Below are 57,671 nucleotides of genomic sequence, written 5' to 3'. Positions count from 1 at the left end.
TTTCCATGATGTGATCTAGCTGAAGCCATCACCAATCGCCGATGAGGATTTGGCACATACCGCTGCGCTCTATGATAATGAGGATCGTATCCGGGGATTGCTGCCCGACGAGCGACGTGCTCTGCGCCAGCAACACGCTAGACCCATTCTGGCCGATCTGAAGGTATGGATTGAGGAAATCCAGCAGACTTTGCCGCAAAAGCAGAAATTGGTGGAAGCAACGCGCTATGCCCCGTCGCGTCGGACAGCGCTGAACGTTTACATTGATAATGGAGGTGTGGAGATCTATCACAATATAACTGAGCAAGCCATGACGCCGTTAGGAAATGGTGGAAAACTTATGGCCATTCTTAATTTCTGAAACGCTATATGAAGCACCATCCACCTCGCATGCAGCGTATGGCACTGGGGCACGGTTTGAATGGGTCAGAACGCCAGGAATACTCACGGGTGCTTAAACTCTTGTCCTAGGGGCGGCTAACCAAAGGTGAAGATGCGTCGGAAGTCTGTCTCGGACTGGCTTCGAATATTGGAATAGCCCGTCCAAATTACTGCCTGCGGGTTCCTTTTTCCGATCCCGACAGCATGACCATTCTCGACCGCCGATTATGGACGCGCAAACTATTTCAGTGTTATCGTTTGCTTCAATTCGTGCGAGAAAAAGGTTGCAAGCGCTGCGGATGCTAGTTTCCTCCCGAAAGAACGAGTGCTTTCCAGGCCAAGTGGATCGAAATGAGCACGTGCTATTTGATACAGTTCCTTGGACATCATTCGCGAGGTTTGCACGAAAAAGCCGTGCGCCACCTCATCAACTGGGTAAATCTCCGCTAATTCTGAGAATTTTCCGTTCTCTATAACGAAGTCGTAATCCTGCAACGCCTTGCGCAAAATCATTTGCAGCGCCTTTTGGGGCGAGTAATGTTGCGAAACCAGATCGTATGTGTCTGAAACGCCCGGGGCTGGAAGTTCTGCGGATACGTAGACTTGTATTTTGTCGATATACACGTCTTGGAAGGCGCTAGACCGATCATTTTTCTTGCTAATGTTAGTCGAATTTGCGGTGTTCCGCCAGACAGATCGTTTCGGCTTTGAAGCACTTGGCTCTTGTTGTTGGGTATCAAGTGATGCGGAAGGCGTTTGGACTTTCGATTGTTCCGTACGGGCGGGAGACCTTTCGATCTCCGATGGCTGTCCATTGGTTAGGGGCGGTGGGGGGCTTTTGACACCTAACTGGGATGCGCTAGAGAGGTCCCGACCCTTGGCAACGAGGGGGTAAGAAGCCTTCGAGTCATTTTGACGTTCGTTCGTTTGGGCACTTTCATTGTCGTTCCTCGATCGAAGATCTGCGAGGTTTCGAATTTCATTGACGGATTTTGAAGGTGTGCGAATGCCCATACTTATCGGTCCGCTACGGCCCCTTCAACATATTGTCCCAAAACGAGGAGTTCTTCCATTGCACTCTCAAGGTTGCGCAGTACGAGCCGCATGGCTGAATTGTTCTGCGTGTTACTTATTGTCATGTGGAGCATTCCTCGTTCCTTCATGGCAGCAAATGCGTCGCGTTCGTACATCGGGTAGTCAACGAGTGGAAGATTATCGATAGCCTCCCAAACTGTTCGTTGGGATGCCGTTAATTTTCCCACTGGGACACGCTGTCTCAAGAGTGCAGTTGGCACAACCAAGCTCTCGCTCATCAAGAGCTCAATTATATAGCGATAAGTGGCAAGCGCTTCGTCTACGTCCAAAGGTGTCAACATAGTAGGCACAAGCAGAAAGTTCGAGCTTGCTATGATCGTGTTGTTCAGTTCGCTAGAGCCGCCTTGCGTGTCGACTAGCGCGTAATCAAAACCGTTTTGCTGGGCTTTTTCATAAGCTCGTTCAAGTAACTGCAACTCATCGGCAATGAAGACCTCGCAGCTTGGCTGCCAGGTCTTGTAACGCTCGGCATTTGTTTTCCAGCGTGTGAGCGGCCTGTTTTCATCCGCCTCGAACAAGGCTACCTTTTTGCCTTGCAAATGAAGAGCCGAACAAATTCCCATCAAGGCAGTAGTTTTCCCTGCGCCGCCCTTGAAGGAGCAAAAAGTAATAAGCTTCATAATAATCTCTCATAATAAGGTAATAAAAGTAGAATAATAATGGCTTGGTGTATGACAGCAAGTCGATAGGAATTACATAAATAGAAAAAGAATTACAATTGTAACTGTATAAATGATCATGTCATTGAAAGAAGATTGACTGAGGAGCGTTTCAAACCGATCCTGAATTAAATTTGTAAACAGTACATCTGTTGCTCAATTAATTTTGGCCGAGATTATTAAAATAAGGGTTTGAGATGCCGCATCGTGAAAAATATCTGTTTTCAAACATTCCGGAGGTGCTTGTTCCTACACCAGAGACGAAAATCGATCCAGACGGATATAAGATCGTCAGCGTAAGACTTCGTGAAGCCGAATTCGAGGCATTTTCGGAAGAAGTCAGGGGCCTGGGACTCACGAACAACTTCGCTCTGCGCGTTGCCGCGCGGCGGATCGCTGGCTTTCTGGAGGTAGATCGCGGCATTCGTCACACTCTGGAAAATGCGGTATCCGAAATCGGAAAGCTTTCGGACAATATCTCAAAGCTCGCGACGAACTACCGTGAGAGCGGCGACGTTGATATGGAGGCGTTCGCAAAGGCGCGCGCAGAATTTGGAAGACAGTTTGCGAAGCTAGATACTCAACTCGCTGAAATATTGAATGTATCGAGACGTCGTGTCGATGGGCGGGAGCGATTACGCGATGCTGTCAATGCGCCATGAGACGTTTTCATCTAGGGATTTTGCAGGTTACGTGTGATGGCAGGAGCAAATCAAGCGATTGTTCATATCGTGCATAATGGCGGTGCTCGTTCGGAAGAACGACTGAATGGTCAGTTTAAATATCTCACCCGCGATGGCACGATACCCGGCGAACGATCTACGCGTTATGGGACTACAATTACGCTCGACGAACTTGAGAACTGTGCGAATAGCTGGATTCGCCAGAATGGTGCTTATCCTAAAACAACAAGCAGACGTGAATCGAAAACGGATCTCACCACGCACATCGTCGTAAGCCTTCCAGTTAACACCGACCGCGACATCGCGAAGCAGATCGGAAGAGAATGGGCTTCTGAGCTTTTCGCTAGTGGCGAGTGCGGAGGTGTCTACGACTACGTTGCTTTTTTTCACGATGATCGGCCGCACCCTCACACGCATGTTGTCGTCCATAGAAAGCCGCTCAGCGGAGAGAAACTACGGATCTCCCACCGTAACCCTGATATAAATTATGACAGCATGCGTGAAAAATTAGCTGAGATTGCCATGCGACATGGTGTTTTGCTGGATGCTAGCTCCCGTGAATCGCGTGACCTGCCACCGAGCACGCTTTCGGCTGCTCGATACCGCGTTCTACTCCGCCAGGGAGTTATTGTTCGAGAGCATGGAGAAGACGAAGGCAGTAATGCGAATTATTATGTCGATGACCCAGATCTCGCTTCCTCGCTTGCCGTTTCTTCGTCCGACGGCGCTAGCCTTTATGGAGGAAGCACTGCTGGTGATAGTCCCAGATCTCCGGCGACAGATATATATGGTTCGGATCTTGACGAATACTCTCAGGCGCCTCTCACATACGAAGGTTCTGATGCTGAAGCCATGGACATTGCTTCCGATGAAGAAACAGATCAGATCGAGACCGATCACGTCATGGACGTCGAACCTTCGTCGGAAAGTCCGGGCTCTACTGAGTTGGTGCAACACATGGACACCCACGAGCGTGGCAGCGGACAGCTGGACGACGAACACTCACGAGAGCTAGCTAACTTTTCGGAGGCGCGGCGCCGGGATCGGCGCGACGAGCAAATTGATCAGGAATTGCTGGCGGGGCCGAGCAGGCGTCGTGTACCAGGCCGGAGCGTGCATGAGATTTCGGAGCGTTCTGAACCGCAACAAGATCCGCCATTAGCGGACAAGGAAGTTTCGCCAATTCAACAACCGCGCCAAACAAAAGGCGAGAGGATTCGACGTAAGTCTGCCCTCATGGCTCGCTTGCGCGATACGCCGGCACGCCGCGAACGCAGACGCAGGCTTAAATTAGAGCTGATTGAGCGACGAAGGGCGGAGCACGCCAAGAACGAGGCGGAACGGATTGCCCGCATTGAGGAACGGTATGGAAAATTGCGACAAACAAAGGAACGGCAGCAGCGTGCCGCGCTTGACAGGGAACGAGATCCGACAGCGAAACAGCGCTCGACAGAGAACCGCGAAAATCCGCGAGGCCGGACGTCTTGAGTATGCGGCGCAAGCAGTCAATTCGTAAAGGAAAAGGTCATGTCAACTACGCCATTTAGCAAATTGGGAGAAAGAGACGAACGTAACCAGGGAACTGAAATCTCCGGGGGCGCCACCAGTTCAGCGACTATGAATATCTCTTCAAAGAAGAGAACGCTTTATGATTTTTTTTCGCCGGAACGAAACGCGAAAGCGGAAACCGGTAAGAGCCGGCAAGATCCGCCAGCGAAAAAGCTCAAAACCTCGAAAGCGCGTGGTGTTACTGCCGTCAATACATTGGCAATGGCATCTGACGTTCTTATCCCGGTAAACTATAATGATATTGAAGAAACAGGAACTGTTAAGCTGGTGACGCGCCATAAATACCAGCAGGACGAAGGCATAAGTTTTACGAAGGATGAGTTGCCATTTATCGGTTGTCTTAAAAAGAATGTTGCCACGAAAAGATATGAAATTTGCACAAGTGATAAAGCACTGGTGAAAGAGCTGAAGAACCGAAAAATTATCTTCAGGGAAGATGCCGACACTTACAAAGCTGTCAAAGCGGAAGCCTACTTTAAAGATAAAGATTTGCGTACGCTCGCTCAGGCGCAAAAAAAATTCGGTAAAACAGGAATCTTCCTCCTGCAAGGAGAGCATTACATCAATGCAGCCGATTTTCCGCCACAGCAGGCGGATAGGGAATTTGCTAAATGTTGTGGCAATATTTATGAGGTGCGTCAGTCGGGCTTCCCTGAAGCGTTGTACAAGTTGCCTGACGGAAATTACGGAAGTGCAGCTCGTTTAGCGCAAGTTGCTGCGGCCAACGGGAGCGAACCCTCTACGATGGAAGCGGAGCGGCAACGTTCTGTCCTTATTCTGTCCAACTACGACAAATCGTATTACTGCCCCTCAACCTTGGAACTAACCTCACGGCACGATAGCGGATACTACACGAACAAAATTTCATCTCTTGCTCTACCTGAGGATATTGCGGACTGCCCACGATACAAAGCGCCTCTCGTTTTGGCAAAAGATCCATTTGAAGACGACTTATTTCATTCGTCGGAGAACATAATGAAAATGTCCGAAGATGAGTGCCGCCACCGTTTTGGTAAAGATTCTATTATTGTTCAAAACAGAAACGGATCTGGAAAATTTACCGGGAATTTCGCGATTTTTGCCAAATATGAACGCGGTGAGAGGACGGCAAATGACGCGCAGGCTCAAGTTTTCCGGCGCATGGGGTTCAACAACTTCAATGCCGATGAGGTCGCGCGAGAGCAAGTGCAAATAAAGTCGTCACCACAAACTTCAAATGACGGCATATCATCTAAAAATCCGGACCCCAGAAGCGAATTAAAGAGCGGGCGACCGTTTAATTACGGGCGCTGATGAATAATTTGTAGAGAGGCTTAAGATAATGAGCTCAGAAGACGAAGATGTAACGAAAAGTTATTTCGCTAAAAAATTCAATTTTTTGCAATTGCGACCCGACGATAGTGGAGAGGCGCATAAGAGAGGCGCTTTTCACAACTATTCTGTCATGGTTGATTACGAAGCGAAGCGTGAATCCAATACTACTTATGATAGGATCGAAAAACGTCTTACTGAAAAATTGTATGACCTTGATAGCGGCAATCGAAAAACTTTACGGCACGCTTCTGAAGTTGGGCCCGATGGCTCAAGAAGTTTTACTGTCTTGGACGACGGAACCAAAGTCGTCAGGATAAATAAACAGGATTACAACAAAGAGTACATTCGCAGTGCGACCAATGAGCTTTTCGTCACACATTACTCCGACGATAAATACTCGAATAATGTTAAATTTCACGATCCAAAAAACCCGAGCTTGGACCATTACACGCGCGACCAGAGGTTTGGAACACGGAGTAGTCTGACAGTCAACGTGTCTGGTAATGAATGTTCTGGACGTCTTACGATAAAAGGGAAGAGTTACGATTTCGCGTGTGACCGCAGGGAGCTTCGAACAGATGCGAACGGCAATCTAATTGTTACCAAAAATTTTGCCAAACGTAATGCCCCACAGACTAACAAGGAAGATCGGCGCGGTTCACTATCAACCGACAAATCGTCGCTTGAGAGTTCATCTGAGAAGCTTGCAAAGAAGTTTGGTAAGGCTGGCTTGCTGGGCGATTCCAACGCTATCCCGTCCTTTACCAAAAACAGAAGTAGTCACGGCCTCGAAGACTATGCAGCTGCGTTGAGCAGTCCGAAAGTACCCGTACGAGATTCTGATAGCGTAGTTGGGAAAAAAGAGGTCTCAAAAGACGCAACACCAAAAGTGTCCGAGGAGCCGAAACTGTCATTTCCTCGTCCGACTCCGGGTTTTGGAAGCGCACTTGAGAGGCGCAAAGGCGCACCTTTGCCTCTCAAAATTATCACGAGCGGAGTGTCGCCTTCGGTTCCCAAAGTTTCCTCCACGGACGAAGCTGTCACGGCAAAGGACTCGCCGAAGTCTGAGGTGGAAAAATCTCCAATTAGGGACGTGGTATCGCCATTGAAGCCGGACGATAAGAGCTTGAGGTCTAATTCATCGGATTCTGCTTCTGACAGCAAATCGAGTCCTCTTTCTTCGGGAGAAGTCAGTCCGCTTACTATCAGATCTGAACCTTCATCACCTGTCAACGTGGTTTCAAAGTCATCGGGATCAGGCGGAGCACTTGAGAATGCCTTGGCCAAATTCAACCAGTTGGGACGAAGCGGCTCGCAAAGCGACAGCTCTCGTCGAAGCAGTTTAATGAACAAAGAGCGAGAGGTTTCCGGTCGAGAATGAGAGGCTTTTAGATGCAGAATTATGGGGAGCTTCGCAGAACATTTTTGCTCGGGTTCGTTTTCTCGCTAATTTTGGGAAGTTTTTTCGCGACGATCTATGCAAATTTTCAGCATGGCTTCAATCGTGAAGTTTTAGATTCGTTCGATCTCCTTGCGTTCTGGTACGAAACACCATTCTATACTGAAAGCCCAAATCCCGCGTTTTCTCGTGGATTGATAATTATTGCGGCAACGGCGGTTGTCACTCCTATCGCTTTGCTAATATTTTTGTTTGGCCAGGTCGACCATATGGGCACTGCTCGTTGGGCGCGTACGCATGAGTTAGCAATTGCGGGATATTTGAGGCGTTATCACAAAGTAACGGGGCCTATTTTCGGAAAGACAACGTCGCCAAAATTTCCGGGTTACTATCTGACGAATGGCGAGCAACCACATAGCTTGGTCGTCGCGCCTACGCGGGCTGGTAAGGGGGTGGGTATAGTTATCCCGACACTGCTGACATTCAACGGCTCTGTGCTTGCGCTCGATGTTAAAGGTGAGCTTTTCGAACTGACCTCGCGAGCGAGAAAAGCAAGAGGGGATAAGGTCTTCAAATTTGCGCCTTTCGATCCTCTGGGACGTTCGAACAGCTACAATCCTGTTTTGGATATCGTTGGAATGCCTTCTGAGCGGCAGTTCAGCGAAACGCGACGTTTGGCGGTGAATTTGATTGAGGCGAAAGGGAAAGGTGCCGAAGGATTTATTGACGGCGCCCGCGATCTCTTCGTGGCGGGCATTCTCGCGTGTATCGAACGAGGCACGCCTACTATTGGGGCTGTCTACGATTTGTTCAATCAACCCGGCGAAAAATACAAATTGTTCGCAAAGCTTGCAGAAGAGAGCAAAAACAAGGAAGCGCAACGAATTTTTGATAATATGGCAGGTAACGATTCCAAAATTCTCACATCCTATACGTCTGTATTGGGTGATGGTGGCTTGAACTTGTGGGCCGATCCTCTCATCAAGGCTGCGACAACGACATCTGATTTCTCTGTTTACGATCTTCGCCGGGATCCGACTGCCATATTTCTGTGCGTAAGTCCGAATGACCTTGAAGTGATAGCGCCTCTTGTCCGGCTGTTCTTCCAGCAGATAGTTTCGATATTGCAGCGCTCCATGCCGACTAAGGACGAAGAGTTCGAAGTCCTCTTTTTGTTGGACGAATTCAAACACCTTGGCAAATTGGAAGCCATCGAGACAGCGATAACGACGATTGCTGGTTATAAGGGGCGCTTTATGTTCATTATCCAGAGTCTCTCGGCGCTAACGGGTGCGTATGAGGTATCTGGTAAAGAAAACTTTCTCAGTAATACCGGTGTTCAAGTATTCATGGCGACAGCCGACGATGAAACGCCAACGTATATATCGAAGTCAATTGGCGATTACAGCTACAAGGCCAAGTCCGTTTCCTACACTCAAGGCCAAATATTCGACGGAAATGTTCAAATATCAGAGCAGGGAACGCAGCTTTTACGGCCTGAACAAGTGCGCTTGATCGACGAGAGTATGCAGATCGTCCTTATTAAGGGGCAGCCGCCTCTACATCTTAAAAAAGTAAAATACTACGAAGACAAAATTCTGAAAAGAATATTTGACGGCCAAACGGGCGAACTGCCTGAACCAGAAGTATTGGTTATTCCAGACAGTGAACCAGTTGTAAGTCTTGACTATGTCGAGGAACGAGACGCTGAAGAGGAGACAACAAAGAGCGGTGTCACAATCGAGGGAGAAGACGACGAACCGCTGTTCATTCGTGATTCGGAGGATGATGAGGTTATCTCTGAAACGTACGCGAGTGAATTCTATGATCAAGATCATGTTGAAGATGACTATCCAGAAACCGATGAGGAAAATGATAGTCCGGATGAAGATGAGTTTCTGCTAGATGAACAAGTTCGGGCGCTATCGTCACAAAAAGAGTTGCTGGAGAAGATTATCTCTATTCAGAAAAGCGGCACCTATCGATAATTTCATTATTGTGGAGGAGTAATTATGTTAAGAGAATCTTTGATGGCTGGAGGTAGAAAACTTCCGTTTAAGGCCGCCATGAAGCCGATGGCCGATGTAAGTAAAAACTTTGTCGGCCGCATAGATCTGAGCGAGTTGCGCCAGAAGTTGCAGAAACAGCCGTCCTTGAACAAGCCTTTACCAAATTTGCCTCCGACAATAGGGGAGAAAGTTACACTGCGCGAACGTGCGGACAAGCTCGGCTTGATGAGCAAAGAAGATTTCAAGTCGATGCGCACTTTGGACGCAATTGGTAAAGCCCGTGAGAGACTTTCCGCATGGTCCGCCCTAAACGGACTAAATGGAAAGGACGATATCTCGAACATCAAGGCGAAGTTTAAAAACACAGAACGACCCCGTGGCCATGATGATTCAACTCAAGGCGAGATCTCGAACAAGCAGCGGCGAAGCGGCGGGTATTTCAGTGACGGTAGGGGAACGACCCGCATACAGGCTCCTGCCAGAGCGACAAAGACTGTGGAGAATGGAGAGCAGGGGCGTGTGAGGCAAAGCAATTTCGAATCCACTGCTTTTGCGGTGCAACCAGTTTTTGTAGGCAAGGCGAAGAAAATTGATCTGGGAACGGCGAAGGCCGCCGGTACCCCGGGTGCGAGTATGGAAAAGCTGATGTCAAATACGCCACCAGTAGCGGAAAAGACAAGATCGCATCCAAACGCAGTGCCAAAAGAATTCAAACAGATTTCTTCAAATCGAAAAGCCGTCTCTAACTCGCAGGAGAAGCATAATACCGATACACGTGGCTTGGAGAACAGAAAACCTAATGGCCGAGGGCGGTGAGACTGGTGAAGCTAAAGGGCTGCGGTTGATTGATCGCGGAAATAAATATCGAAGCGGTGGCCTCTGTCTTCGTCAAATTGCAAATCGGTTCTACCACCAAGGAGCTCAATAGTTCTCAAGGTTGTCGTGAGAGATTTATCCGGTTCTCGCCTGACATTTCCGCGCCTATGCTTAATGCGATGGTCGGTGTGTTTGAAAAAACTGAATCGCACGTAACAACCGATATCTAGATAGGATCTGGCGAGCACCTGTTCTGCTAGCAAATCAACTTGACTGGCCCCCACAACGACCTGTTCCCCTTCCTGAAGGGTGCAACCGACCCGTCTGCAAAGTTCGACAAACAAAGGGGGCAGTTCTTTTGCGCAACTTTTGAAACTGAGGTTATGTTCGGGAAGCGCCAAGATCAGTGTGGTTAGAGGATTAATTGCTGCTTCAAATGAGGTGCGCAGATTGTTGAGGAATTCCGAGACCACGATTGGCTGTGCTACAATCGAAGCAATATTTCGATATGTTAGCAGTTGTTCGACCAATTCAGTCGCAGCGGTTCCCGCTTCCAATATCGCCTCGGAGTACGAGTGGACCCGGATCTGCGATGGTGCATCGAGGAGGAGCATCTCTGAGTAGCCAAGGACAATCGACAGATTGTTGTTGAGACTGTGCGCGAAACTTGAGGAGAAAGCTGCGGTTGCCTCAAGCTTATGGACGCGATCGATCAGAGCTTGGCGAAGTACTCGCTCCGTTTCTGTTCGAAAAAGCGTGTAGTCGTTACATATAGACATTGCCGCGATCTTGACCTCTGCTTCACTCGGCAGAGAAATTCCTGGAGGAAAACTTAGGAGCAAAACCCAGTACTGAAAGAACCGATCTCGATATACGAACCCTACCGATGACGATCCGGAGAAGCCGTCCGCAAAAACCTCGCGGTGGAGTTGGGTTGTGGGAAATATCGAGTTAAATGTGCCCTGATCAGCGTTAAGTTTGTCCAAGATTCCAATTAGGCGCACTATATCGGTCTCTTGTTGTAAAACGATTCCGCTACACACGATGGGATCGTAGTAATTACGATTCGTATCGACGCGTGCAAAGAGGATAGAGTTTGTAGAGAAATTACAGCTCAGCTCTTCTATCCATAGCGAAGACGCAAATTCGTTGTAAACTGAGGAGGGTCTAGCGTTCAAGTCCGTCACGGATCTGCATCCTCTTAAACCGTTTGGTCGGATACACTATCGCGGAACTCTTTTTGTGTTAATCGATCTATCGGCTCGAATGATCTGGAACAAGTCCCGCGGCGCGCGTGTTTTTCTCAATGGCGGCTACGTTCCTTGATGTCCTCGACCATCACGGGGGCATCGAAGTAGTAACCCGCGCCCCGTTCTGTCTTGATGTATTTGGGTGAGGACGCGTCTGACTCGAGCTTGCGACGCAGTCTCAGGATCAAAACGTCGATGCTTCTGTCGTATATCTCTTGATCATATATTCGCGAAGCAACAAGCAATTGTTCACGAGATAGGATTTGCTGCGGGGATTTGAGAAAGGCCAACAGCAAATTGAACTCTGCGGACGTGAGTTTTAATTCGTTAGCATCGCCGCCGCGAACTTTCCTATGCTTTGTGTTGACGCGCCACTCATCGAAAGAGAAAATTTTCCCGACTGCATTCGTTTTGCGTTCAGGGCGTTCTCTCAGAGCGACGCGGACGCGCGCGAGAAATTCTCTCATGCCGAATGGCTTCGTGATGTAATCCATAGCACCGAGTTCAAGCCCGACAACCTTGTCTATCTCGTTCATGCGGTCGCCGCTGATAATGATCGTCGGGACCTCTCGTTTGGCGTGCAGCTTTCTAACTAGTTCAAGTCCATCCTCTCGACCAAGATTAAGGTCGACAATTACCAAGTCTGGATCGTTCCTCATCATATGACGCATGAGCTCCACGCCATTTTCAAATGCTTTGATGTCGAACGCGTGTTGAGAAAGATACTCCACCAGCATATTTCTAATCGATGGGTCGTCGTCGACGAGAAGTATGTTCTGCATGCTCACAGTGAACCTCCAAGGGCTGATCTTCAACGAATTACCAATTGGATACGTGCTCAATGGCTTCCCGACAACATACATATCAAGCATGGTATGATGGCAGAAAGTTATACAGCATAATTATAATAAAGATTACAATAAGTTGACCCTGTCCAGGGAGACACGCCACGTCGACATCCTATGTAGCTTAATCGCTAGGGGTCTCTTTTTCGGAGAACCGCGCTAGAGCGCAAACTGGCCACAACTCCGGTCCATCTGCGAACCTATCCTAGGAATGTTGTGGCTTTAAGAAATTTTTTGGCTGCAAAACCTGGTTGGAAAATATTCGCCATCAAACGAGAGAAAAGCCGGGAATTTAAGGTTTTTGTACGTTATTTCTAACCTCATATTTGACGCGTCAGTACTGGTATAATGCACGTTAGATTTCCAAAAGGTTATAATTATTACATTTGCAATCACTGTAAATGTTGACTTATTTGGCTTATAGATCATCTTATAGAGGCAAGCATTTGACTTAGAAATTAGAAACTAAAAATATTTATTACTTTAAGGAAAGCGATTATGTTTGGAAAGGATGGTGCCAATTCTTATCAAAGCTTAAACCGAAACGTATTTTTCATGAATTTTCTATTTTCAACTGTGTTCTCGGCATGCACTTTTGTTGCGAACGCAGCAGTATTTGAACAGAAAATAGATGGAGAGATAGTTGCTATGACTGACGGCGCATCTGCGGATGCGCCGTCAGGAAAAGACAGCTTGGCAGTGGAATCGTCTAGACGCCAGATATCGTTAACGAGTGTCGTGATGGCCACCGAAGGCAGAGAATACAACTCCAGAACAACACTTAAGGACGATATTACATCAAGTGCACAAGCAAAACCGCGACCAATGACGCGCTCATTGTCGATGGAACAGATTAAATACCACCAACTAGCCGTTGAAGTCGCGGCTGCGAAGTATTCGGGTCAATCCGATGTTGTCCGCCGCCAGATGGACAGACAAACATTCGTCGCGCTTTTTACGGCTATGATACAACGCGAAAGCAATTTCGATCCGCGGGCAATTTCCCGCGCTGGGGCCAAGGGGTTAGGGCAGTTAATGCCTGGAACAGCTAAGGATCTGGGGGTATGCGACGTATTCGTCGCCCGAGACAATCTAGAGGGCGCGGTAAGCTACTTCACTGAGATGTTCGATAGGTTTGGTTCCCCCGAGTTGGCGTTGGCCGCCTACAACGCGGGGCCAGGTGCCGTGATGCAGCATAACGGCGTTCCACCTTATCGCGAAACACAGCAGTATATCGCTGATATTATTCACCACGCGCAACGGTCAACCGAGATTCCGGAACTCCTTGCTGCCATGAATTTCCAACCCGCACCATACCAGACCAGTTTGCAGGATGTTTCGGCAAAAAATACATCGATCCGCCACCGTAAGAATAAATGCAAAACAGAAGTGTAAAATCTTATGCAAGGATGAATTAAAATGAGAGCTTTCAACAAAGAATATAGTATAAAAATGTTCTGCTTTATTTTCATAGTTGTTGTTTTTTCACTGGTGACAGTTTCTCTTAGTTTGGCTGGAGAATACGATTGGATTGCCACTTTTATCGATGTAACCGCTAAAGTTATTACAGACCCTTTGGGTATTGCATGTTCAGGATTGGTAGTCTTGGCGTTGGTCGCCTACAACGCAGGGCCAGGTGCTGCAATGTATAACATGGGCGTTCCACCCTATCCCGAAAAACGGCGTTACTTCGGCGATACTATGCACCAGGCGCAAAGGTCGACCGCGATTCCGGAATTCGTTGCTGCCATGAATTTCCATCCCTCAACATACAAGGCCACCGGAAAAGATGTTTCGGCCGAAAATCTATCGAGCGACATAAATGATAATAAAAGCGAAACTGAAGCATAAAAATTGAAGCAAGGATGAATAAAAAATGAGTTTTTTTAGTAAAGAGAATAATAGAAAATTATTCAGCTTTATTTTCATGGTTGTTGGTTTGTCACTGGTGACTGTTTCTCCAAGCCTAGCTCAGGAATTCGGCGGGATTACCACCTTTATTGACGGTATCGTTAGAGCACTTACAGGTCCTTTAGGTATTGCTTGTGCGGCGTTGGCAGTCATCGCAATCGGGTTCGTGTTCATGACGGGCAGAATGGATTGGACTTTCGCAATCTCTGTCATCATCGGAATCGCCATCGTTTTCGGCGGTGCGAGCTTCGTGTCGGGCCTAACCGCGAACTGAAGATTGGTTCCGGTCGCCAGAGTTTCCGGCCGGGCTTTCTTCTCCCGCATTTAGTTTTCCCGTTTGCGAGAGGATAAAACACTATGAATCATACACCACTTTTCATAGGTCTGACTCGAGAAGTAACCTTTGCAGGTCTGCCGGTCATGTACCTTGTTGTTCTCGTTGGTATGACGATGCTCGGCTTCATCATCACACAATCTTTTGTCTACTTTCTTTCGATGGGAGGCTTTGGCTACGTGGCTTTGCGGGGGCTTGCGGCATACGATCCAAAAATCATCGGGGTATTTATCGCTACTGTGCAACAAACGCGGATGCATCCTGGCGTCTTTAATGGCGAAGGAGTCGTGTATCGTGCTTGAAGCGCCTGCAACTTTCTCGACCAAACGCGTCATGGACCGCCGGGTCAAACGATCCGAGGCCTTAGTTAGCAGCTTACCATATCTCAGCTTGATCAATGATAACACGATCATGCTGCGTAACGGCGAGCTGATGGCGTCATTTATCGTGGACGGCATCAATGCTGATACAGTGGACCATCGGCACACAAATGATCTTAGTCAAGCATTTTCCCGATTTATCGCCCAACAGGGCGGTGACGTCGGATACTACGTGCATCGCATATCAATGGAAACGCAACCTGAGATGAGCGAAGTTCAAGGCCATCCCTTCAATGTGGAAGTCGACAGGCGATGGCGTGAATTTCTACAAAGCGATGGTCTGCGTGACCGCGTGACAATGATTTCGATGGTCATCCGTCCGCCACGAAAGATCACAAAAGTCATGTCGCTGTTCAACGGGAAAGACACCTATAGTCGCGAAGAGGTCGCAATCCGCGCCGCAAGACTGGATCAGATGATCAACACCTTCATGGTTGGAATTAGCGAGGCAAAGCCAACCAGAATGTCGGTAAGTAGCGGGCGATGGTTGGGCCTCCTACGCACTATAGTCGACGGGTCCGTGGGCCGTTTGGTGCCTGGTCCGAAATTTCTGCCTGTCGCAGATCGGCTCGCATCTTGCGAAGTTACATTCAAGGGTAAAGTGTTCCAGATAGAGTCCTTCAATGCGGCATCGAAGCGATACTGCACGATAATATCGGTAAAAGATTACCCCAACGAAACCTATCCGGGCATCTTTGATCGTCTGAATCTGCCTTTCGACACTGTTGTTAGTCAAAGCTTTACTCCAATTGATCCCATCAGCGCCCAAGCAAAAATATCGCGAGTCCGCAAACAAATGCTCGCTGCGGAAGATGCTGCAGTATCCCTAATGGCGCAGTTGGAAGATGCCGAAGATGATGTAGCGTCTGGGCGAGTGGTATTTGGCGAACACCATTGCAGCATTTCGCTGTTTTGTGAGAGTCTGGAAGAGCTTGATCAGTCCATGACTTATATCACCCGCGCCATGCAGGATGCCGGCGCAACTATCGTCCGCGAAGGCTTTTCCGCACGCGCCGTTTACTTCGCGCAACATCCAGGAAATTTCGCGTATAGAACGCGGCCAGCGATGATTTCCTCGGAAAACTTTGCGCAGCTTTGCGCATTGCATGGCCATCCCAAGGGCAATCTTTCAGAGCGCTGTCCATGGGGCGATGCAATTACGATTGTGCCGACAGCGCGTGGCGAGACGTTTCGTTTCAGCTTTCATCTGGCTGGTAAGCACGATCAGCGCACAGTAGGTCATTCGCTGATACTGGGGCAAACGGGTTCGGGCAAAACTCTTTCGACAGCCTTTTTGATCAGTCAGTCACATCGACTGAATGCTCGCGTCATTATCTTCGATAAAGACAATGGTTTTGAAATGGCTGTCCGGGCGATGGGAGGAAATTACTCCTCTGTGCGCATGGGTGTTGATACAGGCTTCAATCCAATGCGGGCGGAGGCAGATTCGCGCGGTGCAGCATGGCTCGCCGACTGGCTGACAGCACTAGCAGAACATGATGGGGGACGGCTCAATGCAATCCAGATACAGGCGTTAACTGATGCCGTGAATGCAAACACTGGCGCAGATCATCGATTGCAAAACTTTGAGCAGTTCCGTAGCCAGCTCAGAGCGACTGACGATGAGGGTGATCTCTATAACCGCCTCGGTCGCTGGGACGATATGGGTCAGTTTGGGTGGTTGTTTGGTGGAAAGGATGTCGACCCTCTTAGCTTTGGCAGCGACATAACGGCATTCGATCTCACCGAAATCTTCGACAACGACATTTTGCGTACAGCTTGGCTAAGTTACGTGTTTCGGCGGATCGAACGGCTCGTTGAGGATGAAGCGCCTACGCTTCTAATCATGGATGAAGCATGGAAGCTGCTCGACGATCCCTATTTTGAGGCACGTCTCAAAGACTGGATGTTGACGATGCGAAAGAAAAACGTGGCCGTCGTGCTCCTCACGCAACGCGTTTCACATATCAAGAACAGCCGGGCTGGGGATGCAATCCTCGAAAGCGCCGTGACACGAATGGTCTACCCGAGTTCCTACAATACAGATAAAGAACTGGAACCACTCAATCTGACGCCCACTGAAGTGGCTTTTCTCCAGACAAGTAACATCGACAATCACCTGGTGCTGTTTAAGTCAGGGCGAGACAGCGTGGTCTTAGACTTCGATTTGTCGGGTATCGGTAAATGCTTGGAAATACTTGGAGGCGGACGCGGAGATAGAGCTCCCGCGGGGTGGCGAGACCGACCGAATTTTCAAATGGAGTTATTGGAATGAAGCCTGGTGTTTTGATTTTTCTCATTGCGATGACCGTGATCAGTGCGTGTCAGTCAGTCCCCAAAGAGCGCAAGAACAACTGCGCGTGCCTCTGGGAAGTGCCCACTGGCTTGGATAACCCAACAATTGGAGTAATCACATGAATAAAACCTTGAAGATATTGTTTATGGCAACCACGCTGTCGCTGCCAATGTCTTTCGCATTCAGTCAGGGCCTGTCGCAGCAAATCCCTGAGCCCACAATAGGCACCGTTCCGAGTGGTCCTTCTGATGCGCAGAGCACGCATGACGAAGTCAGTATCGAGCAATTGCTGAAGCTGGTCGACCTGACCCGAACCGTTGGTGGGAGTCTCTCCGATTTGTATCAAAAAGTTGTCAATCAAACGACAGCATTGGAAAAGATCCAAAATGCTCAGTTGGGAAAGAAGGATGTGCCACTACATGATAGCGAGGACGAACTACGAGCACGCGGTGGCGGTCCAGGGCTACGAGAGATGGCGCAAGGCGCACTCGACGGAAACCTCGTCGCGCCCGACGGCGTTAAGCAAGCACTTGATAATTTTCGCCCAGATTTCGATCTAGACAAAGCATTTGCATTGAAAGACGACAAGTCACGGAGTCTCGCGTTTGCCGCTCAGACCACAGCTCAAGGCGCCATAGCATCCGCAACAGCCGAGGAAAGTTACAAGCGAGCCAACTCTAGCATGGCGCGTCTTGAGAATTACATTCTGGCCTTGCAAGACAGCAATGATCTGAAAACGAGCGTTGATCTTAACACTCGCGTTATGATCGAGGTGGCACAGCAGATCAATGAGAGCTTGAGAACTGACGCAGCAATTGCATCCGTAGCGGGCGCATATTTGATGACGTTGGGGGGCGAGGCGGGCCAAGAGGGGATCCTCGAAGGCCTCAAGAACTTTAATAGGTAGTTGTCATGGGTCTCATTTCGGAACTGGCCACTACTATCAACGATTCTATGATAGTTTATATTCAAACCGTCTTTACAGCTGCCACATCACCTCTCTTGGATTTGCTTCGATCCGTGGGAATAGTTGGTCTTTTATACATCGGCTTGAACCATATACTGCAGTTTCAAACTATAAGTTTATCGACTTATTTATTTTGGGTTCTACGTTACCTGATGATTGTCGCGTTCTTGACGATATGGGCTAACTTCAAAGGGGTGTATGATGTCTTTGTAGGTATTCCTGACGGTTATTCGGCGATACTAATATCGGCAATACGCGAAACGATGCCAATCACAGTGGACGGTGGATATCTAATCGATCCATCCGTCATAAAAGATACCTATACCGGCATGGACGAATTCGGCAATGCAATCGTCAACATCGCCTACGAGTTCCTACGCGATCTTTCTCTATTCAATATTGGGAAATCCATTCGGAACATTTTTCTCGGTATATTGATCCTGATAATCGGCGGTGGATTCATAGCGGCCTGCGCGATCACAGTTATCGTCGCGAAGGTCGGATTTGCTGTCGCGGTCAGTTTGGCTCCGCTCGCTATCGTCATGCTCATGTTAGAGCAGACACGTTCGTATTTCCAAAGCTGGATGCAGTTAGCTGTCAGCTTCCTTGTTTTGCCACTTCTTACATCTGCTTTGATGTCGATCATCCTCTACCTTGCCAGCCAGGTCCTTATCAATGTTGATGCGGAGAACACGCATCAGATAAAGTATTTTGGGTTCATTCTGATCATGCTGTCTGCGCTGTACTTGTTGTTCAAGTTGCCCATGATGGCAGGAACATTAGCTTCGACCAGTGTTGCGGCCGCCGGTGCCAGCACCTTAAAAGCGGGAGCCATGATGGCGGGAGGCCTGGGCATGAGTATGGCTGCCGGCAGCTATGGGTTGGCAAAGTCCGGAACGAAGAAACTGTACGGTGCGGCTCAACGCGTCCGTGACGCCGTTGATGTGGGGCGCACTGCTCGCAAGGGCGGCGCATCAAAGTCGCGTACGGCATGGGCCATGTTGAATGGCATGCGCCAGAGTGCCGTCGCACGTCAAGATCGACGCGACCGTCGGCTTGCGGGCCGGCTTGGAGACGGTAACCAGTCGCCGCGGAGGACGCGTGCAGAGCGCGGCGGAGGTGAAGCTGGCTCAAACGGTACGTCTAGCGGGGGCGAAAAGCGGTCAACCGGGTCGCAGAGCACCGATGCGTGGGAGAATAGCCCTGATAGAAAGCGGGGAACATCGTCGTCATCCACGTCCGACTCCTCCTCGAGTTCATCGCAGTCGTCAGCCTCTTCATCGGATTCGGATAAGGGTCAGTCATCTAGCAATCAGGCTCGTTCAGAACGACGTTCAAGTAAGAGTTCAAATACCAGCGCAAGCAAGGGAAATCACTCCACATCTGCTGCAGACGGCCCTGACGGACAAGGTCAGTCTTCCCGATCCAGTGCAGGAGAGCGTAAGCGAGAATCAGGATCGCCCCGTGACCGAGCAACGTCAACGGGTGCAAGCCCCGTTTCAAGTAACCGAAATCAAAGTTCAGCTCAAAGACCGGACAGCTACCAACCGCCGTCTTCGACAAAGCAGCGTTCCGAAGAAAGTCGTCGTCATGAAAAAAGCGAGACCAAAAACGGAGACGATGAAAAATGAACTTCGTATCGAAAATTAGGCTACCGGACATGTTTAATTTAAAATTCAAAAGAATCATGGAGACATCGAACCTTTCCTCCGGCGATCACGATGTTCAACATGCTTTCGAAGACGAATTGTTTTTTTCGCTTCGCGCACAACGTAACAATTGGGCCAAAATTTCAATCGGATCAATGCTTCTCGCCTTGCTTTCTATATGTTGCGTTCTGGTCATGCTGCCGTTCAGTGAGACGAAGCCTTACGTAATCATGGTCGATAAAACGACCGGCGAAGCGGAAAAGATTGTGCAAGTTCGCCCTGCATCGCTGGAACAGCAGGACGCGGTGCAGCAAGCTGAACTAGTGTCATACGTTGTTGATCGGGAAGTCTTTGATCCTGCTGACAACCGGGTTCGAATTCTTGACGTCATGGCACGTTCAAAAGGGAACGCTGCGGAAACTTTGGCACAGCTTTGGACTTCCGCATCGCCCCAGTATCCCCCGACAGTCTATGGGGATGATGTTCGAGTTCGCGTCGTGGTGAAATCCATCTCCATAAGCCCTTCCGCAAATCGACATGCCCCGGATCTCGCTAGAGTACGCATCACGAAAATCAGAGAAGAGAAAGGACGTGACACCGTGGAACGCCATTTTGTGGCAACGGTCGGTTTCACCTTCGCCCCTAAAGAAAATGAAAAGCTGGAGGCAGTTTGGAAGAACCCACTCGGTTTCTCAGTGGTGTCTTACAGAATGGACGCTGAAACGGGGAACCTCTGAATATTCTATTGGATTGGATTGGATAAAATGAATTTTAAATTTCTTTCTGTCTTTTTTTTACTTTTTCTGACTGCCAGCCCGGCGCTTGCCAAGCCGGCAATCCATATGAAACCGGACGGGCGCATCAAATATTATGCTTATAACGAAGATGCTGTTTACCGGTTGGATGTGCCCTTGAAATCGGTCACCGCTTTGCAGTTTTCTTCAATGGAGGAAGTTCAGTCAATCATTATTGGTGATAGCGCGTCGTGGGAGATCGTGAAATTGAAATCAGGGAGTGTGGTGAGCGTGAAACCTATCGGGCAGAACGCCGACACAAACATGACGATTTACACTGATCGTCATGTTTATTCCTTCGAGCTCCATTCAAGGCCAGAAGAGAAAAATAGTGTTTCCGGCGTTTTTCGCTCCGTCTTCACTTATCCAGGCGATGCAAAGCCTAAGTCTGTAGAGCACGAGCTAAAGATAACCAATAGGCGCTATCTGGTGTCCGGAGACGCTCCTTTCAAACCCGTGGAAGTGCATGACAATGGTCTTCAGACAACATTCGTTCTTCAGAAAGGCGCACCACGTCCGGCAGTTTTCAAGGTTGGTCCGAAGAAAACCGAAGAACTTATTAACTCACGTACCCGAGGTGACGCCATTGTTGTCGATGGGAAAAGCGAATTCTGGGTTCTGCGTATTGGTGATCAATTCGTCTGTATCGGACGCGACCGCGCAGTGACCAGTTCCGGCAATCTCGTCTTGGCGGGGAGATAATTTCATGGAAAAGAAGCAGATCATCTCGGACCTGAATAAAGAGCGGCTCCAGAACGTGGATGCCGAAGCTAATTCGGACCCGGATTCTGAGATTCGCGAAGAACTCGTGAACTCACGTCGCGCCCGGCAACATTCTGGCAGGTCCGGTGGAGCTAAAAACTCCCGTATCGTTACTGCTGCGGTCCTGCTCGGAACAAGCGTTGTTTTGATTGCAATTTTTATTGGACCACAGAAGCTCTTCAACTCAATGTTTGGAAAAGGGATTGAAACGCAACGAACTTCAAATGTGGATCTGAAGGTGGGTCAACGTCGTGATGACCAAGTCAGCCTCGACTTTTCCGTTCCCGCCAAAGCAATGCCAGAAGTTAAACAAGTCGATCCCAACGCTGAGTTGAACGAACGCTTCAAGGCACTGCAAGCCGAGATGGAGGCCATTCAGCGAAATAGACAACCATCCCTGTCGAATTCTGACATCCAGCGAATGATGAGCAAGTATAATGATGAACTCACCCGCAAGTTCGACGAGCAACGAGCCCAACTCCAAGAAGAAAACAGGCAATTACGGGAGGAGGCTTCCAAGTCTGCTGAAGCCCGAAAACGAGCGGAAGAAGCTGCAAAAGCAGCGGCTTTAGAGCAGAGAGAACGAGAAGCACTTGAAAAGACCAAGCGAGAATCAAATGCCGTGGTCGTTGATCAGGGCGGAGCGCCTGGTGCTGCATTTGCCAGCAGTGGTGGGGGAGAGAGTAACCGCGACGAGATGAGCAGAGACTCGCAGTTTCTCCAGACTGCAGCTACAACGTCTTATACGACAGCTGCTTCGCGACACCTTCCAGATACGTCCCGTACAGTTGTTCAAGGAACGATAATCTCTGCCGTCCTGGAAACAGCTATCGACACGCAGTTGCCTGGAAGCTTGCGTGCACAGATTACTGAACCGGTATTTTCTTTCGATGGGTCTCGAATATTGATGCCGCAAGGGACGATCGTGGTGGGCCAATTTAACAATGAGGTAAATCTGGAGCAAAGGCGCGTCCAAATTGCTTGGAACCGGGCGATCACGCCTGACGGAAAGTCGATCGATCTAGGATCCATAGGGACTGACAAGCTTGGACGATCGGGAACACTTGGAAATGTTGATAACCGCTATGCTAGAAAATTCAGCGCGGCGGTCCTGATCAGCAGCATATCTGCTATTCCAGCTGCTATTTCAACACAGGTGGAGCGGCGGAAAGAGCCAAGTGAGAATTCAACGATAATAAATGTCGGTTCTGGTAACAGTCGTGGAGGTGGGGACGATATCGGCAGTACGATTAGCAAATCGCTGGGAGACCAAGCAAAGGGAGCCCTTGAACAATACATGAACCTTCCTCCAATCATTCGAGTGCCTCAAGGGGAAGAGGTTCGAATCTTCGTCAATCGCGATTTGGTGTTCCGATGAGTGATGCCCAGTCCCTACGTGAGATTTCTTATGTTGAGCAGTATTTGAGCCCACTTCGAGAATATCTTGTCAATGACGCAGTAAACGAACTTGTCATCAATCCAAACGGGTCCATCTTCATCGAGGTTTCGGGTGGTGATCGGATGACCGAGATAGACGTCACTTTGCCTCCCCAAGCCATCAAACGTCTCGGTGCACAATTGGCCGGGGAAACGCGAAATACCCTTGGTGCGCTCAGCCCCATTGTTTCGGGGCGAGTCATGGTGTGGGGGGACCCCCAACGCGTACAAATCGTCGTTGAGCCAGCAGTGGAGCATGGAGTCTCGCTTTCGATCCGTAAATATATGACCAAAGCGCTAGCTAGCACCGAGATCGGGTTCGTTGATGGGAAACAAATTCGTGTCGATGACGAAAGACGCCAGCGGCAAGAAGCAATAGCCGAGATGGCTCGGTTAGGTGATCTTCAGGGGCTTTTTCGTAATGCCATTGAGCAGCATTTTAATATTCTGATCTCGGGAGGAACCTCCTCTGGCAAAACTACTGTCGCAAGATCACTTATTGAAATGATGCTGCCACATGAGCGGCTCATAACAATCGAAGATGCACAAGAGCTCTTCCCGCCACACCGAAATCAGGTCGGACTGGTTACAGAGCGCAAGGAGAAGTCCGCGCGTTCGCCATCAAAGCTTCTGGAGAGCTGTCTACGTATGCGCCCGGATCGTATCATTCTTGGTGAGATACGCGGTGTTGAAGCCTACGATTTTTTAGAGGCCATCAATACCGGCCATCCTGGTGCGGTTACAACTATTCATGCTGACAGCCCCGCTTTGGCATTCGATCGTCTTGCCTTGATGGTCATGCGTTCGGGAATAAAAATGTCTCATGGTGAGGTGATTGCCTACGCAAAGCGTACGATTGACTTGGTCATTCAGGTTGGTAGGCGAGACGGTAAGCGAGGCGTACTCGAGGTTTACCTTCCGTCTACGGATGAAGACAAAAACACCTAGAAATTTTAATATATTACAAATGAAACTCATCTTTCGAAAATAATAGTTGTTAATAAAAACAATATGACGATGATATATATCGTGAAATTGAATCAAAGCTAAAGAGAAAATCTATGGCAAAATTGGATATAATTGACCGAGACGATAAGTATTCTTTATCGTCAAGGAGAAAAGAAGATATTACCTCCAGAAATGATAACTCGTATACCAAGAATATGAGTAAAGAGGAAAGTTATCGTATTCAAGTGTTGCGAGCCCGTTTGGCGTACGAGGCGCTGGTGAATGCAAAATTGAAAGGCGAAGGATAGTCAAATGTCTGAAGAAGAAAATAAAGAAATGTTGGATGCCGATGATTTGTCAGAAGACGAAGCGATGGCACGCGCCCTTCAGAAGGTGATGAGACTAGAAAGACGCGCTCAAGTTTCTGGGGATCTCAAACTCAAAGATACGAAGCGAATGCTGTTTGGCTACCCGCAAAACAATCCCAAACAGTATCTGAGGTTGAATGACTATGAGAAGGCGGCGAATTTAAAAGTAACGTTAGACGAAATAAAGAAACACGCAATCATCGTAAAGGTGGATGACCGGCCAGGAGGACGTTATGTGCCAGCATTCGATACGCAACGGTATGCGGTAGTCAAGGATAGGAACGGTAATATAGTTCCCGAACCTAAGTGGAACGCCTCGAAGGACGAAAAGGACCGCCATCAAAAGAAGAAATTCAAGTCGGATGCAGATTTGCGGCGCGAAATAGGTTTGCCTCAGGAAAAAGAAATGAAGCTCGAAAAAAAGCTAAATCCCGAGGAAAAGGGTTTCAGAGGTAAGGATGGGAAGTGGTACCCGAAGTACAAGCTTAGCGATCATCAAATGTTTTATGAGGACAAAGGAAGGAATCTCCGGCGCGAATACAGCTATAAAAATGAGCATAAAATAGCATCCGGGGAATGGGGTGCTGAAGTCTGGGCGCAGCGCAAAGATGGTTCAACGCAAGCCTATAGCTTTAAAGCAAACGATGATATCGACTCCCACAAGAAAGTCCTTAAGCACTTTGAGAAGCCAAATACCCAAATTGAAGAGGTATATTACAAGTCATATCAAGGAAATTCCTTCATGTCCAAAACAGAAATGGATATGAAGCATATCTCACCGCAAGCGTTTATCAATGAATATACTAACAAACATCCTGGGCCGGAGGTGGCACTTAAGATTTCAAATGAGATGTTTGATGCTAAAGCAATTAATAGTGCTCCTCAGGGTGCCGTGCTACAAGATTTTCTTCATGGACGGAAGCAGTTTGATGGAATTGAGGTGATGGTTAAGGGACGGGATGGTCAGATGCAGCATGCGCAGTATGTTGAAGCTGACGACCCCAAGCACTTCAAAAAAACTATGGAGAAACACGAGATAGATCCTAATACTTTTGCGCAAATGAACGGTAGGCCAAACGTCGACGTTCGTACCAAAACGCTCGAAAACGGGAAGGAAGTGCCTCTTGGTAGCAGTGCAGTGAAAGTCAGAGCTGAAAAAACCAATTCAGTTGACGATAGCAAAGCTGCAATTTGGTATTTCGATAAAGACCAGCAAACCTGGCGAGGTGTATCTACTACCGACACTGAAAGATTGAAAGAGCTCAGAAGCTTGCTCAAGGATGGTAGCGTCACGAAAGCTGACCTCCTGGTTGGGCGACAGGAGAAGAAGGGAAATCTAGATAAGGATGGTCGAGAAAATGGCCCCTTAAATGGGCATCTCAAGGCATTTAATGCTATCTCCGACGAAAAACTGCCCGCACAAGCCAAGCAGGTAATGGACATGATGCACGGGCGCAAAAGAATACCGGAAGAGGTGCAACAGACACACTCAAACGAAAACGAGGAAGGAACAATTGAACGCAAAGATGTGCGCTCGAACGCCGAAAGAGCCTATGCAAGTCCTGAAGCGTCGCCCGATAGAGAAACATTCGAACCTACATATGAACATCGAGATCGTAGTGCAGGGGTAGCACGCTAATATTTTGCTAATTAATTAAATCTTTTCGGTAGGAGAACTATTTTGAAGTATATTTATTTTGTTCCACTGTTCCTTTTGGCGAGCACATCGATTTCCAGTGCGGCGGATATTCCACAACCCCTCGAGCCTGTTCTGCCACCTTCAGTTTTTTCGGACGCGCCGCTATATTGGAAGGGGCCATACATTGGAGTTCTCGCAGGGTATGGCATCGCAAAAGGAGAGTTCGAGTTTTGCTGTTACAATTACACAGATAACTTTCCAGGTGGTCGCATTGGTGTTTTTGCCGGGTACAATTGGCAGTTTAATAATGGTGTCGTTGCGGGCATCGAAGCCGATATGGCACGCGAGTTCAACGGAATGACCGCGACAGCTTCCGAAGTTGGGACCGAATGGTCTAAGTCCATTCGCGTACGTGTCGGTAAAGAGCAAGGCAACGCTCTGGTATTCGTTGCCGCCGGTTGGACGCAGACCGACATCTATGAACGCGACTTTAATCAGGATAGGAAAGCAAGCGGATGGACAGTCGGCGCGGGTGTCGACTGGGCGGTCTCGCAACATATGTTTATTCGTACCGAATATCGCTACAACAATTTCGATCCTGTAGAACTGGCAGGTATCGAAACGGATCTTAGTCAGAGTGTGGTCAATATTGGCTTAGGTTTCCGGTTTTAAAGATTGATTGACAGCTTGGAACACCCAAGGTCGCCACAAATAAATGAATATGGGAGAATTTAAGAGAACTATTTCTTTTTCTCCGGATGACTAACTGGAAGATGCCACTCTCTGTTTCATAGAAATTTTAGGAGTTAGTGCACGCGGGCTGCTCGGCAATTATAACGAAGCCAGTTCTATAGAACTTGCTTCGTTTCTATATCTGGATAAACGAAATCGAGCGGCTCGCGCAGGAGCAACTCTTGGGTCGCCCTCCTTAATGCTTTGTGTCTAGCCTGCCTTCGACTCCCTAGAGATGCGGTACGAATTCCAGCGCTTGTGTCGCCCGTTCGCCGTCCTCCTTGCCTGAGAAAAGCGGTGTATGGGCGAGACAATCAACCAGGCCAACGGGCGTGGTTAATGCGCGCCAACCGTCCGTGGCACATGACCATCCGCATTCATCTCCGAAAGGCCGGTGGTTCTATCTGGGCCCGGTTTGCATGTCTGTTTTTGCAACATCTGTTCCGCCATTTCGAGGCCAAAGATAAGTGATATTATCAGCGTGTTTGAAATGCGGGTTCTGATAGTAGATTGAAACGAAATCAACGTATTTTTGAACGACAGCGGCGGCAGGTGTGAAGACGGCATTTGCTGCCGGTAGAGAATTCTCAGGAAACGCCGCAGCCACAGTTCGCGACGAGAGCACAGTTCCGGCAGGGGTATCGAGCCCCATTCCCAAGTCCCTCTGCCTTTCCGTTGATATGACTTTGATCGCTGATGATCTCCTCAATGGAGTGCGTCTGCCTACTACAGGATGGGCATGTTTTTAGATCGTCGCCGATATCATAGTTACCGTGATCGTCTGGTTTTGGCAGTCTCGCTTCGAATTTTCAAAGCGGGGCGACACTCGATAGTTCATCATAGGTGTCACGTAGGATATGCCGGTAGCGGACGATTTGGCACGCAGTTACTCCACTATAAGCACCTTTGAGTTCGTCACTCGTAAATTTTGACCGGGTAAACACGCTCGCCGTGTTGACGGCACGCCTCATATCGCTCGCACCAGCTTTGAAGTGCTAAAAGTATAGGTTCGAGCGTCCGTCCAAGCGGTGTTATCCCGTACTCTGGTCCGTAGTGCCCGTCACATTCAGCTAGCCGCTCTACAAGACCAGCCCGTTCCACCTCTTCGAGCTGGCGATATAGAACTGATCGATCCGCGTTAGGTATGTCGGTATGAAGTTGATCCATTTTCATCGGGCCAACCAAAAGGTTCGACAGAATAACATACGTCCATTCACCCGATAGAACGTTCATTGACGATGAGAAGACTTCTAATACGGGCTCGTTACTTGATAACATATCGAAACATGCCATTGAAAAACTCCAAAAAATTCTTTGTGAGAATAATAGAAGTTTATGATTTTTCTACCGTTGTTTTGGTTACAGCCCGCTGATTGAGGTTTCATATGAAACTTGAATACTTGCATCGACGTCTTGTCGATAGAGCAACAGTGCGGTTGTCAAATATAACGGGAGAATTCTTGGATTACTACTGTTTATATTGTAGAATTTGTGACGCCATTGTGCTGCGTACACCCGCGTGAACACTGCTTCTATGCCATCTACTGTGCCAGATGAGAGACGTCTGATAAGATGGTAAATCCGGTCCCCTCTTGGGTACGAACGTTTCGAGCCCAAAACGCGAGGCGAGAAACATCGCGGACGGCACAGGGAGGACGAGAATAGCGTCGGTGTCGAGAATCAGACGTGCTGCAGTGTGTATGTCTTGGACGGTGAAAGTTTCGCGTCCTTTAGGACGTAGAGCTTCGAGACCATCGTAAACCTCGCCGAAGCCGCTGTTGTATGTCGAACCAATTCGCAGCGACAGAAAGCGCCCCAATTCTTGGTAGGGGATATCACCTTTCGTCGCGACATGCCCTTTTTTGGCGAGGCACAATGAAGGAATTGGCGGCAATGCGCGGCAGAAAAAGCCGGGCGGCGTGTCATCTGCGGTGCCAACCGCTAAATCTACTCCACCTTCTTCCATCTGATTTAGAACATTGGTGAGCTTCATTGTTGGCAAAAAGAGCGTACTCGGCGAAATTTGTCGAAAATAATTCGTAAGTTTGGGAGCTAGAAAGAACGCAATATGGTCGGGCAATGCAACGGTGAAGCGCTCAGGCTCAAGAACGCGTCTGCTAAAAACCCTTTCAACGCTTCCAATTGCCAACTCGACCTTAGAAGACAGATTCTCTGCGAGGGGCGTTAGCTCAAACGAACGGTTGGAGCGGACGAGCAACTCGTCCGCGAACAACTCACGGAGGCGAGTTAACGCTCTACTGGCAGCTGGCTGACTAATATTTAACTCATTGCCTGCATGTGTAATATTCCGACAGCGTAACAGTGATTCCAAAACGACGAGCAGATTTAGGTCGACTCCACTCAAATTCCAATCTTCTAAACCTTCATCCGCACCGGATATAAATTTCACGACCATGTATTATTGGCTCCGGCCGCTACGCAAAACGATCCATGTGATATTGGATTACTGACTACACTATTGTGAGGCCAGTTCCAGGGATTAACTTAGCAAGTTAAAGCGCATGATCAAATTTTTAAATACGTAATTCGTAATTTTCAACCATCTCTATAACATTTTAACTAGCAGCTGATCCGCCCTCAACGCTTGAAGCACTATTTGCTGGATATTCGAGATCATTCGGAGCCGAAGACTCGCATTCGAAACGGTTGCCCAGGCAATGGAGATTTTATGTGGCGTTATTTCTACAGGGGGAACAAATGCTACAAAATTCTGTGTCCGGCTCAACCATCCCGCGATTGAACGCGGCACGGTCAGTTTCAGCTCTCGTTCAGAAACGAGAAGCGCAGCAGCTAGGATGTCCGGCATTTCCAGGATGTTAGATTTGCGCACACCATTCCGTTGTAGTGATTCATGAACCTGGGGAAACATGTGATTGCCGTTCTCCACGACAACAACATGCCGAGCCCCCAAAAATTCTTCATTCGTTGCTGGACGCTGCGTGATCTCCGAAGAGACTAATGTAACGAAGCTTTCTTTGAAGAAGAACTCAGACTCTATTCCCTCGACCATGTCGTCATGGAATATTCCCAAGGTCAAATCAGCGGTACGCATCCGTAGCTGTGCATAAGCTTCGTTTTCCGATTTATGACTGCCAAGGGTTACCGTCTCATTATCTTTTGCGGTGGAATTGAACAAATAAGGCAGCACGATCGGCATAAGTTCACTGCTGACGCTCACCCGCATCTCGGCCTCACCCGTACGAGAAGTGATGACATCGCGAATGTGCCTCATTGCTGCGGGAACGGTTTGCTGGAGATATTCCCCGCGCGCTGTTAATTTCATACCCGTCGAGCTGCGAACGAGAATATCGTCACCTAAAACGTCTCTTAGCCGTGCCAAAGCGCGACTGACAGCTGGTTGGGTTTGGCCCAGACGATGAGCGGCATGCGTCACGTTTCGACATACAAGAAGCGCCTCGAGTGCTACCAAAAGATTCAGATCAATACCGGAAAGTTCCGATGCGCCACCGCGATTATTATCGTTTCGCAGCAAATCATTGTTCTTAACAGATGAATTGTTCTCCTCAGTGCTGCAATCAAAGCTCATACACTAGCTCTCCTCTTCTTTGACTGGATTTTTATTATTAATATTTTCCTTAACGAGGCGAGTATATTTCCCATTCGCTTGAATAAACAATTGTAACCAAACGAAAAAATCGTTAATTGTTGATTATTCAGGCGCAATTACAACTTCGCCTGTTGCTCTACCAATGCAAGTCAATATAAGTCCTTCAGACACATCTTCCGGCGACAGAACATGACCTTCTGCCATCTCAACCTTCCCTGATATTTTCCTCATTTTGCAAGCGCCACAGACGCCTGAACGACACGAGTGCTCCAGTTGGACACCGCAAGACTCAGCTGCCTCAAGAATAGATTGGTCATGCTCGACTATGAAACTCTCGCCGCCCTTGATTTTGACGCGTGATTGTCCACCCGTCGATAGGACTACTTGCTTTTGCGCAGAGGCAGGCGGGGTGGCGACCGCACTGCCGCCGGCCGAACTTGACGTCGATGCTTTCAACCCAAGACCTGACGCTGGGGTTTGAACCTTCGGAATACTCGGTAACGCATCACAGACTGAAGGCTTCGCGGAACCAGCAGCGCTCACAGGATTGACGGCCGCGGGCAGAGCAGGGCCTGCTCCACCAAAGCTCTCATGGTGAAAGTGCTCCATTGGGAACTTGAGCGATGCGAAAAGGTTCTTGGCAGCCTGCATATATCCTGGCGGGCCACAGACGAATATCTCACGCTCGATGAAGTCGGGCGCATAACTTCGCATGAGTTCTTCGTTGAACGTACCTATCGGACCATGCCAAGGCTGCCCCGGATGCAAGCTGGAGGGCACGATTGCCAACCTCATTCGTGACCCAAACCGCGTGCTAAGGTATAAGAGTTCCTGATGGAAGATGATGTCGTTAGGGGTGCGTACGTTATTAATGAAAACGACGTCGGTTTTTTTCGATGTGTCGGCTAGCCATCTCAACATCGACATACAAGGTGTTATACCACTACCAGCTGCGAGAAATAGTATCTTTTCAGAAGGATGATTGGCGCAAGTGAATTTACCCGTCGGGCCGTTAACAATGCACTCGAACCCTTCAGTCATATTTTCATAGAGCCAGTTCGACATCCACCCCATCGGTACTTTCTTCACCGTAATCGAGAGTACGTTTGGTCGCGATGGTGATGATGAAATAGTGTAGCTGCGTCTCAACGTCTGACCAGGTAAGGGCACCTCGATTGTAACGAACTGGCCAGGCTTGTAGTCAAACAAGACCTGTTGTTCGGCAACGAAATTGTATGTCTTCGTGTCGTGTGTTTCAGCAATAACATCGACGCATCGAACTTTCGTCTTGCCTGGCGTCCAAGACCTGATGTCCCCCCGCGGCTCAGCCGCCAACGAAACGGGGGTCGGTATTTCAAGTGGCGTCTGTACTGTCCCCGAACCCGCCATTTCTATAAGATCCATTGCGGGTGCCGTCCGCACGGCGTCTAGGATGCTGGCAATATCTTGTCGGGCGAGTGACTTGGCCGCAGGTTCATTGCGCATGAACCTTACACCATAGATAGTACTCTCGAAGTGTTCGAGCAATTTGCTTAAATCTGATCTTAGGTTTTTGCTGCGGTCTTCTCCCAATTGCGGGACAACTTTATAAACGAGCTGCGCGATAATATCCGGGCTGGTCAGCATCTTTCCGTCTTCGTAACTTTCCCAATAATTACGATAATTTTCCCGAAGTTCGTTTGCACCTGCTCGCAAGTCTTCATTCTCGATCCAGTTTGTATCTTTCAGCAGATTTTGAAACCGCCTTACTTCTTGGGGGGTAATGGATTTATCCGCGTCGGCGATATGTACAAACATCGAAAATATAATCTGCGCGATCAGAACAAGTGGATCATTATCTATGGAAGTAATTGTGTTCATATTATTTCCTGGATTCTTCAAATATTGATATATTACTACAGCTATCGCTTATTTATTGCAGTGCTCTTTTGAAATCGATATTTCTTCTTTTTGAGGTTTTGTTTCGCTAAGTTGATCCGCTGCTACTGCCAGAACAATTGCAGATCGACTGTCCACTTCCACGGACAGCGGAGCGCACTCCGAAAATGCGAAGCAATCACCACCACCGAAAATCCTCCCACTTTGTTGGGGCGCAGTGTCAGTCGAGTCCGATACTCGAATGGTGCCGTCGTAAATGAGCAGAGTGTCTAAGGTCGAACCATCTTTGACTAGTCGCTCGTTCTTTATATGACGCATAGCAAATGTTCGCAAAGCCAAGTCTGCTAACACAGCGACCGGATAGTGTGAAAATTCTTCTTTCAAAGCAATCAGGCCCAAACGGACAACAGGATTATTATTTATAACTTCGACTGCTTTCGGATTACACTCCCAGTCAACTTGGATCCTAGATGACATTTTGGAAGTCGAGCCAAAACAAACGACACTCTTCTTCTGAATAGGTATCGCCTCATCTTGAATCCTTTTTGAACCAAGAAAAAGAGGCTCCTCGTCTAATCTAACGAGAACAAAGCCCAGTTCCTCCGCACGCAAGGCGACATGATACTGGGCCACGCCGGTATTGGTCAGAACAATATCATTGCCTGGTGCGCTACCTATAGTGAAATAGTTTTTTACAGTCTCAGACTTGAAAGCGGGAGCGGCACCGTCTTTCGCGGCGATAGTAACTGACGCTGAGTACAATATGTCAGCGTCGATCACCTGGCCAATTGCAACATTCTCAGCAGTCAAGCGCAACATGGGGTGGAGTGATGAACTGCTACTCGATAGGATATCGCGTGCAGCAGATTTCGATATATCGACGTCAATATATTGGAACAGGGTCAATCCAATTGCTTTTGCTATGTCATCTTCCAGACCGAGGATTGTCGCAACGACAGAGTCAAGGTTCAAACTTTCCAGTATAGCGCGCCGGCGATTGTATCTCTGCGTCGGAAGCGTTTTCGATCCGCTGCTGTCAAATTCATAACGCCCATCAAGTAAGCCTAGAATTTCCGGCGAGAGTACGTCCTTCCAAGTCACTTCTACGTCCGTGGTCGGACTCATATTCAGGTATTTCGAGATATTGGTACTCGTTAGAGAAGCCAGGTCGGCGGCTTTTTCTGCAGCATCAGATCGCGCTTGGATTGAGATTAGCTGGTTTAGAACGGACAAGCACGACTCGTCCTTCAGCTCGTCAAGAGTACGCAGGAATATGCTCAACAAACTGTTGCCTATGCGGTCTGTAATTTCACCACCTTCAAGGCAGTATTGCAACGCTGTAAACCGCACAAGTTCATCGAGGCCCTGTTCGACGGTATAATCGTTTGGGTCGTAGCCGGAGATTTCAGCTAGTGCGGCAGCGTGGTCGGTATCGCTGATCTGTAAGCTACGACGAAGAATTTCGATCGAAGATAGTATACTCTCGTCTTGCAGAACCTCAGCCACATTGGCTCCCGCGGCGAGCTTTGCGGAAATGATGGTCTCCAAAAAGCTCTTGTACTGCGCAATACCCATTGCCTTTTCTTCTGCGGAAAGACTTGCGGAGCCGGTCTCCCGGCTTTGCAAGAAACCCATTTGTTCAAGCAAATCATTGTGCTCTTCTTCGGAGATGCCCATTTCATTGCGCAGGTCCTCCAACAGCTGAACCACGGTGTTGTTTGACGTAGTGCCTTTCGTGACTTCTTCGTTCAAAACCTTTTGATAGGCCGCGATCTTTTGTTGTCGCGTAAAACTGGGTAAAATTTTTGCGAGAAGATTGACTTCAGTCCGATTAATGCGGCTGAGCTTCTTCATATCGAAAATTTCGCCTAAATCGGTGGCGTGCTTCTTCAGCTCTCTCAATAGGCTCACCACCAAGCCCTCTTTTTGATACCGACTTGGAGACTTGTGCAGCGTGAGCCACAGCCAGGTAGTCGTTAGACTCCAAATGACAATGTCCACGAATGTGATGCTGGTATGAGGTAGCAGAAGGATATTTGGACGCCCACCGAAGATATAAAACGCATTGATGGAAAGCCAAGCTGATACTGTTAGACAGTGGTGCACCAAGACTTCACTCGGCAAAGCGCTGCTACGTCTGGCGCGGCGATAAAGGAATTCGAAAGTACGTCCTATCGTCAACGAGGCAGCACACGCTGCGCTCAGGACAAGTGGCACAGCAAGAACCTTGGGAATAAAGATCTTCTCTCCGAATATGTATAAACCCGGAGACAATAGTGTCTCCAAGAGATCCGCCTCATGAGTCCAAATTCCTGAAAAATAATAATCCCAGCTACCTGAATACAGATAGTAATAACCGTAAAAGCCAATAATTAAGCCGAAGAACATATAGTATACATTTCTTCTCGGCGTATCCATTACCCCGTTCCAATACGATCTTTGAAGATCAATATCTCCACAATTGGCCGTACAGGCGACGCAAGCACTTATTTCGTTGTTCTGAGTAGACTTGCGACACATGGATTGTGGAATAGAAGGCTTGCTCAGGTGAGGTCTGCTTTCTAGAATACCGCCTGGCTCTGTATAGATTTTTTGAACTACGTTCGCTGGACAGAAGAAATTGCACCACGTTTTGCCACCCCAAAGGAAGCCAGTCAACATTGCGGCAGCGATCACGAAGAGCAATGCCGCTGCCAAGGCATATCTGTCGGAGTTGATGATCAACAGACGAGCGCAGATGCCTGTAAAGAGAAAGCCGAATTGAACATACCAGCTGTTTCGTGCCAGCCATCCGTTGCGGTCTATCAGCGGCTGGGTTTTTCGGATCAGCCCGGTACGGCGGCCTAATTCGCTGCGGAATCGTCGAATGCCTGCGTATCCAGGAAGTTGCGAGGCTAGCGACAATGGACAAACTCGCCTCCAGGCTTCGTGCCCGAATACCATTAGGAAAAGCGGCACGATGGGTACAAGCATGGTCCAAAAAATTCGGGCACCCATGGAGTATGGTGTATTATCTAGATGCCTATCCTGGAAAACAACCGTCTCATCTTTTATTCTGAATGGACTTTGAAGGTTGTCGGGGTCCGTTAGGACTGCCGAGAATGGGTCCCACAGGAGAGAGGCAATTAGTATAAGCCATCCAATGAGGAGGGCTCCCCGTACACTCAACATTTTTCGTTCAGATACAGTAGAGAACATAAAGTATTATCTTTCTATGGCCACCGCATAGACGGAACTTAAATAGTTAATGATTTCTGCAATTCGCATCTTTGGCGATGCAGGCACTTATTTTGCAGATTAGACGCATCACGGGGTTTTAAAATCGTCAATTAACGCATGCCACTATGCGCCCCATGCATGGTGAGTTCCGCAATTTTTGTGATTATTATAGTCGTAGAAACGCGCAGCTAGGCAATTCACGCGTATTTATGGAACACGTCTCGATCTTCGAGATACCGGGAGAACGTTTTGATGATTTCACCCAGTTCGCACTCCCCCGCTTTTGTCTCAGAAGCGATAGATGCGGAACCCCATTCATTGCAGGTGCAGAATTGCACGGCATATTGCTCAGTTCTGGTTGCCCGTTTCACTCGTATTTTGACACTTTCATGCCTGATCTGGACTTATCCGAATCTTGCAACAGCCGAACCCGATTTATCAATTGAACCAATAAGTCCAATTCCTACGGCTATGACATTTGACAGTGGAAAGGTCGCCCTGGGTAAACGTCTTTTTTCAGATACACGCCTGTCTTATGAAAACGGTGTCTCCTGCGCAAGTTGTCATATTGCAGAACATAAGTTGACGGACGGCAAAGCAATATCGAGAGGCTTACCCGGTGCACCTGGCGAGACGAATGTACCTACGCTCTACAACGTTGGGCTAAACCCGATGCATGGTTGGGCCGGCCAAAGCAAAACGCTTGAAGAGCAGGTTGATATGGTCGTGCGTAAAAAAAGCACAATGGGGGCTTATTGGGATGGTGTCATCGCGATCTTAACCAACGACGAAAGCTTATCGAGCGCGTTCTCCGCCGTGTACGCTGACGGAATCACTCAAGCTACGATTACCGATGCACTTGCAGAATACGAAAGATCGCTTGTTACACCCAATGCCCCGTTCGATAAGTTCTTACGCGGAGATGACAATGCCATTAATGAGCAGGCGAAGGCGGGATACATACTTTTCAAGAATTATGGCTGCAGTTCATGTCACCAAGGTGTAAATGTCGGTGGCAACATGTTTCAGGTCTTTGGTATTTTTAGTAAGCCTGACGATTTGCCTGATCCTCATACGCCAGGCGCAGCCAAAAATACCGGCATCGATGATACGCGGCCAGTATTTCGCGTACCCCCTTTGCGGAACGTCGCAGAGACGGGTCCATATTTTCATAACGGATCTGCAGAAACACTCCCGGAAGCCATTAAGATCATGGGTTCGAGGCAACTTGGCCGTGATTTGAGCGATGATGACGTGACTAAACTTTACGAGTTTTTGAAGTCATTAAGCGGTGAATATAATGGGGTTTCCGTCAGTGGACGATAAGCAGAATATCAATTATTGACGAGGTATTTAACACCATGGAAATAACCTCGAGACGGAAATCTAAAGATGGTTTTCTCTCTTCAAAATTTGGCTGGGTCGCCTGTCTTTGTTTAATTGTCGCAGCCGCAAGTTGCCTTGGCGCACTGGTTTGGCACAATCAAAGGCCAGATACATCCTTATCGAATTTTCGCCAACAGTTTGAAAGTGCGCGCGGATTTGACGCTGACTGGAACGCCGGTATCATGGCGCTTCAGCTTGGCTTCGCGCCGAACTACGATACTGTTACTTCTAGTGGGCAAAGACTTAGAGCCAGCCTGGATGGGCTGAAAGCCCAGGCATCCGTGGATCCAAGGCTCGCTCCGATGCTCGATGCAATCCAAACCTATAGAGATTCGGTGGATCACAAGGCTTGGCTTTTTGAACAAGTCAAAGCAAGCTACGCTATGCTTAGGAACAGTGTCACGGTCATTCCTGATGCTGTTACAGATTTCTATACAGATCCGGATTCTTCGACCTTACTGAAGGAAAATAAAAGGGCATCTGACTACATTGCAGAGAGTACGACGAGTATGATGAGCTTTACGATAGCACCTACGGCGCTTCTGCGTCAGGCTGTCGATGAACAACTCAGCAGCGCTCGTAATGCAGCGAAAACTGCGTCTCCGGCTCTTGCACAGACTATGAATCGCTTCATTTCTCAATTGGAAGTCGCTGTGCGCGAAAGGCTGCGCGGAACTGAACTTATGCTTCAGATTACCCAAGTGCCGACGGCCGCAAACGCCGATCAAATCGCGGGCATGTTGCATAGTATAGCTGCTACTGAGAAAGCGACCCGCCAGACTGTTTGGGGTCTTATCGTGGTGTTAAGCGCGATAACGCTGATCATATTCTCTATTTTTGCCTATGTAGTTGTTCGTCGCTTTGTAAAACTCGATAACGACAACAGGTTGCTTCAGCAAGTTAATGAGAACGTCGAGGAACAGCTTGTTCAGTCGGCCAAGCTTTCCGCCCTAGGGCAAATGGTTGCGGGCATTACACATGAAATAAATACGCCTCTAGCATATGTGAAGGCCGTTTTCGAACTTCTTAAAGAACGCATGTTGACTGAAGAATCGAAGAAATCGCAAAAGGCAACAGAAGAAGAAGAAGAGCGTCGTGAAGAGTTGATGATGCTGCTCGATGACGGCTTGCACGGGCTGAATGAAATTGCGACCCTCGTCAGGACGATGAAAAATTTCAGTCGCCTCGACAAGGGAACGATCGAACCCTTTATCGTTGAAGAAGGTATTGAGAGCGCGCTTCTCTTGGCCCGACCGCAGTTGAAATATGTCGCTGACGTCCAAAAAGACTTCGATAACGTGCCTCCCGTCATGGCATCTCCCACACAGATTAGACAGGTTCTTTTGAACCTAATCGTAAATGCGGCGGATGCAATGGCAACGTGCGAGCGTCGTGGTGTGCTTACTCTGCGCACTCGAATTACAAGTTCGGATACGGTGCAGATCGAAGTTTGCGACAACGGTCCAGGCATTCCGGAACACATTTTACCTAAATTGTTCGATCCCTTCTTTACGACGAAGCCAGTTGGACAGGGAACCGGGATGGGACTCTCCATATGCTATCGTATTATCGAGAACCATGGAGGCACGATCGCGTTGAATTCGAAGGCGGGAAAAGGAACTGTAGTTACCATAACGTTGCCGCGGCAAGATGAAAAGCAACAACCAACCACCATTCCTGAAATTTCATTCACTCACCAGGCAGTTCCTGCCTGACTTATAGAGAATACGTTGAGACAGTCTGCGCTCAAAGGTTAAACGAGGTTCGAGATGACTAGTAAACCAGTTATATTGTTTGTTGATGACGAAGAGCGCATTGTAAAGTTGCTTAAGATCATGTTCCGCAACGACTACGAGGTCTATACGGCACTTGGCGCCAACGACGCGCTGGCAATCTTGGAAACGAAGACTGTCGACGTGATTATCAGCGATCAACGAATGCCCGACATGACAGGCATTCAACTTCTTTCGCAAGTGCGCGAGCGTTGGCCCAACACCGTACGTCTCCTCCTGACAGGATATAGCGATCTAGTGGCGATTGTCGGAGCCGTAAACGAAGGCGAAGTGTATCGCTTCATAAACAAGCCGTGGAACCAGTCGGAGCTGAGAAGCGTCATCGCTGAAGCTGTCGAATACGCACAGGAGTCCCGTAAGCTCGAAGAGAGTATTGGTTCAGTATGGCAAAACGACGGCGAACCGCCGTTTAGCGTGGCGTCCCAACTTCTTGCGATTGAAGGTTGTGAGGCTGACCGCCAAGATGTTGTTGAGATGTTTACCTACGATTATCGTGTTCACGCCGTGGCGTCTCTGAAAGATGCAATAAGCGTCCTTTCTCAGGAGGAGATCGGCGTTATTGTCACGAATGCGGAAGTTGATGGCGTGGATGTAACGGATTTGCTTAGCGAAATCGCGCAGTTCGACCCTGCGATTACTGTCGTCGTCATGACTAAAACGCCCCATAGTGACACAATCATCAAGTTGATTAACAGTGGCAAAATCTATCGGTTTGCCATGCAGCCGCTTAGCCCTAATCTGTTTCGTCTTGCCGTCCACGCTGCCATGCGTGAGCATCACCGGCGGCTTGCAGATCCGCGTGTCGTACGCCGTCGTAAACTCCGTGAGTTGCATAAGGATGGAGACAATGATGTGTACACAAGTCTTGTCGAAAGTCTGCGTAGGTTCACAGAAATCAATAACGAAAGCGACTCGCCATTGAAAATCAATTAGATCGTTCTTGACACTCTATGAATAAGGCCACAATTTCCGAGCGAAATTCGTGGGATTTAGTGGCCTTAACAATGCAGGGGGTGGCATCAAACGCTTTCTTAATTCGCACTGTTGCCGGTTGTACTGATATCGGACGTCCCCATGCGCTGGCAGTGCATTCTCGTGTTTCGCCAGTTTTTTGCCGCTTTTGAGCAGTCAGAAAATTTCCCCTTGGGGCAGTTATTGAAAAGCTTATAGTGGACACTCGCGCATTGGCTATCTACCATAGGCTCTTTGAAAGGTCGTAGTGGCGGCCATGACCCATTCCAACACCACCTTTAAGTTCATGAACGTTCACATTGAACTAACCGGATCTGGCGCATGATGAAAGTCAGAGGATGTGACAGTGAAGGTCGGGCGTCCCTGCTGTAGTATGGTCACCCATTATCATGGAGCGCACTGCCCTGCGTTTTTTGGCTAGCTTACGCGCTTTTCTTCCGATGCCGGGCGGCAAAGTTACCGAAAATATGTGAAAACTAGACAATCGATTCTGCCCCGCGCGGGGGGGCTGGCTCGGGCGTTTAGTCGGGAACTTTGCAGTGCGAGTCGGTTAGACAGTGCAGCCCCACGCCAGCAATTAATTGGGGGAAGACCAGTCAACAGCGTTGCTAATTCAAAGGTGTCTTCGCGCGGCCCGCACTTCTATTTTGTCGAGGGACTATTGCCGATATTTCTGAGTTCGATAAAATCAGAAAATACGGCTCGAGGTAGCCGGAGCGACAGTCATCCCCCGCACCTTGGTTGCCGTATGTCCATAGTGGACGTAAACACATGGAGATTTGAAATCTGAGAGTGAATAGCCAAATGGGGTTTCCATATAGCCAGGCTAGGAACAACGTGACGTAGTTGTGTCTAGCGCTCTTTCAACATTCTTTTCAATAGCTATGTGAATATTTAATGCCACTGCATCGGTTTGTACCTGCTTATAAATGCACTCGGGATGGGTTCAGTTTATCTCTTCAACTTCCAAAAGACTTTGTGGAGACATTTCCTCTGATATCAAACCCTTCTGCAAGATTAGGACGCGGTCTGCCAACGCAGCAATAAAATCGCGGCGTTGCTCAACAACGATCAAAGTCAAGCCTCTGCTCTTACGCAATGCGATTAAAGTCTCGACGATTTCTTCGTTGATCGACGGTTGGATACCTTCGGTGGGCTCGTCAAGCATAATCACTTTGGGCTCACCACACAAGCACCGAGCAAGCGCGAGAAGCTGCTGCTCGCCACCAGAAAGTAGACCACCGGCTCGAGACAAAAGGGGTTTTAAACGTGGAAATAGTTCTAGAACATCCTCCGTCACCCCTTTTTTGTGTCCTCCTGCAACAGCACTTCCTGCACGCAGGTTTTCAGCAACGGTCAGCGCTGGGAATATCTGGCGCCCTTGCGGTACGAGGCCTAAGCCCATTCTCGCGCGCTGATGCGGCGAGTAGTGCGTAATATCATGTCCTGCAAAGTTAATCCGACCTTGTGTGGCTGTGCGATAGCCCAACAATGTCGTAAGCAATGTCGTTTTTCCCATCCCGTTGTGCCCCCATATTCCGATCGCTTCGCCCTGTGCGACACCGAAGCTTATGCCATGGAGAATTGGAATGTTGCCATAGCCGGATGCAAGATTGGATACGGAAAGGATCATAGCGTCACGCCTCCGGTCTGCTTTCCAAGATACACGTCTTTGACACGTTGGTCCGCTAAAACACGTTCGATCGTATCTTCCATGAGAACCTCACCTCGGTTGAAGACGGTCACTTTCTTTGCGATCATTTTGATGAATTCCATGTCATGCTCAACCACGATGATCGAGCATTCCCGGTTAATGTCCAAAATTAACTCCGCAGTTCGCTCACGCTCTTTCCCAGTCATGCCAGCCGCGGGTTCGTCAAGCAAAATTAGTTTTGGGCGGGTGGCAATGACGACTCCAAGTTCGACCCACTGCCGTTGGCCGTGGGAGAGTTTTACAACGTCAGCCGAAGCAACGTGATTGAGTCTGATGGTATGGAGCACCTCGTCGGCGATAGCGTCAGCGACGACATGAGGATTGGTTTTGCGTGCAGCAAGCCAGAGGTTTTCTCGAACGCTTAGATTGTCGAAAAGACTTGGTATTTGAGTCTTTATCCCGACGCCAAGTCTAGCAATTTGATGCGTTTGAAGGCCTCTGGTTGGTGTCCCATTGATAGTGACACTACCAGTTGAGGGTCTATGGACACCAGTGAGCAGGCGGAAAAAAGTTGTTTTCCCCGCGCCGTTTGGACCAATGAGGCATCGCAGCTCACCGTCAGCGAGAGAAAAGTCCACATTTTGGATCGCTTTGAGCCCGCCGAAATGAATGCCAAGGTTTTTGGTTTCTACAAGGTTTGACATAGCGCTCATGCGGTTTTCTCTTCATGACGAGGGGGAGGCGTTTTAGACCTGATCTGACAAAAGAACTGTCGAACTGAGGGCACGAAACCTTGCCGTAACAAAAGGACCATGAGTGTTAATATGCCGCCAAGGATGACGTCCTTATTGACACTGTCAACCGTCGTCAGCCATGTGGTCAACCACTGAATGAAGAAGCAGCCGAGGATGGGGCCAATCAGTGTGCCGACACCTCCGACGACCACCCAGATGATGATTTGTACCGATTGCGATAAAGCAAAGACTGTAGGGTCGGTATAACTGCCCCAGTTCGCATATAGACTACCCGCAGCGCCTGCGATTGCGGCCCCGATTATGAACGTAATCAGTTTGTAGAGGCGGACGTCGTATCCAAGCAATTCGGAACGTTTCTCGTTTTCTTTAACCGATATGACAATCCGGCCGAAGTCACTTGCGATCAAAAACCGTAGTCCGATGTACGTAAGGGCTAGAAAACCAACGCAGACAGCGAAGAGTTCGATAGTGTTAAGCTCCCAGGTAGGAAAACCTGGTACGGTCAATCTAGGTACCGACGGAATTCCGTTAAAACCTCCAAGGGGAGCCACACCGATCTTGTAGGCCGAACCGGAAGTCGAATTTGCGACCTTGAAAAAAATCAACGAAACCGTCAACGTGATGGCACCAAGGTAAACATCACTGATACGGCCGTAGAACATAAAGTAGCCTAGTAGTGCTGCAAAAAGACAAGGAACTATTATCGCAACGATAAATGCCGATGTTGTCTCACCGAAATTAATTGCAGCGATTGCATAAGCGTATGAGCCCAATCCGAAAAACATCGCGTGACCAAAGGATAGAATCCCACCAAAGCCCCAAATAAAGGCAAGGGAGAGGGCAAGAATTGCCAGAATGACGTAGACGGTCATTTGCATGACTTCATATTCGTTGAAAAGTTTTGGTACGCAAATGATAGCGGACATCGCCAAGACGATAGCTGCAAACGCAGGCCCGTATTTTTTCCATTCGATGCTCATCATATGCTACTCCGGAAAATTCGACCGGTTATACCCTGTGGCATAAGGCGGACAAGTACAACGGCGGCAAGCAGCATGGCGACCTCGCCGAGAACGGGTGTTGTCAGGAAACTAGTAACCTGATTGACCGTGCCAAATAAGGTGGATGCGCTGAGCGTCCCAGCTACTACGGATGCTCCGCCGCCAATGACAGTAATGAATGCTTTCGCAACAAAACTTGCCCCGATGCTGGGCATCACGCCCGTTATGGGCGCCATTATTCCGCCAGCCAAGCCTGCCAGAGCCGCGCCGAGCCCGAATGTTAGGGCATAGGTGCGCTTAGGATCGATGCCGACTGCCGACGCCATGTCCGGGTTTTGCATCGTAGCTCGCGCAATTAAACCGAACTCAGTTTTCTTTAAAAGAAGCACAAGCGCCCCCACAACGAGGACGGCTACCCCAATGATAAAGAACTTGTACCCGCTGACATTGGCGGAGCCGATCGTCACAGCTGAAATTGGAGACGAAATGCCGGTGGTGGTATTACCGAAGACAGTCGTTATCAAGCCCACAAACAATAAGGATAGCCCCCAAGTCGCAAGCATTGTATCGATGATGCGTCCATAAAGATGACGGATGACGAGGCGTTCAACAATTAGGCCGAGAATACCTACAACAATTGGTGCTACAACTAAGACTGCGATGTAGAAATTCACACCGAGACTGACGGCCGTTATAGCCGTATACGCGCCAAGCATTAGAAACTCACCATGAGCGAGATTGATCACTCGCATCATCCCAAACACGATAGCAAGGCCAATTGCAATGAGGATAAGACTGGCCACACTGGACAGAATCTCCAGCCCAGCAATTAATACGAAAGTCACGGTTTCCTCCCATGAAGGCAACCTTGCTCGTTCTGTTATGCACCAAACTGGCAAGGTTCTTCGCTGATGGCGTCACTACACGCGGTCCCGCGTACAGTGGCAAAATACGGCACTTCGAGTGCTTTTACGGTGTAATGACGAACTGTTCGTTTGAATCCGGATCACGCTCGAGATTGCAGACCGCTTGCGTATCGACGGAGGCTTGTTGATCCCATTGCTTCAGGATTTCAAAGGTTTGGTTCTTTGTTTCCGCCATACGTGCATCAACTTTGACATGGTGCGTCTGCGGATCAATAGTTACCAAGCCACTTGGACCGTCAATTGATATACCAGCTTCCAAGGCCTCGATGACCTTCTGGCGATCAATGCTGTTTGCGGCAGTTACCGCCTTGGCCCACAAATGCATACCTTGATAGGTGTTCGATGCAAATTCGGTAACGACCGGATAGTTGTCGCCGAACTTTTTATGCCAGCGTTCAAGAAACGCTTTGTTGACGGGGGAATCGATCGTTTCAAAATAGCTTGCAAACGTCACAATTCCGTCGCCTTCTGCAGGGGAGAGAACTTTTTGTTCCTGCCCATGACTGAAAGTACTCGAAACTATAGGCATTTTCGAATTGAGGCCAGCTGCGGCCCACTGGCGGTAGAACGAAACGTGTGGACCTCCGACGAGCGCTGAGAACACCATATCGGGGCCGACCGATTGAATTTTCTGGATCGTTGGGCCGAAATCGGAAACATCGAGGGGAAAGAACTCAACTGCGACCACCTGACCGCCGTTTTCCGCGGCTAGTTTTTTGACCCAGTCGGAGATGATTTGTCCGTAATTGTAGTCGGCTGCGACGATATAAATGGATTTACCGAACCGGCTGATCGATTCAGGCACAGCTGACGCTAAATTTTGGGCAGGCGTTGCACCGGTGCAGAACGTGTTACGGTCGCAAACGCCGCCTTCATATTGTGTGTTATAAAAATAAAGCGTTTTAGCTCGTCGCATTACCGGTCTGATGACCTCGCGCGAGGCGGACGTCATACCACCGTGTACAACAGCAACTCTATCCGCAAGGGCCATCTTCTGTGCAATTTGAGTATACTGCTGCATGTTGGACTGTGGGTCTTGGGTGATTAGACGTATCTGTCTGCCTAGGAGTCCGCCAGACTCATTGATTTCCTCGGCTGCTAGAATAAGCGCATCAGCCATCGGTTTTCCGTAAAGGTCGAGCCCCCCTGAAAGATCGTGGATGCCTCCTACCAGGATGTCGTCGGCAGCAAATGCTTTTGAATTCAGAAGTGCCGGGCCAACGGCTAGGACAGCCGAAGACAAAGCTGCATTTTTTAGAAACTCGCGTCTTGAAGTCATTGCATGTTCCCCTTTTTTATTTTGGTATGTTCGCTAAGATTTCCGTTAGCTCTCGAGTTGTTCAAATGCGTGAGCAGCGCGGTAAATCGTCATTTCGTCATAGTGCTTTCCGACGAGCATCATTCCGATAGGCAGACCGTCGATTGATCCGCAAGGTATACTGATCGCCGGATGACTCGTTAGATCAAATGGAAAAGTATTGGCCATATTTTCTGTGGCACGACGCAAGGCGAGCGTACGTGAAGCGGTGTTGTCCGGCAAACGTGTCGCCTTCATGGGCGTAGTTGGCATTAACAAAAGGTCGTGTCGAGCCAGTGCAGCGTCATATTCAGCTCGGAGTTTGCGGGTTAGGTTTTGCGCCTTCGCATAGTATCGACCGCTGCCTGCTCGTATCATACTTTCTCCGACCAGCATTGTCTTCTTGACGGAGTCCGGGAGCTCATTTGCTCGCTCACGCCACTTAGCATGGGCGTCGATCATGCTGGTGGCATAGAGGCCTTTCCAGTTGAACCCGTGACCGTTGCCTTTCATCAGCTGTTCCGTTGCGCCTTCGAAAGCGACGACAACCCAAAGGGCCGAACCCAATCGATGCATGGGTATAGAAATTTCCTCGACATTCGCACCAAGTTGCCTGAACTTCGCTGCGGCGGCACGCACGGTTTCGTCAACATCGTTTTCGGATTCGGCGTGTGCAAAGCCTTCCTTTAAGATGGCAATTTTTAAGCCGGCCACAGATTTTCCGAGTGCATCGGTGTATTGTTGGGGTTGGATAGAAGCTGATTGTCGCGGATCAAATCCATCGTATCCCGCGAGTACCTCAAGCATCAACGCATTATCAGCAACAGTGCGCGTCATCGGCCCCAGATGGTCGATGGTAAGCTCTATGGGCATAGCACCCGTGTATGGGACGAGGCCCCATGTTGGTTTCATGCCTACGATACCGCAGTAAGAAGCGGGCGTACGAATAGAACCGCCTTGATCCCCGCCGACTGCCATATCGGCTTCGCCAGTCGCGATAAGAACCGCGCATCCCGATGATGATCCAGCAGCCGAATAGTCTGAACGATGAGGATTTCTGACCGGACCCAGTGCGCCAGTATGAGAACCTCCTGAAAGACAAAGATACTCACAGTGCGCTTTTCCTACTATGGTAGCCCCTGCATCCAACAAACGTGTTACGACTGTTGCGTCTATATCCGGCACATACCCCTCTAACGTTGACGCTCCATTCATCATCGGGACACCTGCAACAGCAATATTGTCTTTGATAACAACAGATTTACCAGACAGCTTGCCTTGAGCCGCACCCTTGATATCAGTTTTTACGTACCAAGCATTCAAGGGGTTGTCTGCGAGGGCTGGCCGTATGCCTGAGGTGCGAGGATACTTAACATCCGGCAGGTAATCAGGCTCTGCCTCGACAAGGTCATAAAGGTCGAGTGTCGATTGCATCTCCTCCATAAAGAAATCGAGATCGGCGGAAGATAAGTCAAGAGACAGACTTTCAGCGGTCGCCTTCAGCTCTTTCAAATCAGGACGGATTACCGGCATCAAGGATATTCCATATATAGAAGAGGTTTCAGGATGGTGAATAGTAAAATTTTTTATTGGTCTGTCAAGCTTATAGCGCAAACAACCGCTGATACATCTGTAACGCCGTGTTCAAGCAACCCCCGGCCAATCTAGGAAGAACTGTCAAATATTTACTAGATTCAGAAAGCATTTCCGTTATCCTACAGCTTTGGTGAGTGGGGTCGCAACCGTTCCGTCGAAACCTTCCAGGCTCGCAAACGGGAGCAAACCTGTAGTGGGATTACAGTTTACGTACTCGAAGCTTGCAGACTGATTTACGAACAACTCGTGCCATGACACGAATTCGCGCTCTTGCTTGAATTTACGGTTCATCGCAATGGCATGCTTGTAAATATCAAGATGCGTCTTATGCGATGCGGCCCAACTTTCGAGATGCTCCATTGATATGAAGTGTGCGAGGACAGAGGTCTCACGTTTCTCGCTTCCATCCTCGTTTAAATTAGTGAGAATGCGAAGCGCGAGCGTTCCCGTTTTTTGCTTATTATCCAGCAGGTAGCTCATGCCTGTCATTAGTCGCGGTCGCATATTCTGGGTGTAGTCTTCAAGCTGTTCCTGGTGCGCATGGGCCCAGTACTGGCCTGACCGAAGAGTCACCATATTAAGCGGAGCGCGGATCTGGATTCGCTTCCCCTTTGACTCAGTTTCTTTCGGCTGTTGGAGAGGGGCGCTACAAGGTGTGTTCAATGGATCAATTGCTGACAACGGTATACGATCTCGAGCTGCTCCAAAATAGCCATTTGTGGTTATCGGGACAATTGTACTTCCCGCCGTGCGGCCAATTCCAATGCGATACCAATTCTCTGAGTAGATCGTTTCGTGCCGGTCATAAGGTACCGAAATCGTTTCACGCCACACGCCGCTTGTTTCAGCCAGACGAGCGTCGCTTTTAAACCAGGCGGTAAGTTCGGATCGAAGACAGAACCTAGCGTGGCGCACAGCATCCACCCAATATCCGACGATGACCGCATTCGTATCACCGAGTTCATCGGTCGCCCGCATTATTTCGTACGTATCCGGGCCATCTTCGTCCGCAAAGCTTTCGCGTGCAAAATTGAAAAAATCCGTCTCGCGCCCTAACGGCAGTCCATTTTGTTGCATGGCAAAATAGTCGGAGATAATCGCGGATACAGGTTGTTCCCAGCGCAATGCATAACGCGGCGCCGCAGGATTGTGGCAGTCGGGTTTGCGTGGTGCTATCGTTCTATCGTACTTGACGTGAAAGACCATACAACACTCCCTTACAATGATCAGTGAATAGACTCGCAGTTCGCGACTGCGAGAGTTGCGGAACGGGATTTTGAAGGTCCGGGTTGCCAATAGATACGCAGAACGGATGCCCGGACTCGAACCACTATTTATTGAACGTGACGACCTGTTGCGGCGCATCGTTTACGTCCAAACGGAATATGTCTGGGCGCGCATAATGACCAACTACATCGAAATCCAGCTGCGCTCGGGTAATGTCGTCAGTATCTAGATCCGCGATTAGGATTGTTTCTCCTGAATAATCAGGACCTGCAACGATGTGGCCTAACGGGCTGACGATAAGTGCCCCTCCGCGCATGAGAACGTTCGAACCGCTGTGTGGGAGGTGGTTAACAATCGCGCTTGGGGAATCCTCTGTCGTCAGGTATTGGCACGATGAGATCACGAAGCAACGGCCTTCCAATGCGATATGGCGCATCGTCGCTACCCAGGTATCTCGATCGTCTGCCGTAGGAGCGCAGTAAATTTTAATGTTCTGACCAAACATCGCCATCCTCATCAACGGCATATAGTTTTCCCAGCAAATTACGGCCCCCATCGCCCCCCATGGGGTCTCCACGGTTTTCAGCGTAGAGCCATCACCGAAGCCCCAAATAAGTTTTTCAGAAGCTGTGGGCATCAGCTTGCGATGTTTCCCGGCAAGCCCATCAGGCGTGAAGTAAAGTGCAGTACAATATAAAGTCCCACCATCCCGTTCGATGACGCCAATAGTAAGAAATATCTCTGCTGCTTGAACCGCTTCCGCAATGAGTGCCGTTTCAGGGCCAGGAACATTAATTGCCTGAGAGTGATAGAAGGCGAACTCGCTTCGTCCTTCAGCAGTTCTGGAACCGATTGTGACGCCGAAATTTGCACCTTTCGGGTATCCGCCTACAAAGGCTTCAGGGAAAACGGCTACGTTGACGTCCTGGTTGGCTAGTCTTCCTATAAGATCGACGACTTTGTCCACTGTTGCCTTCGTATCACCCACCACAGGTGTGGCTTGAACCGCTGCCGCCCTAAATGAGGTCATAGTATCCTCCTCCATCATATACTTCGACCAGCTGAAGATAATTCAGCATATGGAATAAATAAGCGTTAGCGGGTTGTCCATTCACGGTCAAGCCCGTTTGAGTTGGATTTGTACAAACGTGGTCGAAAATGAGCTTTTTGGACGCAAATAGCCTAGTGAATAAGGTCGCCGAATCGCGAAAGCTTCCTGGCTAGGAGTTGAATAGCCTCAATAGCCTGAAGCTCCACTTTGGGCGTGAGATCACCCTCATACATCGTAATTGCGACGCCGGCGATTGCCTTGTTCGCTCCCCCTGACACGACGGCTCCATACGAGCACATATGCGGACGTGTCCCTTTGATCTCTTCAGAATAGCCTTGTTCGCGTGTCTGTCGTAAAATCGCCAGAAGTTCGCCCCGGTACTTGGGATTATCCTTCGTCAGCTGTGGCAACTCATCGTCTGGATAGAGCGCTTTAACCTCATCATCGCTTAAAGACGCCAGCAAGGCGCGCCCGCTTGCCATGCAACAGGCCGGTAGCCTAGTGCCAGCTTTGAACGTTACACCCAATGGCTGTGGGCTGTTACGCGTCGCGATAAAGTACACGTCAGGTCCCTCAAGTACCGAAAGCGTTGCGCCGTTCTCTCGGATAATTTGGATCTCGTCGCAGGCCGAATGAAAATGTTCAACTATTTCATAGCGGTTAATCTTGGAACTGGCCAAGTCAAGGATACGCAGTGTCAAGTCGAAGGTTGCATCGCTACGTCGCGAAAGATAGCCTTCGTTCATCAGCGTGGTGCAGATCGAATGTGCAGAACTCATCGCGATACCTAGGTTTGTAGCGATCGTCGTCAAATTTTGTCGCTCCATGGAACCAGCTATCAACTCGAGAACTCGTAGACCACGCACGAGTGCAGGGGCGCCGCTTTTCTTCGTCATGCTATTCTCCATAGAGGGGCCGTTTCAGTATATTGAATTACTCGGTAAATGGTGCGGCGGATATCGGTGTGTCAAGTTTTTCCATATTCAGATGCAAATCCGGGTTGTTGAGCGTCGGAAGAACCTTGCAAAGTCCTCGATTATTATTCTATATACTGAATATAGTTCTGGATATGGAATACTTCAGTTATTGTGCAAATGTTCGCAAGGAAGGGGTATAGGTTGGAATTCGAAAACAGAGCCTTCTTTCATAAAGGTATGAGAGAGTGGCAAGACAAATTTGATGGCCGCAGAACCGCCGAAGCTATTGAGCGTCGTCGAAAACACTATCAGTTTTGGGATGACGAGATAGATATCATAAGTCAGGCTAGATTCTTCTTTATCGCATCCGCTTACGAGGGATATGTGGACTGCAACATCAAGTCAGGCGATCCTGGCTTTGTTCAAGTTGTCGGGCCAAATGCGCTTGAATATCCTGAATATGATGGAAACTCGATGTATAGAACACTGGGCAACATTGTGAAGAACCCAAATATTGGTATGCTCTTTGTCGTCTTCGACGGTAAAAGCCGCCGTATAAGGATCAATGGCAAAGCCATCGCGACCACTGACCCAGCGGTACTCGACCGGCATTTTGGAGCTAAAGTAGTCGTACGGGTCGAATGTGAAATTTATCCCAACTGTCCACGCTATCTCCCGCAGATGGTCGATAATGGAAAGTCTCCTCACGTGCCACGCAAGGAACATCCGACACCTCCTGCGCCGGAATGGAAAACCCGAGACTATATTCGCGATATTTTGCCCAACGATGATCCCCATCGCCGTAAAGAATAATTAGCGGATTAATTTTGGCACCTCGCTGATATTGCGTTGGACGGGAAACGCTAAGATTGCAGCTTAAAGAACTTCGCGGTCTCACATTACCTACCCCCCCCGCGCTTTCAAAGCAAATGATGTGATGACAAGTACAGCCGACAAGATATTCATCTTTTCAGAATGGATCTGTCGCAAAATTTCGGCGGGACAAAATAAGGCTGACCGCTGGGCGCAACTATGCCGCAAACGCTGTGAATTGTTTTTTGCGTGGAAGCGGTGCGGTTGACCTGAAATTGCCTTGCAGCTTACGCATCATGTGAACGAGCACGATACATACCAGCCAGAGTGATGCTGGCGGCGGCTTCGGACTTGAAGCCGAGCATGTATCGTATCCGTTGTTTGACACGGCGATGATACTACTGGGCCTGAAGCCTGAGGAAAAAAACGATCGAAAATCGCCACCGTCGCAAGTCAAGGAAAACGGCGCAACTGAACATTGAAGTTGCGCCGGAAGATAAAATCCGTCCTTGCGAACTGGACGACAAGCGCGATCTGTTAGCAGGTGGCGATGTTATGTCCTACTTACTGGATCTCGTGGAACGCGCTGGACATAGGTACCCCCTTGTCACACGTTGCATGCTTGTTTGAGGACGTCTGCAGCGTCAAACGCACCGCGGGCTCCAGCTTCGCCTTTGCACAACATGATAACTGCCACTCCAACATTAGCGGTCGGAGCATAAACCGGCGTCATAGCCAAAGCCACCTCGAGTATCGGCCTAACAGACATGCACGACCCTTTCGTTTTGTGGTTGGTTGAGGATACGTGTAAAAAGTTTTCATAGGAAATCATTAGATATTTTTTGCCTCATCGGCGGCAACTTTTATGGACAACGCCTTGTGACCGGTTTTTTATACTACCCCAGCTTGTCCCGCCGGTCGGCATACATTCGGCGAACGTTGGTCGGTGCGTCAGCGTCCCTTCAGCCTTCCTGCTAAATGGACTATTTGCATTCCCGCGCAGGCCATGTCCGGGTTTTCAACGAAATTGTGCAGTTGCTGAGATACTTGCGCCGCCGTTTCCGCTGTACATAAGGACCGTCGCACGAGTTCTTCCGATATGTGATCAAAAGATCTCGCGATAATCGACTTATGGGTAGGTGATCTCAGAACCGGCTGAAAGACCTTCATTTCGTCTATTTTGAATCGCGCTGTGATCGCCTCGATAGCCCGTTGGCCAAGACCGTAGTCGATGCCCTTGGATTGCCCGAGTTCAATCGTCAGCTGGTTGGCAAGGTAAACTGCATCGACATGCGGCACCGCGATCATGCCGCTCAGTACAGGTTCGATCAGAACGACGATCGTTTTGTCGGAACAGAACGACTTCAACGTATCAAGATAAGCATTCTCGTCCTGCTGGTGAATGATAACAAACCGGCTGAAGATTATATCAACTTCTAGTGGCAGTCTTTCAGTTTCGCTTGTATGCAGGAAACTAACATTCTCTACATTCGACCTCGCCTGATTCTCATGCGCTGCATTCAACTGCTCGATTGATGCATCTACCGCGAAAATATGGGCTTGGGGGAAAAGGCTCGCAAAGTAGAGCGCCATATGGCCATGGCCACAGCCGAATTCCACTATGGTCTGCGGGCTGAGGTCGTGTATCACGTTGCGAACAAATGTACGGCTGTCGTCGCCATAGACGGAGGCGAGCGCATTAAGGCGCTGGGTGTCGCTTTTACCTGTGGCGAGCGCATAATCTTGTTTAAATTGTAATTCTCTCACCATCGCGAGGCACGTCGGAGTGAGTCTCGGATCCAGATGAGAATTGGACAATGGAAGCACCAAGCCGAGCCCTTCCTGCACCGTGTAAGAGCTGAAACGTCCGACTTCGGCGAAATAGAATTCACAGTCCGTAGTCACGTCATTCTCGGTCTTGCTGATGGTTCCCAAGAACCGAAGCTGGTGTACGTCGATCGTGAGATCGAGTTCCTCCTTCAACTCACGAAGAAGTCCTTCGCGATACGTTTCGCCGACCTCAACGCTACCGCCGAAAACACTGACCTTTCCAGGATTATCGATGCTCGGATCCTGGTCGCGAAGTTGCAGAAGGACCTCCCCTTGATCGTTGAGCAAGAACGCGCCAGCAAATTGCCTCTTCTCACCAGACATTAATGTCTCCCGTCGGTTGGGCGAGGCGTCCGCGCATCTCACGCAACGCTGCAATCAAACCCCAGATTTTTCATCCCAATTACCAGCCATTGCGAGGAGGGATGCGACTTCGAAGTCGAGCGCGATGCGTTACGCTCTTTGAATCCGTCCAGCTTTTTCACCATGGAGCACGGACACATTTTCTGGGATACCATTGTGATCCCGGCGCCACTTTGCGAACTCTGCGATTCCCGCTTCGAGTGGAACAGTGGCAGAAAAGTCGATGCTATGCCGGGCAGCTTCGGGGCAACCGACGCGGTCGGTTACGAAGCTAGGTGCCTCCGGAAGACGATGGATCGACGACTTCGACTGCGTCGCGCTCATTATGCATTTAGCCAAATCCAGTATAGAAGTTGCACGTCCGGTGCATACGTTGAAGATTCCGAAGGGCGTCTCAGACTTGAGCGCACAAACGTTCGCACGGGCGGTATCTTTCACCGAAATAAAGTCGTAAGATTGCTGACCATCGCCGAACACTGTCAGCGGTCTGTCATTTTCTGCGCTATCTAAAAATTTTACGATCACAGAATTGTACGCGCCCCGAGAATCTTGTCGCGGTCCATAGATATTGAAGTATCGCAAACCGACGATTTGCGTCTCGTATAAATGGTGCATAGCCATTGCAAGGTGCTCCAAGCAAATCTTGGTAGCGCCATATACAGTCGTGTTGTTAAGCGGATGCTCCTCTTTCATCGGTTTTTGCACCGCATCTCCGTAAACCGAAGCCGATGAAGCGAAGACAACTTTCTTGATGCCAAGGCGGCAGGCCACCTCAATTACATTGAAACCACCAATCACGTTCTCCTCAACTGCCGAGCGTGGAAATAGTTGAGAAAACGTCAGCCACATTGATGCCAGATGAACAATAGCATCGACGTCCTTTAACGTATCCGTCAGAACGTCGGTGCGCAGTATGTCGGTTGGCGTATCTAGCAGATGGACGCGACTGTCCTCTAATGCGTGCACGATGTTTTTCATCTTGCCACGTTTAAAATTATCGATGATTAATACTTTCGCGACATCTTCTTTCAGAATTGCTTCCAGCGTGTGGGAACCGACGAGTCCGGCCCCACCGACGATTGCGATATTCTTGCCTTCGAGATTCATGATTACGACAAGCCTCCGTGACAACAGTTAACCGTCTGCGATAATCACAACGGATGCCGGACGGATTGCGTCATCGTATCCAATATTCGATAACGCCATTTCCGGGCCTTCGTCGTGATCTATCTCGATGAAGCTTCGATTGTCCGACAAACAACTCAATGGCGACAATAACAAGCTATAGACGTTTCATAAATCCCATAAAGGAGCTCACACAATTAAGTGGTTCACCCACGGAACATCGCGTACCAAACGCCCAATGCGACGATCAGGTCAAAGGCTGGAAGGTGCGGTTCCGAGAACGCTCTGATGTCCGCTGTCAATGATTTAGGCACAGTTAACCACCCTCCTGAACGATCGGTCAAACACAGTAAACGCGTATTGGTGGAGGCGGAACTCCTGGACGTCGGTGATCAAGCTCTGATACGCGGGTTGGATACCGCTTGACCATATTCGATGCGGGCTTGCCTCGCTCAAATAGCGGATATTTATCCCACCGTATGTCGAGGGTTCCCCGATCTTTAGCCGCCATCTCCAGCTTCGTGGGTGCACATTAAGGGCGCTTATGAAAACGCAAGGTGACCGGTGTTGTCACATTGATTTTTCGTCAATCGATTTGCGATAGTCGGGTAGGATGAACAGCTCGTCGCCGACCTACAAGAATCATCGCTTCCCTATTGAAATCGTCGCCCGCGCAATCTGGCTATATTTCCGGTTCAATGTGAGCCTGCGCGAAGTAGAGGAAATGATGCTGGAGCGCGGTGTGGCAGTTTCGTATGAAACAATCCGCCGATGGTGTAGGTCGCACGGTTCCATGATCACAGCGCGGTTACACCGCAAACCGCCTTCTTCCAGCGACGTGTGGCATCTCGACGAGGCCGTCGTTCGCATCGGCGGGAGAAAGTGCTGGCTGTGGCGCGCCGTGGATAAAGACGGATATGTCCTGGATGAAATCGTTCAGGTTAGCCGCAACGCCAAGGCAGCCAAACGATTGCTGGTCCGTTTGCTGAAGAAACAAGGCTTGGCGCCCAAGCGCATCATCACCGACAAGTTGCGATCCTATGGCGCCGCCAGGCGTCAGGTCATGCCCGCCGTTGAGCATCGCTCTCATAAAGGCCTGAACAACAGGGCCGAAAATTCGCATCTGCCCTTTCGAAAGCGTGAACGAACCCGGCAAGGATTTAGGTCGATCAGATCGCTGCAATAATTTGTCTCGATCTTCTCAGCCGTCCGAAACCATTTCGTTCCCGCCAAATCAAATCGCCCCGCTGCCCAGATCCGATCCTTCCGTCAAGCCGCAACTACCCAATGGAGGATGGCCGCGCTGCAACTCGCCTGAAATCCACCTTGCCGCTTATACGCGCCCGCATGGCAAACAACGTGACAGCACCGCCTGCGGGTAACGACGTCCGTATCTGTCATAGGGGTCGTTTGCGGGAAGAGGCGAAATCCTACACCAAGCGCAGCTGCGTAGACCCGCAAAAAGGTGGAAAACGCTCATCCGTTATTCGACTATCTGAAGCCATGGCCATCTCTGCTGGTAGCTTATTGCTTTCTGTCGAAACAATTCCGGTCGGGGGTTGAGCGGATTCATAGCCAGCGTGCCCGAAATGAGATCATGCAAGCCGTAAGGGGCGTATAACTGGCCGGTCTTCGCGTCAATTCCAATACATGTGCAGGAGATTAAATAGCGATCGATGCCTGCGCGCGCGGAATTAAGCTGCGGATAATTACCTCCAAATCGGTCGCGATACCAAAGGTGCACGCGTGCCTGGTTCTTTATCTCAACCTTAATTGGCATGTCTGCCGTTGCTTCAGCAACCCATCGGATCACCCGATCCTCGGCATCCAACGACAGGTCTTGGTCGTCAAAGTAGAATATGTCGTAATCTTTTATGCCCCACGCAGGATCACGGCCAGAAATCTGGTTCCAGACTGTTTGAAACAGGCATCCCGCGGTCAGATGGCACTCTCGTAAGCCCATTGCGGCGAGGCGGCCCAGCAATTTTTCATTGAATGGGTTCAGAAGCACAAGTGCACGAAACTGAAGAGGAGTGATGTCACGGTCGTTGAACTGCTGTCCGCTCACAATCATGCCCCTCAGCCTAGAACGCGCTTACAATAGTCTCTGAGTTCGCCTTTCGGACCCACGTAGCTGTAAAGCGTGACGCGCCCGATGCCGAGTTCCTTGCACAGATCAGAGGCGGACGTGTCGCGTTGCGTCATGGCGACCTGTGCAAGGCGCGCCTGCGCTTTTGTGATGGCGAATTTGCGACCGCGCGCTCTTGGGGCGTCGAGACCGGCCATGGTCCGTTCGCGAATTAGGTCACGATCGAACTCGGCCAGGGTGGCGAAGACACCGAATATCATGGGCCTAGATGCGGCCGTAGTGTCGATCTGAGCGCCCTTTCCGGTTAGCACACGCAGACCGACTTTGCGGACTGACAGATCCTTCACGATGTTGACCAAGTGAGCAAGCGACCGCCCCAGGCGGTCGAGCTTCCAGACCACAAGCACATGGCCGTCGCGCAGAGATTTGAGGCAGGTGGCCAGTTCGGGTCGATCGTCGAAACTGCCGGAAGCACGATCCTCATAATTATTGTTCTGATCGATGCCAGCAGCGCGCAAGTCGTCGTGCAGCAGGTCGAGAGACTGCGAACCATCAGCTTTCAAAACGCGAGCATATCCAATCAGCATGTGTCACAAACGCTGGTTTGAGGCGGCGCGCTAGCCGCAGTTCTTCCCTTAGCTGGTACTGTATCTTAACCAGCATCTTTAACAAAGCATCTTTAACGTAATCTGTCTTGATAAAGGAAAATTGATGCCGCGGCGTGTCACTCTAACCGATCGACAGAAAGACGCGCTGTTGCGTCTGCTTACCTCACAGTCCGGTGAAGATCTTGGGTATATCAGGTTGCGCCGGCGTGCTCACAACAAGTTCGGCTTCGCATTGCAACTATGCGTCCAATCGTTCAGAGAATCGCGCTTTCTCCCACTATTCATCAGAGCGACGCCACGGCGAATTTAAGCTATCGATATTATGCTGATGAATGTGCGGTCCTCATCCAGCCCGTGGAGCCACTTGAGAGCACCTTCATTGGGGCGAGGCTTTGTCACCTCCGACAGAAAGTTCGTATCAAGAAGCAAACTCACAGCGAAAAGTCACGCGGCTCGTCGTGCTGTCTCTCGACATCCAGATTAGCGCCACGCTGAGGCGATGATAATAGAAACTCGGCTAGCGATCCCCTACGTGCGGTTTTCTTCTGCCACTCTTCTGCAGAGACGACCACAACGCTAGGCTTCCCATTGCGGGTAATCGTCTGGGGTGCCAGTTGCGCGCTCCATGACCTCCGAAAGCTTTGCCTTCACGCCAGCGATCGTCCAGTTCGTATCATCATGCGTTGGTGCGCCGCTTCCCCTATAACCATATTGACTACAATGACTATAGTCCGTCACGGGTTTTCCTGCAAATGCCTGAACAGAAGGGGAGGGGGAATTAATGCACGGATGCCTTGATCAGATTCACGCGGAATACTATCGCACACGAAGTAAGATTACTGACTTATCGAAATGACGGCCCTTGAACATCACATAATCCCGGCTTGCTTGAAAACCGGATCATAAATCAGCGACCATTGACGGAAGTTTGCAACAGTTCCTGAAGCTGTCCAGCTGATGGCGTCTTTCCAAAGGCTGCAGCAGATTTCTTGTTTCAACACACGTGAAGTCAACCTTACTATTCGTGTGCTTTGACGACGGCCAAAAAAGCCGGGCCATACCGTTCGAGCTTCGTATCGCCGACACCGGGCACATCAGCCATCTGGGTGCGTGAAACTGGTCGGGCTGTGGCCAGTTCGATCAGTGTTCGATCGTGAAAAATGACGTAAGGCGGCACATTTTGTGAACGCGCGATCTCGAGCCGCTTCTCGCGCAACGCGTCAAACAGCGCCTCATCACGCTCCGAAAGGGCGGATGTTACAGATTTCCTACGCGAAACAGTACCACGCGATGGCTTCGATTTCGGCGGAACACGCAACATGAGCGACTGCTTTGCGCGCAAAAA

The 57,671-nt window shown here is 49.3% G+C and carries 47 protein-coding genes and 6 pseudogenes (2 of these 53 only partly in view); 27 read left to right on the top strand and 26 right to left on the bottom strand.

The window, feature by feature from the left end; translation table 11 throughout:
- Nucleotides 1-337 (top strand): annotated as a pseudogene (locus tag KMS41_23320) (transposase) (it extends 912 nt beyond the left edge of the window).
- A 284-nt stretch (nucleotides 338-621) separates the two neighbouring features.
- On the opposite strand, the gene KMS41_23315 reads toward KMS41_23320, so the two are convergent.
- Together KMS41_23315 and KMS41_23310 are read right to left on the bottom strand one after the other, a co-directional pair.
- Nucleotides 622-1,395 (bottom strand): VirC2 family conjugal transfer protein, encoded by a 774-nt coding sequence (locus KMS41_23315; GenBank protein ID QWK80646.1) that lies wholly within the window; start codon nucleotides 1,393-1,395, stop codon nucleotides 622-624.
- Between the two features lie 2 nt (nucleotides 1,396-1,397).
- A complete protein-coding gene (locus KMS41_23310; protein ID QWK80645.1) occupies nucleotides 1,398-2,096 on the bottom strand; it encodes a conjugal transfer ATPase VirC1 in 699 nt (232 codons plus the stop codon).
- 236 nt (nucleotides 2,097-2,332) lie between these two features.
- Between KMS41_23310 and KMS41_23305 the strand changes: the two genes are divergently transcribed.
- From KMS41_23305 to KMS41_23280, 6 genes are read left to right on the top strand one after another with little or no spacing between them, the layout of a single operon-like run.
- Nucleotides 2,333-2,797 carry a DNA mobilization endonuclease VirD1/MobC family subunit gene (locus KMS41_23305; GenBank protein ID QWK80644.1) on the top strand — a complete coding sequence of 155 codons (465 nt, stop codon included), beginning with the start codon at nucleotides 2,333-2,335 and terminating at the stop codon, nucleotides 2,795-2,797.
- Nucleotides 2,798-2,833: 36 nt separating this feature from the next.
- Nucleotides 2,834-4,306: a relaxase/mobilization nuclease domain-containing protein gene (locus KMS41_23300; protein QWK80643.1), complete on the top strand. Its 1,473-nt coding sequence runs from the start codon at nucleotides 2,834-2,836 to the stop codon at nucleotides 4,304-4,306.
- 39 nt (nucleotides 4,307-4,345) lie between these two features.
- Nucleotides 4,346-5,680, top strand: coding sequence for a hypothetical protein (locus KMS41_23295; protein ID QWK80642.1), 1,335 nt, complete (start codon nucleotides 4,346-4,348; stop codon nucleotides 5,678-5,680).
- 28 nt (nucleotides 5,681-5,708) lie between these two features.
- Complete coding sequence (locus KMS41_23290) at nucleotides 5,709-7,082, top strand: hypothetical protein (protein ID QWK80641.1); 1,374 nt, start codon at nucleotides 5,709-5,711, stop codon at nucleotides 7,080-7,082.
- An 11-nt stretch (nucleotides 7,083-7,093) separates the two neighbouring features.
- Nucleotides 7,094-9,088, top strand: coding sequence for a type IV secretion system ATPase VirD4 (gene virD4 / locus KMS41_23285; protein ID QWK80640.1), 1,995 nt, complete (start codon nucleotides 7,094-7,096; stop codon nucleotides 9,086-9,088).
- A 24-nt stretch (nucleotides 9,089-9,112) separates the two neighbouring features.
- Nucleotides 9,113-9,925 carry a hypothetical protein gene (locus KMS41_23280; protein ID QWK80639.1) on the top strand — a complete coding sequence of 271 codons (813 nt, stop codon included), beginning with the start codon at nucleotides 9,113-9,115 and terminating at the stop codon, nucleotides 9,923-9,925.
- An 11-nt stretch (nucleotides 9,926-9,936) separates the two neighbouring features.
- Here the strand turns inward: KMS41_23280 and KMS41_23275 are convergent, their stop codons facing one another.
- Nucleotides 9,937-11,112, bottom strand: a complete 1,176-nt coding sequence (locus KMS41_23275) for a hypothetical protein (protein ID QWK80638.1) — start codon at nucleotides 11,110-11,112, stop codon at nucleotides 9,937-9,939.
- Nucleotides 11,113-11,228: 116 nt separating this feature from the next.
- Complete coding sequence (locus tag KMS41_23270) at nucleotides 11,229-11,957, bottom strand: response regulator (protein QWK80637.1); 729 nt, start codon at nucleotides 11,955-11,957, stop codon at nucleotides 11,229-11,231.
- Nucleotides 11,958-12,518: 561 nt separating this feature from the next.
- Here KMS41_23270 and KMS41_23265 point away from each other — a divergent pair.
- The 14 genes from KMS41_23265 (at nucleotide 12,519) to KMS41_23200 (ending at nucleotide 26,177) form a co-directional block, all read left to right on the top strand.
- Nucleotides 12,519-13,415, top strand: coding sequence for a lytic transglycosylase domain-containing protein (locus KMS41_23265; GenBank protein ID QWK80636.1), 897 nt, complete (start codon nucleotides 12,519-12,521; stop codon nucleotides 13,413-13,415).
- Nucleotides 13,416-13,439: 24 nt separating this feature from the next.
- Nucleotides 13,440-13,871 carry a hypothetical protein gene (locus KMS41_23260; GenBank protein ID QWK80635.1) on the top strand — a complete coding sequence of 144 codons (432 nt, stop codon included), beginning with the start codon at nucleotides 13,440-13,442 and terminating at the stop codon, nucleotides 13,869-13,871.
- A 25-nt stretch (nucleotides 13,872-13,896) separates the two neighbouring features.
- Nucleotides 13,897-14,205 carry a TrbC/VirB2 family protein gene (locus KMS41_23255; protein ID QWK80634.1) on the top strand — a complete coding sequence of 103 codons (309 nt, stop codon included), beginning with the start codon at nucleotides 13,897-13,899 and terminating at the stop codon, nucleotides 14,203-14,205.
- 83 nt (nucleotides 14,206-14,288) lie between these two features.
- Entirely contained in the window at nucleotides 14,289-14,567 is a 279-nt protein-coding gene (locus tag KMS41_23250) for a VirB3 family type IV secretion system protein (GenBank protein ID QWK80633.1), read from the top strand.
- Nucleotides 14,539-16,920 (top strand): DUF87 domain-containing protein, encoded by a 2,382-nt coding sequence (locus tag KMS41_23245; GenBank protein ID QWK80632.1) that lies wholly within the window; start codon nucleotides 14,539-14,541, stop codon nucleotides 16,918-16,920. The genes KMS41_23250 and KMS41_23245 overlap by 29 nt, the downstream gene beginning before the upstream one ends.
- A 139-nt stretch (nucleotides 16,921-17,059) precedes the next feature.
- The gene (locus KMS41_23240) at nucleotides 17,060-17,848 is read left to right on the top strand and encodes a hypothetical protein (protein QWK80631.1); all 789 of its coding nucleotides are present in this window, start codon (nucleotides 17,060-17,062) and stop codon (nucleotides 17,846-17,848) included.
- Between the two features lie 5 nt (nucleotides 17,849-17,853).
- Complete coding sequence (locus KMS41_23235; GenBank protein ID QWK80630.1) at nucleotides 17,854-19,539, top strand: type IV secretion system protein; 1,686 nt, start codon at nucleotides 17,854-17,856, stop codon at nucleotides 19,537-19,539.
- A 29-nt stretch (nucleotides 19,540-19,568) separates the two neighbouring features.
- Nucleotides 19,569-20,294: a type IV secretion system protein gene (locus KMS41_23230; protein QWK81197.1), complete on the top strand. Its 726-nt coding sequence runs from the start codon at nucleotides 19,569-19,571 to the stop codon at nucleotides 20,292-20,294.
- A gap of 27 nt (nucleotides 20,295-20,321) precedes the next feature.
- Entirely contained in the window at nucleotides 20,322-21,053 is a 732-nt protein-coding gene (locus tag KMS41_23225; protein ID QWK80629.1) for a TrbG/VirB9 family P-type conjugative transfer protein, read from the top strand.
- A 4-nt stretch (nucleotides 21,054-21,057) separates the two neighbouring features.
- The gene (locus KMS41_23220; GenBank protein ID QWK80628.1) at nucleotides 21,058-22,491 is read left to right on the top strand and encodes a TrbI/VirB10 family protein; all 1,434 of its coding nucleotides are present in this window, start codon (nucleotides 21,058-21,060) and stop codon (nucleotides 22,489-22,491) included.
- A complete protein-coding gene (virB11, locus tag KMS41_23215; GenBank protein QWK80627.1) occupies nucleotides 22,488-23,498 on the top strand; it encodes a P-type DNA transfer ATPase VirB11 in 1,011 nt (336 codons plus the stop codon). The genes KMS41_23220 and virB11 overlap by 4 nt, the downstream gene beginning before the upstream one ends.
- A gap of 113 nt (nucleotides 23,499-23,611) precedes the next feature.
- Nucleotides 23,612-23,806, top strand: a complete 195-nt coding sequence (locus tag KMS41_23210) for a hypothetical protein (GenBank protein ID QWK80626.1) — start codon at nucleotides 23,612-23,614, stop codon at nucleotides 23,804-23,806.
- Nucleotides 23,807-23,810: 4 nt separating this feature from the next.
- Complete coding sequence (locus KMS41_23205) at nucleotides 23,811-25,505, top strand: hypothetical protein (GenBank protein ID QWK80625.1); 1,695 nt, start codon at nucleotides 23,811-23,813, stop codon at nucleotides 25,503-25,505.
- A 42-nt stretch (nucleotides 25,506-25,547) separates the two neighbouring features.
- Nucleotides 25,548-26,177: an outer membrane beta-barrel protein gene (locus KMS41_23200; protein ID QWK80624.1), complete on the top strand. Its 630-nt coding sequence runs from the start codon at nucleotides 25,548-25,550 to the stop codon at nucleotides 26,175-26,177.
- Nucleotides 26,178-27,152: 975 nt separating this feature from the next.
- Here KMS41_23200 and KMS41_23195 read toward each other — a convergent pair.
- The 5 genes from KMS41_23195 to KMS41_23175 all read right to left on the bottom strand — a co-directional run bounded on the left by KMS41_23195 (nucleotide 27,153) and on the right by KMS41_23175 (nucleotide 34,608).
- On the bottom strand, nucleotides 27,153-27,530 hold the full coding sequence (locus KMS41_23195) for a helix-turn-helix transcriptional regulator (GenBank protein ID QWK80623.1): 378 nt from the start codon (nucleotides 27,528-27,530) through the stop codon (nucleotides 27,153-27,155).
- Between the two features lie 175 nt (nucleotides 27,531-27,705).
- Complete coding sequence (locus tag KMS41_23190; protein ID QWK80622.1) at nucleotides 27,706-28,653, bottom strand: LysR family transcriptional regulator; 948 nt, start codon at nucleotides 28,651-28,653, stop codon at nucleotides 27,706-27,708.
- Nucleotides 28,654-28,803: 150 nt separating this feature from the next.
- Nucleotides 28,804-29,805: a LysR family transcriptional regulator gene (locus KMS41_23185; GenBank protein QWK80621.1), complete on the bottom strand. Its 1,002-nt coding sequence runs from the start codon at nucleotides 29,803-29,805 to the stop codon at nucleotides 28,804-28,806.
- A 123-nt stretch (nucleotides 29,806-29,928) separates the two neighbouring features.
- A complete protein-coding gene (locus KMS41_23180; GenBank protein QWK80620.1) occupies nucleotides 29,929-31,686 on the bottom strand; it encodes a hybrid-cluster NAD(P)-dependent oxidoreductase in 1,758 nt (585 codons plus the stop codon).
- A gap of 48 nt (nucleotides 31,687-31,734) precedes the next feature.
- Nucleotides 31,735-34,608: a 4Fe-4S binding protein gene (locus KMS41_23175; protein ID QWK80619.1), complete on the bottom strand. Its 2,874-nt coding sequence runs from the start codon at nucleotides 34,606-34,608 to the stop codon at nucleotides 31,735-31,737.
- 567 nt (nucleotides 34,609-35,175) lie between these two features.
- Between KMS41_23175 and KMS41_23170 the strand changes: the two genes are divergently transcribed.
- Genes KMS41_23170 through KMS41_23160 form a run of 3 tightly spaced genes read left to right on the top strand, consistent with a single transcriptional unit; the run spans nucleotide 35,176 to nucleotide 39,035 of the window.
- Nucleotides 35,176-36,249 (top strand): c-type cytochrome, encoded by a 1,074-nt coding sequence (locus tag KMS41_23170; protein QWK80618.1) that lies wholly within the window; start codon nucleotides 35,176-35,178, stop codon nucleotides 36,247-36,249.
- A gap of 35 nt (nucleotides 36,250-36,284) precedes the next feature.
- On the top strand, nucleotides 36,285-38,024 hold the full coding sequence (locus KMS41_23165; GenBank protein ID QWK80617.1) for a hypothetical protein: 1,740 nt from the start codon (nucleotides 36,285-36,287) through the stop codon (nucleotides 38,022-38,024).
- Between the two features lie 54 nt (nucleotides 38,025-38,078).
- On the top strand, nucleotides 38,079-39,035 hold the full coding sequence (locus KMS41_23160; GenBank protein QWK80616.1) for a response regulator: 957 nt from the start codon (nucleotides 38,079-38,081) through the stop codon (nucleotides 39,033-39,035).
- Between the two features lie 985 nt (nucleotides 39,036-40,020).
- On the opposite strand, the gene KMS41_23155 is transcribed toward KMS41_23160, so the two are convergent.
- The 10 genes and pseudogenes from KMS41_23155 to KMS41_23110 form a co-directional block, all read right to left on the bottom strand.
- Complete coding sequence (locus KMS41_23155; protein QWK80615.1) at nucleotides 40,021-40,707, bottom strand: ABC transporter ATP-binding protein; 687 nt, start codon at nucleotides 40,705-40,707, stop codon at nucleotides 40,021-40,023.
- Nucleotides 40,704-41,441, bottom strand: coding sequence for an ATP-binding cassette domain-containing protein (locus tag KMS41_23150; GenBank protein ID QWK80614.1), 738 nt, complete (start codon nucleotides 41,439-41,441; stop codon nucleotides 40,704-40,706). The genes KMS41_23155 and KMS41_23150 overlap by 4 nt, the downstream gene beginning before the upstream one ends.
- Nucleotides 41,438-42,463: a branched-chain amino acid ABC transporter permease gene (locus tag KMS41_23145; GenBank protein ID QWK81196.1), complete on the bottom strand. Its 1,026-nt coding sequence runs from the start codon at nucleotides 42,461-42,463 to the stop codon at nucleotides 41,438-41,440. Before KMS41_23145 ends, KMS41_23150 begins: the two co-directional genes overlap by 4 nt.
- Complete coding sequence (locus tag KMS41_23140; protein ID QWK80613.1) at nucleotides 42,463-43,329, bottom strand: branched-chain amino acid ABC transporter permease; 867 nt, start codon at nucleotides 43,327-43,329, stop codon at nucleotides 42,463-42,465. The genes KMS41_23145 and KMS41_23140 overlap by 1 nt, the downstream gene beginning before the upstream one ends.
- Nucleotides 43,330-43,453: 124 nt before the next feature.
- Nucleotides 43,454-44,689, bottom strand: coding sequence for a transporter substrate-binding protein (locus KMS41_23135; protein QWK80612.1), 1,236 nt, complete (start codon nucleotides 44,687-44,689; stop codon nucleotides 43,454-43,456).
- Between the two features lie 45 nt (nucleotides 44,690-44,734).
- Entirely contained in the window at nucleotides 44,735-46,240 is a 1,506-nt protein-coding gene (locus KMS41_23130; protein QWK80611.1) for an amidase, read from the bottom strand.
- A gap of 177 nt (nucleotides 46,241-46,417) precedes the next feature.
- On the bottom strand, nucleotides 46,418-47,509 hold the full coding sequence (locus KMS41_23125; protein QWK80610.1) for a phenylacetaldoxime dehydratase family protein: 1,092 nt from the start codon (nucleotides 47,507-47,509) through the stop codon (nucleotides 46,418-46,420).
- Nucleotides 47,510-47,633: 124 nt separating this feature from the next.
- A complete protein-coding gene (locus KMS41_23120; protein ID QWK80609.1) occupies nucleotides 47,634-48,578 on the bottom strand; it encodes a carbon-nitrogen hydrolase family protein in 945 nt (314 codons plus the stop codon).
- A gap of 134 nt (nucleotides 48,579-48,712) precedes the next feature.
- Nucleotides 48,713-49,063, bottom strand: coding sequence for a hypothetical protein (locus KMS41_23115; protein QWK81195.1), 351 nt, complete (start codon nucleotides 49,061-49,063; stop codon nucleotides 48,713-48,715).
- Nucleotides 49,064-49,135: 72 nt separating this feature from the next.
- Nucleotides 49,136-49,489, bottom strand: a pseudogene (locus KMS41_23110) (helix-turn-helix domain-containing protein).
- Nucleotides 49,490-49,699: 210 nt separating this feature from the next.
- Here KMS41_23110 and KMS41_23105 point away from each other — a divergent pair.
- On the top strand, nucleotides 49,700-50,311 hold the full coding sequence (locus KMS41_23105) for a pyridoxamine 5'-phosphate oxidase family protein (GenBank protein ID QWK80608.1): 612 nt from the start codon (nucleotides 49,700-49,702) through the stop codon (nucleotides 50,309-50,311).
- 217 nt (nucleotides 50,312-50,528) lie between these two features.
- Here the strand turns inward: KMS41_23105 and KMS41_23100 are convergent.
- The 3 genes and pseudogenes from KMS41_23100 to KMS41_23090 form a co-directional block, all read right to left on the bottom strand.
- Nucleotides 50,529-50,706: pseudogene (locus tag KMS41_23100) on the bottom strand (transposase).
- Nucleotides 50,707-51,262: 556 nt separating this feature from the next.
- Entirely contained in the window at nucleotides 51,263-52,465 is a 1,203-nt protein-coding gene (locus tag KMS41_23095; GenBank protein ID QWK80607.1) for a methyltransferase domain-containing protein, read from the bottom strand.
- A 129-nt stretch (nucleotides 52,466-52,594) separates the two neighbouring features.
- Nucleotides 52,595-53,611: an NAD-dependent epimerase/dehydratase family protein gene (locus KMS41_23090; protein QWK80606.1), complete on the bottom strand. Its 1,017-nt coding sequence runs from the start codon at nucleotides 53,609-53,611 to the stop codon at nucleotides 52,595-52,597.
- A gap of 631 nt (nucleotides 53,612-54,242) precedes the next feature.
- Here KMS41_23090 and KMS41_23085 point away from each other — a divergent pair.
- Nucleotides 54,243-54,947, top strand: a pseudogene (locus KMS41_23085) (IS6 family transposase).
- A gap of 165 nt (nucleotides 54,948-55,112) precedes the next feature.
- On the opposite strand, the gene KMS41_23080 reads toward KMS41_23085, so the two are convergent.
- Both KMS41_23080 and KMS41_23075 read right to left on the bottom strand, forming a co-directional pair.
- A complete protein-coding gene (locus tag KMS41_23080; protein QWK80605.1) occupies nucleotides 55,113-55,703 on the bottom strand; it encodes a nucleotidyltransferase family protein in 591 nt (196 codons plus the stop codon).
- A gap of 5 nt (nucleotides 55,704-55,708) precedes the next feature.
- The gene (locus KMS41_23075) at nucleotides 55,709-56,305 is read right to left on the bottom strand and encodes a recombinase family protein (protein QWK80604.1); all 597 of its coding nucleotides are present in this window, start codon (nucleotides 56,303-56,305) and stop codon (nucleotides 55,709-55,711) included.
- Between the two features lie 124 nt (nucleotides 56,306-56,429).
- Between KMS41_23075 and KMS41_23070 the strand changes: the two are divergent.
- Nucleotides 56,430-56,573: pseudogene (locus KMS41_23070) on the top strand (DUF4158 domain-containing protein).
- Nucleotides 56,574-56,757: 184 nt separating this feature from the next.
- Here KMS41_23070 and KMS41_23065 read toward each other — a convergent pair.
- Together KMS41_23065 and recQ are read right to left on the bottom strand one after the other, a co-directional pair.
- Nucleotides 56,758-56,953, bottom strand: a pseudogene (locus tag KMS41_23065) (type II toxin-antitoxin system Phd/YefM family antitoxin).
- 391 nt (nucleotides 56,954-57,344) lie between these two features.
- On the bottom strand, nucleotides 57,345-57,671 hold the 3' end of the coding sequence (recQ, locus tag KMS41_23060; GenBank protein ID QWK81194.1) for a DNA helicase RecQ. The gene runs 1,476 nt beyond the window's last position; the window shows 327 of its 1,803 coding nt (coding positions 1,477-1,803); the start codon falls outside the window, past its right edge — the gene reads right to left on this strand; it ends in the stop codon at nucleotides 57,345-57,347.

It is taken from the genome of Ochrobactrum sp. BTU1, assembly GCA_018798825.1.
Classification (GTDB): domain Bacteria; phylum Pseudomonadota; class Alphaproteobacteria; order Rhizobiales; family Rhizobiaceae; genus Brucella.
This window is presented reverse-complemented; position numbering and strand designations above follow the sequence as displayed.

What these genes read in the sequence shown, in the direction of transcription:
- KMS41_23280 (QWK80639.1), top strand. Translation starts at nt 9,113, where the DNA reads ATGTTAAGAGAATCTTTGATGGCTGGAGGTAGAAAACTTCCGTTTAAG.
- KMS41_23120 (QWK80609.1), bottom strand. Translation starts at nt 48,578, where the DNA reads ATGATGGAGGAGGATACTATGACCTCATTTAGGGCGGCAGCGGTTCAA.
- KMS41_23095 (QWK80607.1), bottom strand. Translation starts at nt 52,465, where the DNA reads ATGTCTGGTGAGAAGAGGCAATTTGCTGGCGCGTTCTTGCTCAACGAT.
- KMS41_23210 (QWK80626.1), top strand. Translation starts at nt 23,612, where the DNA reads ATGGCAAAATTGGATATAATTGACCGAGACGATAAGTATTCTTTATCG.
- KMS41_23260 (QWK80635.1), top strand. Translation starts at nt 13,440, where the DNA reads ATGAGAGCTTTCAACAAAGAATATAGTATAAAAATGTTCTGCTTTATT.
- KMS41_23125 (QWK80610.1), bottom strand. Translation starts at nt 47,509, where the DNA reads ATGGTCTTTCACGTCAAGTACGATAGAACGATAGCACCACGCAAACCC.
- KMS41_23075 (QWK80604.1), bottom strand. Translation starts at nt 56,305, where the DNA reads ATGCTGATTGGATATGCTCGCGTTTTGAAAGCTGATGGTTCGCAGTCT.
- KMS41_23185 (QWK80621.1), bottom strand. Translation starts at nt 29,805, where the DNA reads ATGAGCTTTGATTGCAGCACTGAGGAGAACAATTCATCTGTTAAGAAC.
- KMS41_23180 (QWK80620.1), bottom strand. Translation starts at nt 31,686, where the DNA reads ATGAACACAATTACTTCCATAGATAATGATCCACTTGTTCTGATCGCG.
- KMS41_23240 (QWK80631.1), top strand. Translation starts at nt 17,060, where the DNA reads ATGAATAAAACCTTGAAGATATTGTTTATGGCAACCACGCTGTCGCTG.
- KMS41_23130 (QWK80611.1), bottom strand. Translation starts at nt 46,240, where the DNA reads ATGCCGGTAATCCGTCCTGATTTGAAAGAGCTGAAGGCGACCGCTGAA.
- KMS41_23220 (QWK80628.1), top strand. Translation starts at nt 21,058, where the DNA reads ATGGAAAAGAAGCAGATCATCTCGGACCTGAATAAAGAGCGGCTCCAG.
- KMS41_23090 (QWK80606.1), bottom strand. Translation starts at nt 53,611, where the DNA reads ATGAATCTCGAAGGCAAGAATATCGCAATCGTCGGTGGGGCCGGACTC.
- KMS41_23135 (QWK80612.1), bottom strand. Translation starts at nt 44,689, where the DNA reads ATGACTTCAAGACGCGAGTTTCTAAAAAATGCAGCTTTGTCTTCGGCT.
- KMS41_23165 (QWK80617.1), top strand. Translation starts at nt 36,285, where the DNA reads ATGGAAATAACCTCGAGACGGAAATCTAAAGATGGTTTTCTCTCTTCA.
- KMS41_23080 (QWK80605.1), bottom strand. Translation starts at nt 55,703, where the DNA reads ATGATTGTGAGCGGACAGCAGTTCAACGACCGTGACATCACTCCTCTT.
- KMS41_23245 (QWK80632.1), top strand. Translation starts at nt 14,539, where the DNA reads ATGGCGAAGGAGTCGTGTATCGTGCTTGAAGCGCCTGCAACTTTCTCG.
- KMS41_23190 (QWK80622.1), bottom strand. Translation starts at nt 28,653, where the DNA reads ATGGTCGTGAAATTTATATCCGGTGCGGATGAAGGTTTAGAAGATTGG.
- KMS41_23150 (QWK80614.1), bottom strand. Translation starts at nt 41,441, where the DNA reads ATGAGCGCTATGTCAAACCTTGTAGAAACCAAAAACCTTGGCATTCAT.
- KMS41_23265 (QWK80636.1), top strand. Translation starts at nt 12,519, where the DNA reads ATGTTTGGAAAGGATGGTGCCAATTCTTATCAAAGCTTAAACCGAAAC.
- KMS41_23205 (QWK80625.1), top strand. Translation starts at nt 23,811, where the DNA reads ATGTCTGAAGAAGAAAATAAAGAAATGTTGGATGCCGATGATTTGTCA.
- KMS41_23160 (QWK80616.1), top strand. Translation starts at nt 38,079, where the DNA reads ATGACTAGTAAACCAGTTATATTGTTTGTTGATGACGAAGAGCGCATT.
- KMS41_23270 (QWK80637.1), bottom strand. Translation starts at nt 11,957, where the DNA reads ATGCAGAACATACTTCTCGTCGACGACGACCCATCGATTAGAAATATG.
- KMS41_23300 (QWK80643.1), top strand. Translation starts at nt 2,834, where the DNA reads ATGGCAGGAGCAAATCAAGCGATTGTTCATATCGTGCATAATGGCGGT.
- KMS41_23290 (QWK80641.1), top strand. Translation starts at nt 5,709, where the DNA reads ATGAGCTCAGAAGACGAAGATGTAACGAAAAGTTATTTCGCTAAAAAA.
- KMS41_23145 (QWK81196.1), bottom strand. Translation starts at nt 42,463, where the DNA reads ATGAGCATCGAATGGAAAAAATACGGGCCTGCGTTTGCAGCTATCGTC.
- KMS41_23305 (QWK80644.1), top strand. Translation starts at nt 2,333, where the DNA reads ATGCCGCATCGTGAAAAATATCTGTTTTCAAACATTCCGGAGGTGCTT.
- KMS41_23315 (QWK80646.1), bottom strand. Translation starts at nt 1,395, where the DNA reads ATGGGCATTCGCACACCTTCAAAATCCGTCAATGAAATTCGAAACCTC.
- KMS41_23195 (QWK80623.1), bottom strand. Translation starts at nt 27,530, where the DNA reads ATGGCATGTTTCGATATGTTATCAAGTAACGAGCCCGTATTAGAAGTC.
- KMS41_23170 (QWK80618.1), top strand. Translation starts at nt 35,176, where the DNA reads ATGATTTCACCCAGTTCGCACTCCCCCGCTTTTGTCTCAGAAGCGATA.
- KMS41_23155 (QWK80615.1), bottom strand. Translation starts at nt 40,707, where the DNA reads ATGATCCTTTCCGTATCCAATCTTGCATCCGGCTATGGCAACATTCCA.
- KMS41_23115 (QWK81195.1), bottom strand. Translation starts at nt 49,063, where the DNA reads ATGGCAAGCGGGCGCGCCTTGCTGGCGTCTTTAAGCGATGATGAGGTT.
- virD4 (QWK80640.1), top strand. Translation starts at nt 7,094, where the DNA reads ATGCAGAATTATGGGGAGCTTCGCAGAACATTTTTGCTCGGGTTCGTT.
- KMS41_23295 (QWK80642.1), top strand. Translation starts at nt 4,346, where the DNA reads ATGTCAACTACGCCATTTAGCAAATTGGGAGAAAGAGACGAACGTAAC.
- KMS41_23310 (QWK80645.1), bottom strand. Translation starts at nt 2,096, where the DNA reads ATGAAGCTTATTACTTTTTGCTCCTTCAAGGGCGGCGCAGGGAAAACT.
- virB11 (QWK80627.1), top strand. Translation starts at nt 22,488, where the DNA reads ATGAGTGATGCCCAGTCCCTACGTGAGATTTCTTATGTTGAGCAGTAT.
- KMS41_23255 (QWK80634.1), top strand. Translation starts at nt 13,897, where the DNA reads ATGAGTTTTTTTAGTAAAGAGAATAATAGAAAATTATTCAGCTTTATT.
- KMS41_23235 (QWK80630.1), top strand. Translation starts at nt 17,854, where the DNA reads ATGGGTCTCATTTCGGAACTGGCCACTACTATCAACGATTCTATGATA.
- KMS41_23225 (QWK80629.1), top strand. Translation starts at nt 20,322, where the DNA reads ATGAATTTTAAATTTCTTTCTGTCTTTTTTTTACTTTTTCTGACTGCC.
- KMS41_23230 (QWK81197.1), top strand. Translation starts at nt 19,569, where the DNA reads ATGTTTAATTTAAAATTCAAAAGAATCATGGAGACATCGAACCTTTCC.
- KMS41_23250 (QWK80633.1), top strand. Translation starts at nt 14,289, where the DNA reads ATGAATCATACACCACTTTTCATAGGTCTGACTCGAGAAGTAACCTTT.